At 47.5% G+C, this 53,551-nt stretch carries 51 protein-coding genes, 2 tRNA genes and 2 pseudogenes (1 of these 55 running past the window's edge); 30 read left to right on the plus strand and 25 right to left on the minus strand.

The features are described 5' to 3' along the window. The 3 genes from oppD to mutM form a co-directional block, all read left to right on the plus strand. Positions 1-891, plus strand: partial view of an oligopeptide ABC transporter ATP-binding protein OppD gene (gene oppD, locus BQ5809_RS07395; protein WP_003787519.1) — the 3' portion only. The gene continues 105 nt to the left of window position 1, outside the view; 891 of the gene's 996 nt are visible here — the last part of the coding sequence; the start codon falls outside the window, past its left edge; it ends in the stop codon at positions 889-891. Further along, positions 888-1,880 (plus strand): murein tripeptide/oligopeptide ABC transporter ATP binding protein OppF, encoded by a 993-nt coding sequence (gene oppF / locus BQ5809_RS07400; RefSeq protein ID WP_003787517.1) that lies wholly within the window; start codon positions 888-890, stop codon positions 1,878-1,880. Before oppD ends, oppF begins: the two co-directional genes overlap by 4 nt. A gap of 226 nt (positions 1,881-2,106) precedes the next feature. Further along, positions 2,107-2,925, plus strand: a complete 819-nt coding sequence (gene mutM / locus BQ5809_RS07405) for a bifunctional DNA-formamidopyrimidine glycosylase/DNA-(apurinic or apyrimidinic site) lyase (RefSeq protein WP_003787516.1) — start codon at positions 2,107-2,109, stop codon at positions 2,923-2,925. 176 nt (positions 2,926-3,101) lie between these two features. Here mutM and BQ5809_RS07410 read toward each other — a convergent pair whose 3' ends face one another. Then, a complete protein-coding gene (locus BQ5809_RS07410) occupies positions 3,102-3,731 on the minus strand; it encodes a bifunctional 4-hydroxy-2-oxoglutarate aldolase/2-dehydro-3-deoxy-phosphogluconate aldolase (protein ID WP_003787514.1) in 630 nt (209 codons plus the stop codon). 127 nt (positions 3,732-3,858) lie between these two features. Between BQ5809_RS07410 and BQ5809_RS07415 the strand changes: the two genes are divergently transcribed. Then, positions 3,859-4,317 (plus strand): effector binding domain-containing protein, encoded by a 459-nt coding sequence (locus BQ5809_RS07415; RefSeq protein ID WP_003787513.1) that lies wholly within the window; start codon positions 3,859-3,861, stop codon positions 4,315-4,317. Positions 4,318-4,391: 74 nt separating this feature from the next. Here the strand turns inward: BQ5809_RS07415 and lptG are convergent, their stop codons facing one another. From lptG to gloA, 11 genes are all read right to left on the minus strand, one after another. After that, positions 4,392-5,456 (minus strand): LPS export ABC transporter permease LptG, encoded by a 1,065-nt coding sequence (gene lptG, locus BQ5809_RS07420; protein ID WP_003787512.1) that lies wholly within the window; start codon positions 5,454-5,456, stop codon positions 4,392-4,394. Positions 5,457-5,521: 65 nt separating this feature from the next. Then, positions 5,522-6,634, minus strand: coding sequence for an LPS export ABC transporter permease LptF (gene lptF, locus BQ5809_RS07425; protein WP_003787510.1), 1,113 nt, complete (start codon positions 6,632-6,634; stop codon positions 5,522-5,524). Positions 6,635-6,650: 16 nt separating this feature from the next. Continuing rightward, entirely contained in the window at positions 6,651-6,935 is a 285-nt protein-coding gene (locus BQ5809_RS07430; RefSeq protein WP_003787508.1) for a hypothetical protein, read from the minus strand. Beyond that, positions 6,935-8,038: a methyltransferase gene (locus tag BQ5809_RS07435; RefSeq protein ID WP_003787506.1), complete on the minus strand. Its 1,104-nt coding sequence runs from the start codon at positions 8,036-8,038 to the stop codon at positions 6,935-6,937. Before BQ5809_RS07435 ends, BQ5809_RS07430 begins: the two co-directional genes overlap by 1 nt. A 54-nt stretch (positions 8,039-8,092) precedes the next feature. Next, positions 8,093-8,851, minus strand: coding sequence for a uracil-DNA glycosylase family protein (locus BQ5809_RS07440; protein WP_003787504.1), 759 nt, complete (start codon positions 8,849-8,851; stop codon positions 8,093-8,095). Then, a complete protein-coding gene (gene rimI / locus BQ5809_RS07445; protein ID WP_003787502.1) occupies positions 8,845-9,279 on the minus strand; it encodes a ribosomal protein S18-alanine N-acetyltransferase in 435 nt (144 codons plus the stop codon). Before rimI ends, BQ5809_RS07440 begins: the two co-directional genes overlap by 7 nt. Then, complete coding sequence (locus BQ5809_RS07450; protein WP_003787500.1) at positions 9,276-10,469, minus strand: acetylornithine/succinyldiaminopimelate transaminase; 1,194 nt, start codon at positions 10,467-10,469, stop codon at positions 9,276-9,278. The genes rimI and BQ5809_RS07450 overlap by 4 nt, the downstream gene beginning before the upstream one ends. Positions 10,470-10,481: 12 nt before the next feature. After that, complete coding sequence (locus tag BQ5809_RS07455; RefSeq protein ID WP_003787498.1) at positions 10,482-10,943, minus strand: DUF2750 domain-containing protein; 462 nt, start codon at positions 10,941-10,943, stop codon at positions 10,482-10,484. 51 nt (positions 10,944-10,994) lie between these two features. Further along, a complete protein-coding gene (locus tag BQ5809_RS07460; protein ID WP_003787496.1) occupies positions 10,995-11,270 on the minus strand; it encodes an FtsB family cell division protein in 276 nt (91 codons plus the stop codon). A gap of 292 nt (positions 11,271-11,562) precedes the next feature. Further along, positions 11,563-12,849: a phosphopyruvate hydratase gene (gene eno / locus BQ5809_RS07465; protein ID WP_003787494.1), complete on the minus strand. Its 1,287-nt coding sequence runs from the start codon at positions 12,847-12,849 to the stop codon at positions 11,563-11,565. A gap of 111 nt (positions 12,850-12,960) precedes the next feature. Continuing rightward, on the minus strand, positions 12,961-13,362 hold the full coding sequence (gene gloA / locus BQ5809_RS07470) for a lactoylglutathione lyase (RefSeq protein WP_003787492.1): 402 nt from the start codon (positions 13,360-13,362) through the stop codon (positions 12,961-12,963). A gap of 112 nt (positions 13,363-13,474) precedes the next feature. Here gloA and BQ5809_RS07475 point away from each other — a divergent pair, with 112 nt between their 5' ends. Together BQ5809_RS07475 and htpX are read left to right on the plus strand one after the other, a co-directional pair. Beyond that, entirely contained in the window at positions 13,475-14,434 is a 960-nt protein-coding gene (locus BQ5809_RS07475) for a beta-ketoacyl-ACP synthase III (RefSeq protein ID WP_026036274.1), read from the plus strand. A gap of 171 nt (positions 14,435-14,605) precedes the next feature. Continuing rightward, a complete protein-coding gene (gene htpX / locus BQ5809_RS07480; protein WP_003787488.1) occupies positions 14,606-15,445 on the plus strand; it encodes a protease HtpX in 840 nt (279 codons plus the stop codon). A gap of 58 nt (positions 15,446-15,503) precedes the next feature. Here the strand turns inward: htpX and radC are convergent, their stop codons facing one another. The 3 genes from radC to BQ5809_RS07495 form a co-directional block, all read right to left on the minus strand. Further along, positions 15,504-16,193 carry a RadC family protein gene (gene radC, locus BQ5809_RS07485; RefSeq protein WP_003791157.1) on the minus strand — a complete coding sequence of 230 codons (690 nt, stop codon included), beginning with the start codon at positions 16,191-16,193 and terminating at the stop codon, positions 15,504-15,506. Positions 16,194-16,266: 73 nt separating this feature from the next. Then, positions 16,267-16,701, minus strand: coding sequence for an META domain-containing protein (locus BQ5809_RS07490; RefSeq protein WP_032827790.1), 435 nt, complete (start codon positions 16,699-16,701; stop codon positions 16,267-16,269). A gap of 76 nt (positions 16,702-16,777) precedes the next feature. Further along, positions 16,778-16,868, minus strand: a tRNA-Ser gene (locus BQ5809_RS07495). Positions 16,869-17,052: 184 nt separating this feature from the next. Here BQ5809_RS07495 and clpB point away from each other — a divergent pair. Next, positions 17,053-19,629 carry an ATP-dependent chaperone ClpB gene (gene clpB, locus BQ5809_RS07500; protein WP_003787482.1) on the plus strand — a complete coding sequence of 859 codons (2,577 nt, stop codon included), beginning with the start codon at positions 17,053-17,055 and terminating at the stop codon, positions 19,627-19,629. Between the two features lie 137 nt (positions 19,630-19,766). Next, entirely contained in the window at positions 19,767-20,654 is an 888-nt protein-coding gene (locus tag BQ5809_RS07505; protein ID WP_038314696.1) for a transferrin-binding protein-like solute binding protein, read from the plus strand. 77 nt (positions 20,655-20,731) lie between these two features. Here the strand turns inward: BQ5809_RS07505 and BQ5809_RS07510 are convergent, their stop codons facing one another. From BQ5809_RS07510 to BQ5809_RS07540, 7 genes are all read right to left on the minus strand, one after another. After that, positions 20,732-21,217 carry a DUF4149 domain-containing protein gene (locus BQ5809_RS07510; protein ID WP_230478940.1) on the minus strand — a complete coding sequence of 162 codons (486 nt, stop codon included), beginning with the start codon at positions 21,215-21,217 and terminating at the stop codon, positions 20,732-20,734. Positions 21,218-21,307: 90 nt separating this feature from the next. After that, positions 21,308-22,093: a cytochrome c1 gene (locus BQ5809_RS07515; RefSeq protein ID WP_003787475.1), complete on the minus strand. Its 786-nt coding sequence runs from the start codon at positions 22,091-22,093 to the stop codon at positions 21,308-21,310. A gap of 13 nt (positions 22,094-22,106) precedes the next feature. Next, on the minus strand, positions 22,107-23,459 hold the full coding sequence (locus tag BQ5809_RS07520) for a cytochrome b (protein WP_003787473.1): 1,353 nt from the start codon (positions 23,457-23,459) through the stop codon (positions 22,107-22,109). Positions 23,460-23,476: 17 nt separating this feature from the next. Beyond that, on the minus strand, positions 23,477-24,061 hold the full coding sequence (gene petA, locus BQ5809_RS07525; protein ID WP_003787471.1) for a ubiquinol-cytochrome c reductase iron-sulfur subunit: 585 nt from the start codon (positions 24,059-24,061) through the stop codon (positions 23,477-23,479). 236 nt (positions 24,062-24,297) lie between these two features. Further along, entirely contained in the window at positions 24,298-24,819 is a 522-nt protein-coding gene (ssb, locus tag BQ5809_RS07530; RefSeq protein ID WP_003787468.1) for a single-stranded DNA-binding protein, read from the minus strand. Positions 24,820-24,821: 2 nt separating this feature from the next. Next, positions 24,822-26,207, minus strand: a complete 1,386-nt coding sequence (locus tag BQ5809_RS07535) for an MFS transporter (protein ID WP_003787466.1) — start codon at positions 26,205-26,207, stop codon at positions 24,822-24,824. A 141-nt stretch (positions 26,208-26,348) separates the two neighbouring features. Beyond that, the gene (locus BQ5809_RS07540) at positions 26,349-27,572 is read right to left on the minus strand and encodes a sugar MFS transporter (protein ID WP_032827787.1); all 1,224 of its coding nucleotides are present in this window, start codon (positions 27,570-27,572) and stop codon (positions 26,349-26,351) included. Between the two features lie 260 nt (positions 27,573-27,832). Between BQ5809_RS07540 and ppc the strand changes: the two genes are divergently transcribed. The 8 genes and pseudogenes from ppc (at position 27,833) to BQ5809_RS07580 (ending at position 37,318) form a co-directional block, all read left to right on the plus strand. Further along, the gene (ppc, locus tag BQ5809_RS07545) at positions 27,833-30,538 is read left to right on the plus strand and encodes a phosphoenolpyruvate carboxylase (RefSeq protein ID WP_032827765.1); all 2,706 of its coding nucleotides are present in this window, start codon (positions 27,833-27,835) and stop codon (positions 30,536-30,538) included. A gap of 143 nt (positions 30,539-30,681) precedes the next feature. Next, the gene (gene ptsN, locus BQ5809_RS07550; protein ID WP_003787459.1) at positions 30,682-31,125 is read left to right on the plus strand and encodes a PTS IIA-like nitrogen regulatory protein PtsN; all 444 of its coding nucleotides are present in this window, start codon (positions 30,682-30,684) and stop codon (positions 31,123-31,125) included. Positions 31,126-31,191: 66 nt separating this feature from the next. Continuing rightward, on the plus strand, positions 31,192-32,160 hold the full coding sequence (hprK, locus tag BQ5809_RS07555; protein ID WP_003787458.1) for an HPr(Ser) kinase/phosphatase: 969 nt from the start codon (positions 31,192-31,194) through the stop codon (positions 32,158-32,160). Beyond that, complete coding sequence (gene rapZ, locus BQ5809_RS07560) at positions 32,141-33,016, plus strand: RNase adapter RapZ (protein ID WP_003787457.1); 876 nt, start codon at positions 32,141-32,143, stop codon at positions 33,014-33,016. Before hprK ends, rapZ begins: the two co-directional genes overlap by 20 nt. A 254-nt stretch (positions 33,017-33,270) precedes the next feature. Continuing rightward, positions 33,271-34,521 (plus strand): serine hydroxymethyltransferase, encoded by a 1,251-nt coding sequence (glyA, locus tag BQ5809_RS07565; protein WP_003787450.1) that lies wholly within the window; start codon positions 33,271-33,273, stop codon positions 34,519-34,521. 92 nt (positions 34,522-34,613) lie between these two features. After that, positions 34,614-34,832 (plus strand): annotated as a pseudogene (locus BQ5809_RS07570) (MFS transporter); the annotation flags it as partial. A gap of 414 nt (positions 34,833-35,246) precedes the next feature. After that, on the plus strand, positions 35,247-36,122 hold the full coding sequence (gene rsgA, locus BQ5809_RS07575) for a ribosome small subunit-dependent GTPase A (RefSeq protein ID WP_032827786.1): 876 nt from the start codon (positions 35,247-35,249) through the stop codon (positions 36,120-36,122). 218 nt (positions 36,123-36,340) lie between these two features. Next, complete coding sequence (locus BQ5809_RS07580) at positions 36,341-37,318, plus strand: malate dehydrogenase (protein ID WP_003787444.1); 978 nt, start codon at positions 36,341-36,343, stop codon at positions 37,316-37,318. Between the two features lie 72 nt (positions 37,319-37,390). Here the strand turns inward: BQ5809_RS07580 and BQ5809_RS07585 are convergent, their stop codons facing one another. Both BQ5809_RS07585 and folE2 read right to left on the minus strand, forming a co-directional pair. Further along, entirely contained in the window at positions 37,391-37,879 is a 489-nt protein-coding gene (locus tag BQ5809_RS07585) for a sensor histidine kinase (protein WP_003787443.1), read from the minus strand. Next, entirely contained in the window at positions 37,867-38,643 is a 777-nt protein-coding gene (gene folE2, locus BQ5809_RS07590) for a GTP cyclohydrolase FolE2 (RefSeq protein ID WP_003791190.1), read from the minus strand. Before folE2 ends, BQ5809_RS07585 begins: the two co-directional genes overlap by 13 nt. 434 nt (positions 38,644-39,077) lie before the next feature. On the opposite strand from folE2, the gene BQ5809_RS07595 reads away from it, so the two are divergent. Both BQ5809_RS07595 and accD read left to right on the plus strand, forming a co-directional pair. After that, the gene (locus BQ5809_RS07595; RefSeq protein WP_003787439.1) at positions 39,078-40,235 is read left to right on the plus strand and encodes a trans-sulfuration enzyme family protein; all 1,158 of its coding nucleotides are present in this window, start codon (positions 39,078-39,080) and stop codon (positions 40,233-40,235) included. A 118-nt stretch (positions 40,236-40,353) separates the two neighbouring features. Next, complete coding sequence (accD, locus tag BQ5809_RS07600) at positions 40,354-41,214, plus strand: acetyl-CoA carboxylase, carboxyltransferase subunit beta (RefSeq protein ID WP_003787434.1); 861 nt, start codon at positions 40,354-40,356, stop codon at positions 41,212-41,214. Positions 41,215-41,325: 111 nt separating this feature from the next. On the opposite strand, the gene edd is transcribed toward accD, so the two are convergent. Next, on the minus strand, positions 41,326-43,158 hold the full coding sequence (gene edd, locus BQ5809_RS07605; protein ID WP_003787430.1) for a phosphogluconate dehydratase: 1,833 nt from the start codon (positions 43,156-43,158) through the stop codon (positions 41,326-41,328). A 238-nt stretch (positions 43,159-43,396) separates the two neighbouring features. On the opposite strand from edd, the gene BQ5809_RS07610 reads away from it, so the two are divergent. The 12 genes and pseudogenes from BQ5809_RS07610 (at position 43,397) to BQ5809_RS07665 (ending at position 52,937) form a co-directional block, all read left to right on the plus strand. Then, on the plus strand, positions 43,397-44,374 hold the full coding sequence (locus BQ5809_RS07610; RefSeq protein WP_003787429.1) for an FAD:protein FMN transferase: 978 nt from the start codon (positions 43,397-43,399) through the stop codon (positions 44,372-44,374). 122 nt (positions 44,375-44,496) lie between these two features. Then, a complete protein-coding gene (locus tag BQ5809_RS07615; protein WP_003787426.1) occupies positions 44,497-44,889 on the plus strand; it encodes a PTS sugar transporter subunit IIA in 393 nt (130 codons plus the stop codon). Positions 44,890-44,932: 43 nt separating this feature from the next. Next, positions 44,933-45,202 carry an HPr family phosphocarrier protein gene (locus tag BQ5809_RS07620; protein ID WP_003787424.1) on the plus strand — a complete coding sequence of 90 codons (270 nt, stop codon included), beginning with the start codon at positions 44,933-44,935 and terminating at the stop codon, positions 45,200-45,202. A 2-nt stretch (positions 45,203-45,204) separates the two neighbouring features. Then, positions 45,205-46,941, plus strand: coding sequence for a phosphoenolpyruvate--protein phosphotransferase (ptsP, locus tag BQ5809_RS07625; RefSeq protein WP_003787422.1), 1,737 nt, complete (start codon positions 45,205-45,207; stop codon positions 46,939-46,941). A 69-nt stretch (positions 46,942-47,010) separates the two neighbouring features. Next, positions 47,011-47,778 carry a triose-phosphate isomerase gene (gene tpiA / locus BQ5809_RS07630; protein ID WP_003787419.1) on the plus strand — a complete coding sequence of 256 codons (768 nt, stop codon included), beginning with the start codon at positions 47,011-47,013 and terminating at the stop codon, positions 47,776-47,778. A 2-nt stretch (positions 47,779-47,780) separates the two neighbouring features. Further along, positions 47,781-48,146 carry a preprotein translocase subunit SecG gene (gene secG / locus BQ5809_RS07635; protein ID WP_003787416.1) on the plus strand — a complete coding sequence of 122 codons (366 nt, stop codon included), beginning with the start codon at positions 47,781-47,783 and terminating at the stop codon, positions 48,144-48,146. Between the two features lie 10 nt (positions 48,147-48,156). Continuing rightward, positions 48,157-48,242, plus strand: a tRNA-Leu gene (locus BQ5809_RS07640). 245 nt (positions 48,243-48,487) lie between these two features. After that, positions 48,488-49,705: pseudogene (locus tag BQ5809_RS11635) on the plus strand (tyrosine-type recombinase/integrase). A 464-nt stretch (positions 49,706-50,169) separates the two neighbouring features. Then, on the plus strand, positions 50,170-50,406 hold the full coding sequence (locus tag BQ5809_RS07650; protein WP_003787412.1) for a helix-turn-helix transcriptional regulator: 237 nt from the start codon (positions 50,170-50,172) through the stop codon (positions 50,404-50,406). A gap of 269 nt (positions 50,407-50,675) precedes the next feature. Beyond that, positions 50,676-50,951: a hypothetical protein gene (locus BQ5809_RS07655; protein WP_003787411.1), complete on the plus strand. Its 276-nt coding sequence runs from the start codon at positions 50,676-50,678 to the stop codon at positions 50,949-50,951. A gap of 91 nt (positions 50,952-51,042) precedes the next feature. Then, on the plus strand, positions 51,043-51,243 hold the full coding sequence (locus BQ5809_RS07660; protein ID WP_111694393.1) for a hypothetical protein: 201 nt from the start codon (positions 51,043-51,045) through the stop codon (positions 51,241-51,243). Continuing rightward, a complete protein-coding gene (locus BQ5809_RS07665) occupies positions 51,240-52,937 on the plus strand; it encodes a DUF927 domain-containing protein (RefSeq protein ID WP_003787407.1) in 1,698 nt (565 codons plus the stop codon). The genes BQ5809_RS07660 and BQ5809_RS07665 overlap by 4 nt, the downstream gene beginning before the upstream one ends. Positions 52,938-53,551: the final 614 nt, after the last annotated feature.

Raw genomic sequence — 53,551 nt, forward strand, 5'->3', positions numbered from 1 at the left:
GAAACGCTCGGCATTGTGGGCGAATCAGGTTCAGGTAAATCGCAAACCGCTTTCGCCATAATGGGTTTGTTGGCGAAAAACGGTGCAACAAACGGTTCAGTTAAATTCAACGACCAAGAAATTTTAGGGCTGCCTGAAAAATCATTAAACAAAATCCGCGCCGAACAAATCGCCATGATTTTCCAAGACCCGATGACCTCGCTTAACCCCTATATGCGCGTGGGCGACCAGCTCGCCGAAGTGTTGATGTTGCACAAAGGCATGAGCAAAACTGACGCATGGGCAGAAGCACAAAAAATGTTAGACGCGGTCAAAATTCCCGAAGCCGCCAAGCGCATTAAAATGTATCCGCACGAATTTTCAGGCGGTATGCGCCAGCGCGTGATGATTGCGATGGCGTTGCTGTGTCGCCCTAAATTGTTGATTGCTGACGAACCGACAACCGCGTTAGATGTAACCGTGCAAGCGCAAATTATGGCGTTACTCAATGATTTGAAACGCGATTTCAACACCACGATTATTATGATTACGCACGATTTGGGCGTTGTGGCAGGCATTTGCGATAAAGTACTCGTGATGTACGCAGGGCGCACAATGGCGTATGGTCCGACCAATGAAATTTTCTATCACCCCACACACCCTTACACCATTGGCTTGTTGGGCGCAGTGCCGCGTTTGGACGGCGCGGACGGCGAAGAATTGAAAACCATCCCCGGCAATCCGCCTAATTTATTGCGTTTGCCGCAAGGTTGCCCATTTCAAGAGCGTTGCGAACACGTTATGGACATTTGCCGCAGCGAACCGCCCGAATTGAAATTCCTACCCAACGGTCGCCAACGCGCCTGCCATTGGGAACACCCATACCACGCCACACAGGGAGAACACGCATGAACACGCAACCTTTATTACAAGTGCGCAATGTGCAAACCCATTTCACGATTAAACAAGACGACGCATTTTTTTGGCAAAAACCTGTCATGCTCAAAGCCGTGAATGGCGTATCGTTTGATTTATTTGCAGGGGAAACTTTGGGCGTAGTAGGCGAATCGGGTTGCGGCAAATCCACATTGGCGCGCACGATTATCGGCTTGGTGAAAGCGCGTTCAGGCAGCATAAAATTTCAGGGCGAAGAATTGGTAGGGCTGCCTGAAAAATCTATGCGCTTGAAACGCAAAGATATTCAAATGATTTTTCAAGACCCATTGGCTTCACTCAATCCGCGCATGACCGTGGGCGATATTATTGCCGAGCCGTTGCGAACATTTAACCCACAAATCAGCAAAACCGAAGCGCAAGAGCGTGTCAAAGCCATGATGAAAAAAGTCGGTTTGTTGCCCAATCAAATTAACCGCTATCCGCATGAATTTTCAGGCGGACAATGCCAACGTATTGGCATTGCCAGAGCTTTGATTTTAGAGCCGAAATTGATTATTTGTGATGAACCTGTTTCCGCGTTGGACGTGTCCATTCAAGCGCAAGTGGTTAATTTATTGAAACAAGTTCAAAAAGAAATGGGCTTGGCGTTGATTTTTATCGCGCACGATTTGTCGGTTGTGAAACACATTTCTGACCGCGTGTTGGTGATGTATTTGGGCAATGCTGTGGAATTGGGAACGGACAAGGAAATTTTTGACGCACCAACACACCCGTACACACAAGCGTTAATGTCTGCCGTGCCGTTGCCCGACCCCGAAGCAGAGCGCAATAAAGTGATTCAATTATTGCCAGGGGATTTGCCTAGCCCAATCAATCCGCCGAGCGGTTGCGTGTTTCGGACGCGCTGCACATTGGCGGATAGCGATTGCGCGGAAACTAAACCCATGCTTTCAGGCAGCGAAAGTCATCAGGCAGCGTGTTTGAAACGGCAAGTCCCAGCCTAAATCCAATAAGACAGTCTGAACGTTTTTTCAGACCGTCTTTTGATTATTAAATATAAAAATGAATAACTTAACCAAAAATGAAACCATTTATTTGAATTATATAGTGGATTCAATTCAAACTAGGACAAGGCGACAACGACCGCCGTGTACATCTAGTACATAAGGGAGTTGGCAACGCTGTACTAGTTTGAATTTAATTCACTATATTATCAATAGAAAGACCCTCATGCCCGAACTACCCGAAGTAGAAACCACGTTGCGCGGTATTGCGCCCCATATTAACGGCAAAAAAATCGTGCAAACCATTGTTCGCCAACCCAAATTGCGCTGGCAAGTGCCCAGCGATTTAGCCGATATTTTGCAGCATCAAACGGTACGCCAATGCACCCGCCGTGCCAAATATTTGTTGATTCAGTTGGATACAGGCGTTTTGCTGATTCATTTGGGTATGTCGGGCAGCCTGCGGATTTTTCGCGATACGCTGCCCGATGCAGGCAAACACGACCACGCGGATTTTGTGTTTGAAGACGGCACGGTATTGCGCTATCACGACCCACGTCGTTTTGGTGCGATTTTGTGGCTGGCAGGCGTGGCAGAACACCACGAATTGCTGCGAAATTTGGGCGTTGAACCGTTGAACGATGAGTTTACAGCCGATTATTTGTTTGACCGCTTGCGTGGTAAACATCGCGCCATTAAGTTGGCGATTATGGACAATGCGATTGTGGTTGGTGTAGGCAATATTTATGCCAACGAAAGTTTGTTCCAAGCGGCAATTTCGCCTAATCGCCCTGCTCAATCGTTGTCCAAACAAGAATGCGCGGATTTAGTTGTGGCAATCAAGCAAATTTTGGCACGCGCGATTGAAACGGGTGGCAGCACTTTGCGCGATTTTGTGGACAGCGATGGCAAAAGTGGCTATTTCCAGCAAGAATACAAAGTGTATGGGCGACAAGGTGCAGGCTGCTTGCGTTGTAGCGGATTGATTGAAAAATCGGTTTTGGGACAACGTGGTACGTTTTATTGTGTGCAATGTCAGCGTTAAATAGATGTAAATATCGTGAATTAAATTTAGATTAGTACAGCGTTGCCAACTCCCTTATGTACTAGATGTACACAGCGGTCGTTGTCGCCTTGTCCTAATCTAAATTTAATCCACTATAAAGTGCAGGCTGCTTTTTCAGTTTCAGAAAAAGCAGCCTGCACTTTGTTTATGCTTATTTATGCAGCAGGACGCAAAGCCGCCGCTTCTTTGGCTAAACGCGTAATCGTGTCCCAATCTTTATTGGCAACCGCATCTTTTGGTGTGAGCCACGTTCCGCCCACGCACAACACGTTAGGTAATGCCAAATAATCAGGCGCAGATTGCAACGTAATCCCACCAGTTGGGCAGAAGCGCACATCGGCATACGGGCCATACAAGGCTTTGAGCATGGCTTTACCGCCCACCACTTCGGCTGGGAACAATTTAAGTGTATCAATGCCGTGTTCCAGAGCCAGTTGCACTTCGCCTGGGGTTGCCACACCTGGAATTAACGGAATGTTCACATCGTGGCTGGCTTTTGCCAAACTTTCGTGCAAACCTGGACTAATGGCAAACACCGCGCCTGCATCGGCAACGGCTTTGAGCTGGTCTGGATTGGTTACTGTGCCTGCGCCCACAATCGCGTTGGGCACTTCTTTTTTAATCAAACGAATCGCATCAATGCCAACAGGGGTACGCAGCGTGATTTCCAAAGTAGGAATGCCGCCTGCTACCAATGCGTGTGCCAAATCAACGGCGGTACTTAAATCGTCAATCGCCATCACAGGCACTACTGCGCCTGCGGATAAAATCTCGCGTGGAGTCATGTTGTTTTCCTTTGGGTTGGGGTTGAGATGACTGGAATTGTACACTATTTGTAATTTTGTTACGACTATTGCGGGCGTAAACCAGCGATAAAAATCGCGTACAATCGCAGTTTTTTAGGACAACATCATGATGAATACAACCACTCTCCCCATTTTTCGCGTGGCTGGTTTGGCGGCAAACATTCGCGCCGAACACGCTGCTGCCGATTTGTCTGCGCTGTGGCAAGCGTGGCAACAAAGCAGCCTGCAATCCGATATTCGCGCATTCAGTCGCACGATTTATTGCGTGTATCATCAATATCAAAGCAATGGCGACAAGCAAGCGGTGTTGGGTTATTTGGTTCCCAATGATTTGGATTTGCCTGACGCGGCTGCCGATGTTTGGGTGCTGCCCCAGCAATATGCGGTGTATGAATTGCCCGACAAACAGCCCGAAAGCGCGTGGACAATGTGGGCGCAACTGCCCGATGATGTGCAAACGCAACGTGCCAATAAAATGGATTTGGAAAGTTATCCGAGTTTTGGTTTGCCAAAGATTTATGTGGGATTGGTTGGGCAAGTAGAAATGACAGAAGAAGCTTTGTAAGCGTAATCAAACAAAAGCAGCCTGCACTTTAATCAACAAAAGTGCAGGCTGCTTTTGATTATAGTGGATTAAATTTACCGTCTCTCTTGCTTCACAATCAACCACATCGCCCATAAGGCAAACCCAAGCGTAGGCAATACTGCCGAAACAAAAGCGGGAACGCGATACAACTGGGTCGTAAAGCCAAACAATCGCCCTGTAAAAAAGAACAACAATCCCAAGCAAATACCGCCAAATAGCTTCAAGCCCAAGTTGCCGTGTCGCCCAGAATTGGAGGTAAACGCCAAAGCAACCAACGCCATCACCATCGTAGCAATAGGGTAAACCAGTTTATTCCACCATGCCACATCATAGGCTTCGGTTTGCTGCTTGTTGTCTTTTAAATAGCCAATATATTGCGTTAGGTTGATAAACGACATTTGCTCTGGCTTCACCATTAACACATCTAACATATTGCTTTGTATATTAAATTGCCATGTTCTTTGTCCTTGTTGGCTCGTGCGGATTTGCTTGTCTGCTAATTCACTGCTTTGCACTTGGTTGAGCTGCCATTGTCCATTGGCAAAGCGAGCTTGCTTGGCATAAACGCTTTCGGTTAATTGATATTGGTCGTTAAACTGCCAAATCTTCACGTCCAACAAGGTTTTATCGGGCAACATCGCGCCAATGTTAATCATGCTATTGGGTTGCTTAATCCACACGCCGTTGTGCACCAAAGTGGTTTGTTGGCTTCTAGCTAATGTTTTGATGGCATCGCCACGGCGACTTAATTCGGGTGCAATCCATTCGCCCAACAAAATCGTAAAAACGGCAAAAATCGCGCCAAATTGCAAAATCGTGCCGATGAGCCGCTTGCTACTCCAACCGCTGGTTTTAATAACCGCCCATTCGCTGCTAGACACCAGTTGATTAAGCGCAATCAAACCACCAATCAGCGTGGCAAGTGGCATCAGTTGATAGGCACGCGCTGGCATTTGCAACGCAATATATTGCAATGCCACCGCCATTGTGTAGTTCTGACCAACAATACCGATTTCGGACAGCAAGTCGATAAAACTATACAGCGACAAAATGGCAAACAGCGCATAGGCAGACATCAAAGAAAGACGAGTAATAATATAGCGAGATAATAATTTCATATTGCAGGCTGCTTTTTTATATTAAGTAAACACCGTTTGTGTATTTTTTGTGTGATGACGGCAAATTATCGCGCCCCAAACAACGCGCTTTTTACCCCTGTCCAAAACGGTTGCGCGGGCATAGAACGCATTTTCATCAACACAAAGATGCAGGCTGCCATGATGATGTGCATGGGCAACAAGCCTGCCCAAAATGGGATTTTACCGTCTTCCACCGCATCGCGCAGCAAGGTTAAGCCGTTTTGATAGAACAAGAAAAAGCCCACCGCCACCACCACATGATACGAATTGCCTGTGCGCGGATTAAAATACGAAATCGGAATCGCCAATAAACTCAACAAAATCACAGTAATCGGCAACGAAATACGCCACATTAGCTCGGCTTGGTATTGCGGATTGTCGCTGCCGATGAGGTTTTGACTGGGAATGGTGCGGCGATGGTTAATCGGCTCAATCAATTTGGGTGCGGTATTGATGACCAGTTGCAATTCTTGGAACGACACTTGTTCAAAATCACCCTGCCCTGCGTTGCCTGTGTAGCGATAGCCGTTTTGCAACACCAGCACGCGGCGGTTGTCTGCTTCCAGTTTCATGTGTCCCGATTGGGCGAACACCACGCTATCGCGCCCTTTTTCATCTACTTCGCGGATAAACAAACGGCTCATTTCGCCAACTTCGGCATCAAACTGCTCCACAAAGTAAACACGATTGTTTTGCTTACCTAATTCGGCAAACGTGCCTTGTTCTATCAACGATAAATTCTGCTTTTGTTTGAGCAATTCGCCGTATTCGCGACTACGGAGTTCGGCGTTTGGCAACACAAATAATTGCATCGCCGCCACCAACATCGCCAAAGGTAAGGCAAAGGTCAAAACAGGCTTAATCCATTGTTTTAAGCCCAAGCCGCTGGATAGCCAAATCGCCATTTCACTGTCGCGCCAATAGCGAGTCAGCACGGTCAAAATGCTGATGTATGCCGTCAGCACCAGCAGCAGCGGTGTCATGCCCAGCACCCAAAAGCCAATGAGTGCACCCACCGCGTCAATTGCCACACTGCCACTGGCTGCGCGTCCGAGCATATTCACGCCTTGCGTAAACAGCAAAATCGCCAGCACCACCGAAAAAATTCCTATGGCGACTAGCGTGGTTTCTTTGATGAATTGTTTTTTATAAATCATAGTGTTCAATCATTTTTTAATTTTCCAGCCAGTGCAAAGGGGCGGCTTCTATTTGTGCGATTTGAGCCAACAGTTCGGCACGAGTCGCCAACATCACGCGCTTTTCGCTTTCCACAAAGCCCCATTCTGGATTGATGTGCAACGCCGTCAGCACAAACCAAGCAGCCTGCACATCGTACACCGCATCGTAGATAAACTGTCCGTCATCGCTCGCGCCTGCACACAGTTGTGGCACGGCATAATCGGTTTGATTGAAATCGCACGGCTCTTGTTCAGGCAACACAGATTGGCGTGTCCACATTATTCGCGCTCCAAACAATACAGCGTGGTCGTTTCGCGTTGTCGCGCAAAAGCGAGCGTATCGTGGCTATTTTGCGCTTTGCTGTGTTGCGGCTGCGTGTGCAGGCTGCTTTTAACGCGCCAACCAGCCTGCGCGAACCAGTTGTTCAAATCGTCTGTTTGACGCAAACCCAAGTGTTCCGCCAAATCCGACATCACAATCCAAAGCTGTCCGCCTGCGTTCAAATGCGCGGCAGCCCCGTTTAACAGCGCGTGCAGCATAGCATGGCGTTCGTCATACAACGCCGTTTCAATCGCAGACGTTGGGCGAGCAGGCAACCACGGCGGATTGCACACAATCAAATCCACGCATTCATCGGCAAACAAATCGGTTTGGACGATTTCAATTCGCGCTGCGTAGCCCAATCGCGCCACATTTTGACGAGCGCATTCAATGGCGCGTGGATTGTTGTCGGTCGCCCAAACTTGCGCCACGCCTGCTTTTGCCAACACCACCGCCAACACGCCGCTGCCTGTTCCCACGTCCATTGCCAACTGGGGCGCAAAAGTGCAGGCTGCTTTTGCCACCAAATCCACATATTCGCCGCGAATGGGCGAAAACACGCCAAACGGCACATGAATATTATGCTGCAGCGCAGGCACAAACACGCCTTTTTTATGCCATTCGTGCGCGCCAATGTAGCCCAACAGTTGATTGAGTGGCAACAAAAACGGCTCGCTGTTTTCCGCGCCAAAAACATCGCGCAAAGCAGCCTGCACTTGCGGAGCGCGTGGCAAATTCAGCGCAAAATTCGCGTCAATTTGCACCAGCAATCTATTGGCAAACGAGCTACTTTGCGACTGCGCCAAACGATGTTGATGAAACACATCGCTGGGATTGGTTTGCGGTTTGGGCTGGATTTTGGCGCGTTTTTTGAGTGCCGATAGCACTTGTTTGGCTTGATGAAAATCGCCACGCCACACCGTTGCCATACCATTTCGCGCTTGTTTGAGCAGCTGTTCGGCGTTGATTTGGGTAACTTCTACCACTTCGCGTGGCGGCTTTTGCGAACTTTCGTTGCGATAGGCAATCGGGGTTTGGTTGAGTAAAACGGTTTGGGTCATGGTTGTTTTTGAAATACGAATTTCTGCAAATCTATTCCCTCTCCTGTGAGGGAATTAAATGGCTGCACGTGGATTGTCATTCAACCGCTTCTGCAATTTCTGCAACCCATTCCACGCATCGCGCTTCAATTCGGGGTGTTTCAAAATACGCAACGGGTGTGGAATAATAAAATAATGCGCTCGTGGCAAGGTTTCACGCAGGCATTGTTGCACGTCATCGCGCTCAAAAAATTCGCCCAACAGCAGCAACGGCGGTTGCCCACATTGTTGCCATTCGGCTTGCACTTGCGGCGCATCGGCTTGAACTTGGTTCAAATCGGGTTTGGGATTGAAATTATCAAAATTTTTCAGCCATGTCGTGCAATGAACATCGCTGGGCTGCAAGTTAATCGCCGCGAACATTTTGTGCAGCAACTCGCCATCTTGCTCGCTAAACAAGCGTTTATGCACGATGTCTGGCATAGACGCGCACACGCTCAACGCCATCACGCGCGCCATACGAGTCGGCATTGGCACAGCAAACGGAATCGGCGCGGCGGCAGTTTTAACCACTTGCTTTTCCGCTTCGGCTTTTTCTTTGGCTTGGGTTTGATGGCGCAATCTATCCAGCGCATCAAAAGACGGTGGTTCGTTGCTTTTGCGTGATGTCGTGGGCTGGGCGGTATCGCGTAGTGCAGGCTGCTTGGCGGTTTCGGGGGCGCGTGTTGGCGCAGAAAATGCAGGCTGCTTGCCCAATATTTTGGCATTTTGATGTAGCCACATCGCGCCCAATCCCAAGGCTTCGTGCAGATGAATGTAGCGCGTGTCTAGCATAATCTCTCCATAATCCAAGCGTTTTCGCCGTTGCTGTAATAATTTTTGCGCGTGGCAATGTGGACAAAACCGTGTTTGGCATACAACTGTTGCGCGGCGTGGTTACTTTGTCGCACTTCCAAAAAAATCCGCGCAATATTTTGTTGATGAGCCACGTGCAGCATGTGTTCAATCAACGCGCTGGCGCAACCTTGCTGACGATATGCCGTGTCGGTGGCGATTAAATGCAATTCCATTTCATCGCATACCGTTTGCCAAACAATGAACGCGACGATGTGTTGCTGCTGTTGCAACACCAACACCGTGTCGTGCGGCGAAGTGCAGGCTGCTTCAAAATGCGCTGCCGTCCATGCCGATGGATTACTTTGCGTGTCTATGCGTTGCAAATCGGCAAGGTCATTTGGTTGCGCTAAACGATTCGTTTTCATGCGGTTAAACTGGTTTGCCAAGCCGCAATCGCGTGGCGCAAACGATTCATGCCTTCGTGCAAATCTTCGTCCGACAGCAAAAAAGACGGCGCAAAACGCAACACGTTACCGCCTGCACCCAATACCATCAAACCGTGTTGCAAAGCAGCCTGCACCAAGCCGCTCACTTGATTTTCATACGGTTTTGCCAACACCGCACCCAGCAATAAACCTTGTCCGCGCACGTTTTGGAATACGCCTGTTTCTTGTGCGATTTGTTGCAAAGCAGCCTGCAATTTTTCGCTTTGTGCGGCAACGTGCGCCAAAGTTTCGGGCGCGTTAATCAAATCAAACGCACGATTGGCAACGGCACACGCCAGCGGATTGCCGCCAAACGTGCTGCCATGCGAACCAAGCGAAAACGCAGGCGCAAATTGGTCGGTGGTCAGCATTGCCCCAATCGGAATACCGCAGCCCAAGGCTTTGGCGGTGGACAAAATATCGGGCGCGATGCCGTATTGCTCGTAGGCGAACAATGTGCCTGTGCGCCCCATGCCTGTTTGCACTTCATCTACAATCAAGGCGGCGTTGTGTTCGGTACACAAATCACGCGCAGCCTGCATAAAAGCTTGGGTGGCTGGCAAAACGCCGCTTTCACCTTGAATAGGCTCAATGATTACGGCGCAAGTTTTGCTGGAAATAGCAGCCTGCAACGCCACCACATCGTTAAACGGAATATGCGTGATGCCTGCTGGCAAAGGCGCGAAATCTTCACTGTATTTGGGCTGACCGCCAACCGACACGGTAAACAAAGTCCGCCCATGAAACGCATTCACGCAGGCGATGATTTCGTTTTTGTCTGCACCAAAATGGTCTTTGGCGTATTTACGCGCCAATTTGAGTGCAGCTTCGTTGGCTTCTGCGCCCGAGTTGGCAAAAAATACTTTGTCGGCAAACGAATGTTGCACCAATTTTTGTGCCAATTCTTGTGCAGGCTGCGTGGTGTAATAATTGGAAACGTGCCAATATTTTTGCGCCTGTTCGGTAAGCGCAGCGATTAAATCGGGATGGCAATGTCCCAAAGCGTTCACGGCAATGCCGCCCGATAAGTCAATGTATTCTTTGCCGTCTTCGCTCCAAACGCGGCTACCCAATGCGCGAGCAGGCATCATGGGCGCAAAAGCGAAATTGGGGGTTAAATAATTTTGCATGGTGTTCCTTTATCAATGTATCACACGATTTTCTTGCTGTGCGTCTTGCACAATTTTTTTCAAAGGTTCTAAATCGTATTCATCGTGCAGATTTTGGTGTTCAATTTCGCTAATCAAATCCACCAATAACTGCAATGGGTCGGCTTCCGAGCCATATAATTGTGGGTCAAACGCAATGCCAACCAATTCTTCTTGTTCGTACATGGCAGGCAAGATTTCAATCATCAACTCGTCCAACGAATATTCTGCCAACTGATATTCGCTCCATTCGTCTTGCGAACACATAAGAGCATCATCGGCATCGTCCCAAAAACACAACACCGACAATGGGTTGCCCCATTGGTCAAACCATTCTTCGGACGTACATTCGGCAAAAGAATCATTTTGGTCTTGCAAGGCATAGACCATGCCATCGCGCACCACATTTTGCACAAATTGGAGATAATGTGTATCGGGATTTTTTTCGTTTAACATAATGACTTTAATTGCGAAAAACCGTGCAGTTGAACCAACGGCACGGCATGGTTAATCGGGTTTGAGATTGTAGAAAATTTCGCCATCGCCAATATAGCCCATTTCGCTGCGAGCAATTTCGGCTTTGGTGTCAAAACCGTTTTCTAAATCTTGCACTTCGGCGCGGAGCATTTCGTTTTCGCGGCGAAGCATATCGTTTTGTTGTTTGATATTATTGGCATTTTTTTCCATTTGAGCATATTGAACGTGCAAACCGCCTTGATGAAACCAAAGGCTGTATTGCAGCATAGCCAACGCCGCCAATAAAATCCAAGTGATGTATTTCATGTGTACGATTGATTTGGTTGGAACGAGTGCCTACGGCATACCCTTTTATACCCAAATCAAAGATTTGGACAAAAGGGCAAAGCAGCCTGCACTCTGATTGAAACGATATGTGTTGGGTTGCGACCCAACCTACAATATACTCAATCGCCGTCATTCTCGCGCAAGCGGGAATCTATCTACATTATTCAGTTTCAGGATTGATTTTCCAATAACTTGAATATTACATTGGATTCCTGCCTACGCAGGAATGACGACCGTTAATCAACAAAGTGCAGGCTGCTTTTTCCTATTTTTATTTACCTAATTGATAAAAAGCCGCTTTGCCTGGGTAGTAAGCAATATCGCCCAACTCTTCTTCAATACGCAATAATTGGTTGTATTTTGCCATGCGGTCAGAACGGCTCAACGAACCTGTTTTGATTTGCATACAGTTGGTTGCAACCGCCAAATCTGCAATCGTGCTGTCTTCGGTTTCGCCCGAACGATGGCTCATCACGCTGGCGTAACGATTGCGTTTTGCCAATTCAACCGCTTTCAAAGTTTCGCTCAATGTACCGATTTGGTTTACTTTTACCAACAATGCGTTGGCAACGCCTTTTTCAATACCTTCTGCAAGGATTTTTGGATTGGTCACAAACAAATCATCGCCCACCAACTGAACTTTACCGCCCAATTTTTCGGTCAATAATTTCCAACCTTCCCAGTCGTTTTCGTCCATGCCGTCTTCAATCGAGATGATTGGGAATTTGCTTGCCAAGTCTGCCAAATAATCGGCAAATTCCGCGCTAGTAAACGCTTTGTTTTCGGCTGACAAGTGGTATTTGCCGTCTTTATAGAATTCGCTAGACGCGCAATCCAATGCCAACAATACATCTTCGCCTGCTTTGTAGCCAGCTTGCTCAACCGCTTCTACGATTAACTGCAAGGCTTCTTCGTGGCTGTTCAAGTTCGGTGCAAAACCACCTTCATCGCCCACAGTGGTTGGGAAACCTTTGCTGTCGCACAATTTTTTCAGGTTGTGGAAAATTTCTGCGCCGCAACGCAAGGCTTCACGGAACGAAGTCGCGCCCACAGGCATAATCATAAATTCTTGAATATCCAAGCTATTATTAGCGTGTTCGCCGCCATTAATCACGTTCATCATGGGAACAGGCAACGCCATGTGTCCTGCGCCACCCAAGTAGCGATACAAGGGCAAGCCAGCGTCTTCTGCTGCGGCACGCGCCACCGCCAAAGACACCGCCAAAGTCGCGTTTGCGCCCAAGTTGGCTTTGTTGTCTGTGCCGTCCAAGTCCAACATGATTTGGTCAATGTAGGCTTGTTCGCTGGCATCAATGCCAATCAGGGCTTGGGCAATGTCGTTATTAACGTGTTCAACCGCTTTCAACACGCCTTTGCCCAAATAGCGCGATTTGTCGCCATCGCGCAATTCCAAGGCTTCTTTTTGACCTGTTGATGCGCCACTTGGCACGGCTGCGCGACCCATTACGCCACTTTCTAACAATACATCGCATTCAACAGTTGGGTTACCGCGTGAATCTAAAATTTCGCGTGCAAAAATATCTACAATAGCACTCATTTGGTGTACTCCTGTTATGGTTTGGGTAAAAAATCTGTGAAACGTAATTATAGCGCGTTCAAGCAGCCTGCACACATCATTATTCTGGGTGCAGGCTGCTTTTTCGTTTTATTAATAAGTATCCGCGCCTGTTCTCTTTTGAATAAATTCAATTTTGTAACCGTCTGGATCTTCCACAAACGCAATCACGGTTGTGCCGTGTTTCATCGGCCCCGCTTCGCGCGTTACTTTGCCACCTTTGGCACGAACCGCATCGCAAGCGGCATAGGCATCATCTACTTCAATCGCAATGTGTCCGTAGCCTGCGCCCAAATCGTATGACGGCGTGTCCCAGTTGTGGGTCAATTCCAAAACCGTGGTGTCGCTTTCTTCGCCGTAGCCCACAAAAGCCAGCGTGAAACGTCCTTCGGGATAGTCTTTGCGGCGCAACAATTTCATGCCCAGCACTTCGGTGTAAAACGCCAAAGATTGTTCTAAATTGCCCACGCGCAACATGGTGTGCAGTAAACGCATAATCGTATTCCTATGTGGTTGTGTAAAGCGCGAATTTTATCACACGCATTGAGTAAACCATATAGATTACATACAATAGCCAAGTTTTATGTTTACAACCAAAGGGCGCATCATGCTTTATGCTCAAATTTTAGGCACAGGCAGCTATTTGCCAGCCAACCGCGTAACCAATGACGATTTGGCGCAACGCATTGATACATCAGACGAATGGATTACCACGCGCACAGGCATTAAAGCGCGACACATCGTTGCCGACCACGAAAAAACCAGCGATTTGGCTGCCGAAGCGGCACGTCGTGCCTTGCAAGATGCAGGTGTATCGGCAAACGAAATCGATTTAATTGTGTTGGCAACCGCCACGCCCGATATGCAATTTCCTGCCACCGCCACCATTGTGCAAAACAAACTCGGCATAGCAGGCTGCCCTGCGTTTGACGTGCAAGCCGTTTGCGCTGGATTTATGTATGCAATTACCACCGCCAATGCGTATATTAAAAGCGGCATGGCAAAAAAAGCACTTGTGATTGGCGCAGACGTGTTTAGCCGTATTGTGGATTGGAATGACCGCGCCACTTGCGTTTTGTTTGGCGATGGCGCAGGCGCAGTCGTGTTGGGCGCGAGCGAAACAGCAGGCATTGTGCACAGCAAACTCCATGCCGATGGCGCACATTTGGATTTGCTCAAAGTGCCAGCCCAAATGAGCGAAGGGCAAATTTGCGGTTCGCCTTTTGTAACGATGGACGGGCAAGGCGTATTTAAGTTTGCCGTCAAACAGCTTTCTGCCGTTGCCGATGAAGTCATCACCGAAGCAGGCTACACCACCGGACAAATTGACTGGCTTGTGCCACATCAAGCCAATCGCCGCATTATTGAAGCCACCGCCAAACACTTGGGGTTGAGTATGGACAAAGTGATTTTAACCGTACAAGACCACGCCAACACATCTGCCGCGTCTATTCCATTGGCTCTGGACGCAGGCATTCGCGATGGACGCATTCAACGCGGACAAAACGTGCTGCTAGAAGGCATTGGCGGCGGTTTTGCATGGGGCGCGGTGTTGATTCAGTATTGATGTAGTTTGAATACGCAAAAAGCAGCCTGCACTTTTGGTAAACAAAAATTGCAGGCTGCTTTTCTATGCAACCAACATTTGCATCGTTTTACGCTTAATCACATTTTTTACCGCGCATTTTTGCGATAATCGCCCACAATTTCTATCCAAAAATACAAAGGACACACCACCATGAAACGCATTTTTCTCTTTTTGGCAACCAATATTGCGGTTTTGCTGGTTATCAGCATTATCTTGCAAATCACAGGTTTGGGACGTTCCAACAGCTTGGGCGGCATACTCGGTTCAGCAGCCGTGATTGGTTTTACCGGCTCGATTATTTCGCTGCTCATGTCCAAAAGCATTGCCAAAGCATCAGTGGGCGCAGAAGTGATTACCGAACCACAAAACGAAGTAGAAGCGTGGTTGTTGCAAACAGTAGAAAATCAAGCGCGTCAATGGAATTTGCAAACGCCCGAAGTCGCCATTTACCATTCGCCTGAACCCAACGCTTTTGCAACTGGCGCGACTAAAAACAGCTCGCTGGTTGCCGTGTCCACAGGTTTGATGAACAGTATGACGCGCGATGAAGTGGAAGCGGTGTTAGCGCACGAAATGGCGCACATTGGCAATGGCGATATGGTGACGCTGACGCTGATTCAAGGTGTGGTCAATACATTTGTGGTGTTTTTTGCCAAGATTATTGCCAGCGTTGTCGCCCAAAACAAAGACGGCGAAACCAGCCAAGGAACATATATGCTGGTGTACATGGTGTTACAAATGGTGTTCGGTTTCTTGGCGAGCATTATTGTGATGTGGTTTAGCCGCCAACGCGAATACCGTGCCGATGCAGGTGCAGCCAAACTGGTTGGCCCAACCAAAATGATTGCCGCGCTGCAACGCTTAAAAGGCGGTGCAAGCCAGTTGCCACAAGATATGACGGCAATGGGTATTGCCAGCGACGCGAAAGATTCGCTGCTTTCCACGCACCCAAGTTTGGATAACCGCATTGCGCGTTTGCAAATGATGTAATACAAAAATAAATCAAAGCAGCCTGCACTTTTTGTTGACCAAAAATGCAGGCTGCTTTTTAATCCTCAATCTCAGTCAGCCACTTTTGTTCTGCAAACGAAACCGCGCCATATGCCGTAACAATAAAATGGTCAAGCAAACGCAAATCCAACCAATGCAAAGCAGCCTGCAATTTATGGGTAAACGCCAAATCTTCGGGCGATGGTTGCAGGCTGCCAGACGGATGATTGTGCGCAAATACTACAGACACTGCATGATGATGCAAGGCGCGCCGCGCCACTTCGGCAACATACACATGATTCGCCATCACCGTGCCACGCGCCAGTTCTTCGCACGCAATCAAACGATGCTGCGTATCCAAAAACAACGCCACGCTCACTTCCACGCGCTCGCGCCCAATGCGTAAACGCAAATAATCGGCAACTTGGTTGGGCGAATGAAATGCAGGCTGCTCTTGCATCTCTTCGCTTAACACGCGCCGACCAATTTCCAACACCGCCGCAAATTGCGCGAATGCCGCCGTTCCCATGCCTTTGTGGCGCGACAAATCCTGCACCGATGCCGTCATCACACCGCCCAATCCGCCATAGTTTTGCAACAACGACCGCGCCAAATCCACCGCACTCATGCCTTGCGTGCCAACGCGCAACAAAATCGCCAGCAATTCCGCATCGCTCAATGCTTCTGCGCCACGTTGCAACAATTTTTCGCGCGGACGCTCTCCTTCTTCCCAATGTTTGATGCTCATGCTTACTCCATAAAAAAGCCTGCGAATTTCATCACAAAATCCGCAAGCAGCCTGCATTTAATAGTTGTATTCACTATTGTTTACGCAATCGCCAAGTTGTTCCATTGCTATGGCGCAAAATCAAATCCGCCTTATCCCATTGATAATGCAAAGTTTGTTGATTCAATGCCTGCCCTAACGCCATTTCAATATCCATGCCCGATTTACACGCCATGAGCGTAGAAGCCACCACAGCAATCTGCACCGTTTGCGCGTTGGTATCCGCCTGCACTGCATACGTCAAAGTATTGCAGCCTGCATCGGCAGTCGCCTGCGCCAAATTACGCCAATCCAACACAATGCGATGTCGTGCCCAATCCGCACGAATAGCAGAGCTATCCACCACGCGCCATTGTACTGCCAAAGAACGTGGCGATGACGCGTCCGATTTAGGTTCTCTAGGTGCAGCAACGGTGCAGACTGCCCAAATCCCACTCATCGCAATCCATAATCCAGCCGTTTTAATCATGTTAATGACTTTCTGTGCAAAAAAATAAAGTACTAATATAAAATAAGCCCCTTGAATCATCAAGGGGCTGAAATAGTGGCGGAGGCTGTGAGATTCGAACTCACGGAGGGCTATCAACCCTCGACGGTTTTCAAGACCGTTGCATTAAACCGCTCTGCCAAACCTCCGCTGTGGTAAGAAGCGAATAATACAGACGTTTGATATGTGTGGCAAGCGTTTTTTGTATTTTTATGGCAATATTTTGTAATCATGTGATTTTAAATAGAACAAAATTCAAAAATATTGCCCTTGTTTTTGTTGCAAACAGCCTTATATTGTGTCCATACAATCATTTCTGAAAAGGAAAACACAATGCGATACGATAAATTAACCAGTAAATTCCAATCTATTTTACAAACCGCGCAAAGCTCGGCAATGGCTGCCGACCACGCTTATGTGGAAGCGGCACACGTTGTGCAAGCCTTGTTGGACGACCACGAAAACGGCATGGCGGCATTGCTGGTGCAAGCTGGCGGCAATGTCAGCCAAATCAAACAAAAAGTGCAGGCTGCTTTGAGTGCGCTACCCAAAATTTCGGGCAATGGTGGCGATATTTCTGCTAGCCGTGAATTGCAAAACGCGCTCAATTTAATGGACAAGGCAGCAGTTAAACGCGGCGATACTTATATTGCCAGCGAATTATTCTTGCTCGGCTTAATCCAAGAAAACGGTGCGACAGGTAAAATTTTAAAAGACGCTGGCGTAACCGAAGCCAAATTGACCCAAGCGATTGAAAAACTCAACCAAGGACAAACTGTGGACAATCAAAACGCGGAAGACCAACGCGAAGCCCTGAAAAAATACACCACCGATTTAACCGAACGCGCACGCAACGGCAAACTTGATCCTGTAATTGGGCGCGATGATGAAATTCGCCGCGCAATCCAAGTTTTGCAACGCCGCACGAAAAATAATCCTGTGTTAATCGGCGAACCGGGTGTCGGCAAAACGGCGATTGTAGAAGGTTTGGCGCAACGCATTGTCAATGGCGAAGTGCCTGAATCATTGCGCGGTAAACGCTTGTTGGTGTTGGATTTGGCGGCGTTGATTGCTGGCGCGAAATTTCGTGGTGAATTTGAAGAACGCTTGAAAGCGGTGCTGAATGATTTGGCGAAAGATGACGGCAACAGCTTGATTTTTATTGATGAAATTCACACGCTGGTTGGCGCAGGCAAATCGGACGGCGCAATGGACGCGGGCAATATGTTGAAACCAGCTTTGGCGCGTGGCGAATTGCATTGCATTGGCGCAACCACGTTGGACGAATATCGCCAATATATTGAGAAAGACGCGGCTTTGGAACGCCGTTTCCAAAAAGTGTTGGTTGATGAGCCGAGCGTGGAAGCGACGATTGCGATTTTACGCGGTTTGCAAGAGCGTTACGAAATTCATCACGGTGTGGACATCACCGACCCTGCGATTGTGGCGGCGGCGGAATTGTCTAACCGCTACATTACCGACCGCTTTTTGCCTGATAAAGCGATTGATTTGATTGATGAAGCCGCCAGTCGCATTAAAATGGAATTAGATTCCAAACCCGAGCAAATGGATAAACTTGACCGCCGTATTATTCAACTGCAAATGGAAAAAATGCACGTGGCGAAAGAAACCGATGATGCAAGTAAAAAACGCTTGGAATTGATTGATGAAGAAATTGGCAGCCTGCAAAAAGAATACGCGGATTTGGACGAAATTTGGAAAGCGGAAAAAGCGTCTTCTGTGAGTTCCAATGATGTGAAAAAACAAATTGAAGACACGCGCTTAAAAATTGAACAAGCGAAACGCGCTGGCGATTTTGCAAAAGCGTCTGAATTGGAATATGGCGTGTTGCCGAAATTGACGCAGCAATTACACGCGGCGGAATCTTCAGGCAGCCTGAAACAAGCGAATAAATTGTTCCGCACGCAAGTGGGCGCGGAAGAAGTGGCGGAAATCGTGTCGCGCATGACGGGCATTCCTGTTTCCAAAATGATGGAAGGCGAACGCGAAAAATTGTTGAAAATGGAAGAAGTCTTACACAAGCGTGTTGTCGGTCAAGATGAAGCAGTACGCGCGGTGGCGGACGCGATTCGCCGTAGCCGTAGCGGTTTGGCAGACCCGAATAAACCTTACGGCAGTTTCTTGTTTTTGGGTCCGACTGGCGTGGGCAAAACGGAATTGTGCAAAACGCTGGCGAATTTCTTGTTTGACAGCGAAGAGCATTTAATCCGCGTTGATATGTCGGAATACATGGAAAAACACAGCATTGCGCGTTTAATCGGTGCGCCTCCGGGATACGTTGGCTACGAAGAAGGCGGTTATTTGACCGAACAAGTTCGCCGCAAACCATACAGCGTGATTTTGTTGGACGAAGTGGAAAAAGCGCACCCTGATGTGTTCAATATTTTGCTGCAAGTGTTGGACGATGGGCGTTTGACGGACGGTCAAGGGCGCACGGTGGATTTTAAAAATACAGTTGTGGTGATGACTTCCAATATTGGCAGTCAAAATATTCAGGAAATGGGCGACACGTCCGATTATGCGGCGGTGAAAGAAGCAGTAATGGACGATGTGAAAGCGTATTTCCGCCCTGAATTGATTAACCGTATTGATGAAGTGGTCGTGTTCCATGGTTTGAGTCAGGCGAATATTCGTAATATTGCGAAAATTCAACTGATTGGCTTGCGAAATCGTTTGGCGGCGCAGAATTTGCGTTTGGAAGTGTCGGAAGCGGCGTTGGATTTGATTGCCGATGCTGGTTTTGACCCTGTGTACGGTGCGCGTCCGCTCAAACGTGCCATTCAGGCGGAAATTGAAAATCCATTGGCAAAAGCATTGCTGAATGGACAATACACGTCTGATAGCGTGATTCGTGTTGATACAAATGGCGATACGTTGATTTTTGCTTAAATAACCATATAAAAGCAGCCTGCACTTAAAATCATGATAAAGTGCAGGCTGCTTCTTTATATTGACAATATCTTACAGAATAGACGATAATTCATTGTCGTTATTTTCTTAATTTAACTAAACAAAAGGAAAATTTTATGCGATCTATTCAAGTAAATACATGGCTATTGTTGGCAGCGACTGCGTTAGGTTTAAGCGCGTGTGGTAGCAGTGGTGGCAGCAATAATATGGTTGCCACTCAATCGCACAATACACCAACACCCACCTCTCCAACCAATCCAACGGCTGCCAATTTTGTCAATCAAGGTGGCACAAATTATTTGGTTAGTGTAAACACGTCCAATTTAAATTCAGCCGAAGCCAAACATTCCCTGACTTTTGATGCCAATAGCTTTTACAAAATCACGCTAAATGGCATTTCAATCGATTTACTGCCTACTGCACCCAACAATATGGCAAATGTTACATCTGGCACTAGTCGTTGGGGTTTATATTCTGGCAATTTGTCTGCGGGTGCAAGTCATACTCCTGCTGGTATTTCTGACATACTGGTATCGCGTAGTTCTAAAAATGTGGTGGTGGGTGTGATTGGCGCGAAAAGCAATGGCAACACTAGCGGTCATATTCATAATTTTGCGTTTGTGAATGGTAATGCAACGGATATAGCACAAATCCCCAAACAAGGCATCGCGACTTATGATGTTAATGTGGCAGGTCATGTCCGTCACACAGACAATCAAGGATACACAAGCGTCTCGCAAAGCACCAATCTTTTACAAGGCAACTCGCCTGCACGATTAAGTGTGGATTTTGGCGCAAAAACGTTAACAGGTAAGTTTGATGTCAAGGACACATACGGTGCAGATATTGACATCAAAGCCAATATCATGGGCAATCGTTTTGAATCGGCAGCGGGTTCAACCACAGCTGTGAAAGGTGGTTTCTATGGCAACAATGCCACAGAAATTGGCGGTGTATTCCAAACTGAAAAAACGATTGGTGTGTTTATTGGTACAAAAAAATAAAATTGATTGCCTTGCCAATAAAAAGCAGCCTGCACTTTAAATAACCATTAAAATGCAGGCTGCTTTTTGTATTGAATTTAATAACGTGGCTCGTCCAAACGCAATAAACGAATGCACACGCACAAACCAATAAAGCCAATCGTGATATACAACAAGCTGGATACGCCGTGCCACAAGCCCAAACGTCCGCCAATTAAATCGTGCAACCAGTTGGTTTGTCCATCACGCAAGGCGCGGATAACAGGGGAAAACAGAAATTCGTTGATGCCTGTGAACAGCAACACGCAAGCCGACCAAAACGGCAAACGTGTTTTGCGATGGCTGTATCGTCTGGCATCTTGCTTGACTGCTATCCACACCAAAACCCACACAAACAGCGTCATATAATTGATGACATGAAACAAGCTGCCTGCAATTTGTGCGGCAAGCAAGCGTCCGTCTGGCAAGTGCGCCAAGCGTGTAAACAATAGGTGCGTGGCAATGTAGCCGCCACAAATGTGAATACCGAGCCAAATGCCCAGTAATAATGCAGTCAAACGGCGCATATCAATCCTTTTCTTCATATAAAAGCAGCCTGCAATCATAACAAAAGTGCAGGCTGCTTGCAGTAAAAAAAGCGCCCAAAACCAAATGATTTAGGGCGCATTTTTTGTTTAGTGTACGTCTTTCCAATATTCTTTTTTCAGGAAGTATGCCAATGGCAACAACACTGCCAACAAAAACATCAGCACTACATAACCAATTTGCTTACGTTGAACCTGTGCAGGTTCTGCCATGTATGCCATAAAGTTGGTTAAGTCGCGTGCATAGTCATCGTATTCTTTGGTGATGACTGTGCCGTCTTTGCTCTTGCGTGACAACTTGCCTGCACTTTCCCAATACAAATCAGGCGTTTTAACACCGTGTTCGTCTTCTTTCATCACAGGCTTGCCGTCTTTATCCAAGCGAACGGCTTGAACACCTTGTTGCTCCCACAAAACATGGGGCATCGCGGCATTCGGCAACACAGTGTTATTCCAGCCATTTGGACGCGTTGGGTCTTTGTAGAAACCGCGCAAATAAGCGTAGATATAATCTGCACCGCGAGAACGCGCAATCAACGTCAAATCAGGTGGTACAACGCCAAACCATTTTTTAGCATCGGCAACTGGCATATGTGCTTGCATTACATCGCCCACTTTATCGGTTGTGAACATCAAGTTTTTCTTGATTTCGTCTTCACTCAAACCGATGTCTTGCAAACGGTTAAAACGCATTGCAGACGCAGAGTGGCAAGACAAGCAGTTGTTCACAAAAATTTGTGCGCCACGTTGCAAGCTAACTTGGTTGCGTGGGTCAATGTCCACTGGTTCATAATGACCGCCACCAGAAGCAACTGCCAAACTCATGGGTGCTGCCAACAATAAGGCAGCAATGGTATTTTTAAATGCTTTTTTCATTTTAACTGCCCTCTTAAATATTGGTTGCAAACAAGTATGAACCAATCAATGTGATGACAACGTAAACAAAGAACATAATTTTTTGTTTGGTTGTACCCATGGTTACACGCTCTGGAACAGGTTTGTTTTTGTCCATTTTGGTGTAAATTGGCATCAACAAGAAGAAAACAAAGTAAATGATTGACAGCACGCGCGCAACCCATGTACGCACGTCAGTCGCTACCATCGCGCCCAAAATACCCAAACCAATAAATGAGATAATGAACAATACCAATGCGGTTTTGAAAATTGGACCACGATAACGAACCGATTTCACTTCGCCACGGTCAAGCCATGGCAACAAGGCAATCAATACAACCGCTGCGCCCATGCCGATTACGCCCCAAACTTGTGTACCCAAGAATGATGGAATCGCACGCAAAATCGCATAAAACGGTGTGAAATACCAAACTGGTGCAATGTGCGCTGGCGTAACCAGTGGGTTAGCTGGGTCAAAGTTTGGTTTTTCCAAGAAATAGCCACCGCCTTCTGGGGCAAAGAACATCACGCCACAGAAGAAAATCAAAAATACCACTACGCCCAAAATGTCTTTTACGGTGTAGTAAGGGTGGAATGGAATACCGTCCAATGGAATACCGTTGGAATCTTTAAGTTTTTTGATTTCAATACCGTCTGGGTTGTTTGAGCCAACTTCGTGCAAGGCAATCAAGTGGGCTACCACCAAACCGAGCAATACCAATGGCACAGCAATCACATGCAAGGCAAAGAAGCGGTTTAAGGTTGCGTCTGACACGTTGAAGTCGCCACGAATCCATGTAGATAGGTCTGGGCCAATCACAGGGATTGCGCCAAACAAGTTAATAATCACTTGTGCACCCCAGAATGACATTTGACCCCATGGCAACAAATAACCCATAAAGGCTTCTGCCATCAGTGCCAAGAAAATCAACGAACCGAACACCCATACCAATTCACGCGGTTTTTTGTATGAACCGTAAATCAAGCCACGGAACATGTGCAAATACACCACGATAAAGAAGAACGATGCGCCTGTTGAGTGCATATAGCGAATAATCCAACCGCCCGATACATCGCGCATAATGTATTCCACTGCTGCAAAGGCAACAGGCAAGTTTTGCGCGTTGGTCGTGCCGTCTGGTTTAAAGTTCATGGTCAAGAAAATGCCACTTACGATTTGAATCACGAGTACCAACAATGCCAACGAACCGAAGAAATACCAGAAGTTGAAATTTTTAGGCGCGTAGTATTGTCCAACGTGTTCGTTGTACATTTTTGACAAGGGGAAACGCGCGTCCACCCAGTCTAGCAAGGCTTTTGCCTTATTGCAGCTTTTTTGGTTTTCCATAGTGTGTTCCCTTTTTATTAGTCTTCACCAACCAAAATAACGTTATCGTTAACGTATTTATATGGTGGAATAACCAAGTTGGTTGGCGCAGGTACGCCTGCATAAACACGACCTGCCAAGTCAAATTTAGAACCATGGCATGGGCAGAAGAATCCGCCTTTCCAGCTTCCGCCACCCAAATCGGCTGCACCTACATCGGGGCGATAAGTGGGCGAGCAACCCAAGTGCGTGCAAATACCAATCGCCACCCAAATGTTCTCTTTGATGGCCCGTGCAGGGTTTTTGCAGTATTCGGGTTGTTGTTCTGCATTGGAAGCTGGGTCAGCCAATTCGCCGTCAAGCGATGGCAAATCTTTGATTTGTGCAGGTGTGCGATGCAGCACAAAAATCGGCTTACCACGCCATTCGGCAATGGTGAGCTGACCTGCTTCGATTTTGCTGATGTCCACCTCGATAGATGCACCCGCAGCTTTTGCTTTTTCTGACGGAAACCAACTTGCCGCTAACGGCGTTGCCACGCCAGCAGCAGCGACAGCTCCTGCGCCTGCGGTAGCAAGGGTGAGAAAGCGACGGCGTCCTTGATTAATTTCTTTATTATCCATGTTATTCAGTCATCCAGATTTTGGCGTGTTGTCACGCGCTGGTGAGTGGGAAAGTGCCTTTAAACCATGCGATTTTACCTGATTTTTTTGTATAGCTTAAAGCATTATTTAAAATTAGGTAAAGTTTTTGTATGAAAATTTGATTTTTCGCAGAGTTTTATCAAGCTAATGAAGTGCAGGCTGGTTATGAAAAGCAGCCTGCACATTTAATAACTCATTTATTTGTATACAAAACATCAAAATGGAATGTCTTCATCAATGTTTTCTACGGGTTCAACTGGTGCAACAGGTTTACTTTCGCGACGTTGTGGTGCAACTGGCGGTTCGCTGGCTGGTGCGGCAGGTGCAGGCTGCTGACGTGCTGGCGGCGGTGCGGCACTGTATTCGTTATCATAAGGAACATGGCTGCTGCCACCTTGCTGACCGTTTTTGCTGTCCAACATACGCATGACATCGCACACAATGTCGTATGCGGTGCGTTCTGCACCTGTTTTGTCGGTGTATTTGCGCGATTGGATTTTGCCTTCCAAATACACTTGGCTGCCCTTACGCAAATATTGCGCGGCAATCTCGGCTTGGCGGCGATACATCGTAATATTGTGCCACTCGGTGCGTTCTTGACGCTGACCATTGTTGCGGTCTGTCCAGTTTTCACTGGTCGCTACCGAAAAATTGCACACTGCATCACCATTGGGCATATAGCGTGTTTCGGGGTCGCGCCCCAAACGTCCAATCAACATCACTTTATTTAATGACATGATTATTCTCCTATCAAAATTTGTTTCACTTTATCTTCGTCAAAACCGTGTTGCAATGCTTTGATGAACACGGTTTCGCCATCATCACTAAAACTGACCACTTGCACGCCAGAAGCAGCCTGCAATGCTGTGCCTAAATCGGGCAAACGGTTTTTCCATGCATCGGGTATCGCATAAACCACGTTTTTGACAGGCAATGGTGCAGGAGCAGTCGCCGCCAACATCAACCAAATCGCACCTATGCCACAACAAAAACCAAACACACCTGCGTAGCCAGCCCAATCAAACAATCGGCTGCCCAACAGCCCACCTGTGAACACGCCTAACGATTGCGTGGTATTGTACACACCCATTGCTGTGCCTTTTAGATTAGACGGTGCGATTTTGGATACCAAAGACGGCATACTGGCTTCCAAGATATTGAATCCAATAAAATAAATCACCAATGCTATGCCAATCGACCATGCGGAACTTAAACTCCAAATCAAAGCAGCCTGCGCGGCAATCACCAAAGTAATGCCCAATAAAAACACAGATTTAAGTTTGTTGCGTGTTTCGCCAACAATAATCGCTGGCACCATCAAAATTAAGCCGATGACGGTGGCGGGTAAGTAGATTTGCCAATGTGTGGCTTTGTCCCAACCAAGCTGTCGCAAGGCAAACGGCAACACGGTAAACATTGCCATCAAACCAGCCTGCAAGACAAAAATCCCCAAATCAAGGCGCAATAACTGGCTGTTTTTTAACACTTCGCCCAAGTGATTGGCTTTGACTTGTGTGTCTTGGTGTATGCGTGAACGCTGCGGCTCGGGTGTGTACCACGCAACCAACGCCATGCTTGCCGCGCTCAACACGCCCATGATGACAAACAAGCCTTCCACACCAAACCAACTGGTCAAAATGGGCGACAACACCAAGCTCACGGAAAAGGTCAAACCAATCGTCAAGCCAATCATAGACATGGCGCGTGTGCGGACTTCTTCTCGCGTTAAATCTGCCAGCAAAGCCGTAACCGCTGCGCTGACTGCGCCTGCGCCCTGCACTGCTCGCGCCATAATCAACGATTCGACGCTTGATGTGCAGGCTGCCCAAAAACTGCCTGCGGCAAACACGGTCATACCCAAATAAATTACTTTTTTGCGCCCGATTTTGTCGGACAACATACCCAATGGCAACTGCAAAACCGCTTGGGTTAAGCCGTATGCTGCCATTGCCAAGCCCACCATTTTAAGGCTGCTTGCGCCATCACCTGCCAACTGGTGCGCGTGTAATGCCAACACTGGCAACACCAAAAACATACCCAGCATTCGCAAGGCATACACGCCCGATAGCGACACCGAAGCGCGCCATTCGTGTGCCAACATAGGTATTTTTGCTTTTCTTGCCATAGTGTCTCTCGTGTGAACCGCGTAATTAAAATGGCGCGGATTATAGCATTATTCATTTGCCACCGCGCCAATTTAACGCAAAAGCAGCCTGCACTTTCTGTAAACCAAAAGTGCAGGCTGCTTTTTTATCCATTTAAGTGATTACGCTTGTTGCTCATCTACTTTGTGTCCTTTCAACGCGAAGAACACGATGTAGCAATAGCACAACGCCGATACAAAGAACGCTGGCAACAAACCAATGCTAGGCATATCGGCAAACGCGCCTTGCACCACAGGAATCAACGCACCGCCCACAATCGCCGTACAAATAATGCCAGACGCTTCGCCTGTGAATTTACCCAAACCTTTTGTACCCAAAGAGAAAATCGTTGGGAACATAATCGAATTGAACAAACCAATCGCCAACAAAGACCACATCGCCACATGACCGCCAGCCACAATCGCCAACAAAATCAAGGCAACCACCACGCTTGCGTTAAACGCCAAGCATTTATGTGGTTGAAATTTACTCATCAAGAACGTGCCTGCAAAGCGACCGACCATCGCGCCGCCCCAATACAGCGACAAATAGCCTGCTGCTTTGGCGTGGTCTAGGTTGGCAACGTGTTCTAGCACGTTAATCATCATTGAACCGATTGCCACTTCGCCGCCCACATAGCAGAAAATGCCGACCGCGCCCAAAATCATATGTTTGTATTGCCACACGCTGGTTTTGCCGTCGTGGTTGTGTTCAGTTTCTTCTTGGGCGATTTGACGCGCATCGGGCAATTTAATCAACGCCACAGCAACGGCAAGCAAAATCATGAAACCAGCCAAACCCAAATACGGAATTTGTACCGATGAAATGCGTTCTTCGATGCTAGCGGTTGCGTCCACAAAAATCAACGCTGCACCAATCGGCGGCGCAATCGCGGTTGCCAACGAGTTAAACGCTTGAATCAAGGTTAAAGTTGCCGATTCTTTACCTGGTTTTGCCAACAGGGTCACATACGGATTGCCTGCCACTTGCAGCAACACAATGCCCGTTGCCAAAATGAACAACGCGCCCAAGAAAATCGGATAAGACGCGCTGCCTGCCGCTGGATAGAACAAAATACAACCCAAAGCCGCAATCAAAAAGCCACCAATCACGCCGCCTTTGTAGCCGATTTTTTCGACTAGCTTGCCTGCTGGAATCGACATCAGCGCGTATGCCGTAAAGAAGCAGAACTGAATCAACATCGCTTGGGTGTAGTTCAGATTAAAAATGCCTTTTAGGTGCGGAATCAAGATATCGTTCATACAAGTGATGAAGCCCATCATGAAAAACAGCGAGGTCAAAACGCCTAACGCTACCGTGTTGTTTTTAGGTGCTTGTGAAGACACAATATATCCTTTCAGATTTTCGTTATACAAACCGTGCGCATCATAGCCATAATGCGAACGATTTGCAAATATTCGCATAGATGGGTAAAAAATGCAGGCTGCTTTTTATCACACAAAAGCAGCCTGCACGCTATTTTTTATCTATTTATCTGATTAAAAACAAATCACAACAACCATTTAAAAAATAAGCTGTTTTTTGTTTAACAAAATTTAACTCTTATGCCATAATCCCAACACATTCAAACATGAAAGGACTTGTTATGCAGCTCGATTTATTGCTCACCAGCGAAAAAGACGCGCCCTTGCTTGCCGATGCCGAATTCATGACGGCTTCGCTGTATGCCATGCTAGAAAATCACGCAGACGAAATGGTGGTGAACGCGCTCAAAATTTTGGCAAAAGCGCACGATGCCAGCCATGTGATAACCGAATTGCTACCGTCTTTGTCGGACGAGCAAACCGAAAACTTAATCACAGCAGTGGGTATGTTCGCGCAGGTACTGAACATTGCCGAAGACGTGCACCACGAACGCCGCCGTTTGGCGCACGAACACGCAGGCAGTGCAGCCAGCGATGGCAGTTTGGCAGCGACCATTCAAAAATTTCAGGCGCAAAATATTTCATCAACCCAATTACAAAACGTGTTAAACAACACCCAAGTCAATCCAGTGATGACGGCGCACCCAACCGAAGTGCAACGCCAAGCCACGTTGATTTCGCACCGCAAAATTCGCGCCCTGTTGCCACGCCGTGAATTTTGTCGCAGCGCAGAAGAATTGGGCGATTTGCAGCACGAAATGGATATTGTGTTGCTAACCCTTTGGCAAACCAGCGAAACGCGCCATTTTAAATTGAGCGTAAACAGCGAAATCAACAACGGCGTAAACATCTTCCCAATGAGCTTTTTCCAAGCCTTGCCCAAGTTTTATCGTCGCATGGAAAAACAGTTGCAGGCTGCTTTTCCCAATATTTCTGTGCCCAATTTATTGCAAATTGGCGGCTGGATTGGTGGCGACCGCGATGGCAATCCGTTTGTTACCGCGCAGACTTTGCGTGATGCGTTTGTGCGTCATGCCGATGCCGCGTTTCATCACTATCGCCGCGAGCTGGAAGCCTTGTATCAGGAATTGCCGCTGTCTATTCGCCGCACGCAAATCAGCGATGGCGTGTTGTTGCTGTCGGCAAAATCGCCCGACACCGAAGTCTCCCGACAAGAAGAGCCGTATCGCCGTGCCATTGGCTTGATTTTGTCGCGCATGGCAGGCAAGGCAAATGCGCTGGGACTAAAACTGGGCTGCAAATTTGGTTTGGGCGAACCGTATGCCAATGTGGACGAGTTTTTGCGCGATTTAAAAACCTTGCAAAGCAGCCTGCAACAAAACGGCAGCGGCGTGCTGGCAAGCGGACGTTTGGCAGATATTATTCGCACTGTGTCGGTGTGTGGTTTTCACTTAATGCCGCTGGATTTGCGCCAACACGCCGAAAAACACGAAAACGTGGTGGCAGAATTGTTCCAACACGCAGGTTTGGAAGACTACGCCAGCTTGTCTGAATCCGACAAACAAGCAGTGTTGTTGCGCGAATTGAGCAGCCCACGTCCACTGTTAAACCCATTTGTGGCATACAGCGCGGCGGCGTGTTACGAGCTGGATATTTTCCGCGCTACACATCAAATCAAACACGATTTTGGCGAAGACGCGATTTCGCAAAGCATTATTTCCAACTGCGAAAAACCGAGCGATTTGCTGGCTTTGGCGTTGATTTTAAAAGAAACGGGTTTATTGAAGATTGAAAACGGCAAGCCTGTGTCGCGTATCAACATCGTGCCGTTGTTTGAAACGATTGACGCGCTTGCCAACGCTTGTCCAGTCATGGAAACGCTGTTTGTGCTGGATTGGTATCGCACTTTGGTGAGCAGCCGCGACAATGTGCAAGAAATTATGTTGGGCTATTCCGATAGCAACAAAGACGGCGGCTACATCAGCAGCACTTGGGGTTTGTATCAAGCGGAAATTGGCTTGGTGCAGTTATTCCAAAAACACGATGTGCGGATTCGTTTGTTCCACGGACGCGGTGGCAGCGTGGGGCGTGGCGGTGGCCCGTCTTATCAAGCGATTTTGGCGCAACCTGCTGGCAGCGTGGCAGGGCAAATCCGCATTACCGAGCAGGGCGAAGTCATCACATCAAAATATGGCGACCCAAGCAACGCGGCGCGTAATCTGGAAACGCTGGTAGCGGCAACCTTGGAAGCGACTTTGTTGCCCGCCATACAAGACCCCGATATTGCGTTGATGAACGCGCTGTCGGAGCAATCGTTCGCGCATTATCGTGCGTTGATTACGCGCAACGGTTTTATTGACTATTTCTTGCAAACCAGCCCGATTGAGCAAATCGCCAGCTTGAACTTGGGCAGCCGCCCAGCCAGTCGCAAAACCTTGGCGCGAATCCAAGATTTACGCGCGATTCCGTGGGTGTTTTCGTGGACGCAAAACCGCTTGATGTTGCCTGCTTGGTATGGTTTTGGCACAGCAGTCGCCAAATTGTGCGAAAGCGACCCAAGCAGCCTGCACAAATTGCAAGACCACGCGCAGAACAATCCGTTTTTCCGCACCATGCTGTCCAATATGGAACAAGTGATGGCAAAAACCGATTTGACGCTTGCCGAACACTATGCCGCGTTGAGCGAAAACAGCGCGGACGGCGCAGCCATTTTCGCCACAATTAAAGACGAATACCAACGCAGCCGCCAAGCCTTGTTGGACATTTTGCAAGTGGAAGAATTGCTGCTAGACAACCGCGCCTTGGCACGAAGTTTGGCATTGCGGATTCCGTATTTAAACGCGCTGGGCGGCTTGCAAGTGGCGTTGCTGAAAAAATTGCGCCAAGACCCAAACAATCAACACGTTTTGCAAATGGTGCATCAAACAATTAACGGCGTGGCGCAAGGGTTGCGGAATACGGGGTAAATGGTGGATAGATAAAATACAGGCTGCTTTTATCTACGATTATTAACAAGCAGTTACCAATATTTTTTGTTAAATCGTTTGTGCATCATGTTAGCAAGCGTTAAAATTCGCACCGTCTCTCCAAAAACAAAGTAGTAAACAACATGAAAGCCATTGGCGATATTATTCCGATTTCTCATATTGTGTTAGACCAGCAAGCCAGCAGCAAAAAACGCTTGTTTGAACAAGTAGCGCAACTGCTGCACGAACAAGCTGGCTTGCCACAAAACGAAATTTTTGACTGCCTGATTGCGCGTGAGCGTTTGGGTTCAACTGGTTTAGGGCATGGCGTAGCGATTCCGCATGGTCGTCATGCTAGTGTACAGGCTGCTTGCGGTGCGTTTATTCGCCTGCAAGAAGCAGTGGATTTTGACGCACCCGATGGCAAACCTGTGTCGTTGGTGTGTGTGTTGCTCGTGCCAGAAGCGGCAACCAGCGAGCATTTGGAAATCTTGTCGCACTTGGCTGGCAAGTTCAACGACAAAGCCGTGCGCGATGCTTTGTTGCAAAGCCAAACAGCCGAACAAATCCAACAATTACTCAATTAAACACCGTGCAGGCTGCTTTTGAATACACAAAAAGCAGCCTGCACTATTTGTTTACAAGGAAACTCCATGCCCAGCATTTCCGTTCGCAAACTCTATCAAGACAACCAACAAAAGCTACAAATGGCGTGGACAGCAGGCACAGCAGGCGGCGACAACCGCATTAGCGTAGAAGCCGACCGCCCTGCCCTAGCTTTGGTTGGGCATTTAAACTTTATCCACCACAACCAAGTGCAAGTACTGGGCGTTGCCGAAGTTGCCTATTTGCAAAAACTGGAACAGTCCGACAATCCAACAAGCTTGGACGAATTGTTCAATTTCCCGATGGCGTTGGTGATTGTTGCCAACGATTTGCCCGTGCCGCAAAGTCTGCGCGATTATTGCCACACGCACAATGTACCGCTGCTCACGTCCGCACTGGAAAGCCCGTATCTAATGGACGTTTTGCGGATTTATTTACAACGTGTGTTGGCTGTGTCCACCGTCAAACACGGTGTGTTTTTAGATGTGTTTGAAGTGGGCGTATTGCTCACTGGCGCGTCAGGTTTGGGCAAAAGTGAATTGGCGTTGGAACTGATTTCACGCGGACACAGCTTGGTTGCTGATGACGCGGTAGAACTGCATCGCACCGCACCCGAAGTATTAGAAGGTCGCTGCCCAACCATGTTGCGCGATTTTTTGGAAGTACGCGGTTTAGGCGTATTGAACATTCGCCACATTTTTGGCGAAACCAGTATCCGCCCCAAAAAGCAGCTTAAATTGATTATCCAGCTTGTGCCTGCCGATGACGATTACATGAAAACACTCGACCGCTTATCGATTCGCACCGAAACCGAAACCATTTTGAACGTGAAAATCCGTTCGGTTGTGTTGCCTGTTGCCGCAGGTCGCAACTTGGCGGTGTTGGTAGAAGCGGCGGTTCGCAACTATATTTTGCAACTGCGCGGCAAAGACAGCACCAAAGAATTTTTGGAACGCCATCAGGCAATGATGAACAAACCCGACAGCGAGTTAAACGATGAAGATAGTATTGATTAGTGGCTTATCAGGTTCAGGCAAATCGGTCGCACTCAATTTGCTGGAAGACCACGGCTTTTATTGTGTGGACAACTTACCGCTCGCATTGATACCCGAACTGGTGCGCCACCACGCCACCAGCTGGCAAAGCAGCCTGCACACCGAAAAACTCGGCATTAGCCTAGACATACGCTCGCGCCCCAACACCAGCATGGCAAATGAACTCATCGCCAGCCTGCGCCAACAAGGACACAGCGTTCAAATTCTGTTTTTGGAAGCCGACCAAGCCGTGTTATTGCGCCGTTTTTCCGAAACACGCCGCAGCCACCCACTCGCGCAAGAAAGTGCAGGCAGCCTGCACGATAGCCTAAACCATGAACGCGAATGGCTACTGCCTTTGCGTAACTTGGCATACTGTTTGGACACCACGCACCTAACCGCACAACAACTGCGCCAGCGCGTTTCCCAATGGCTCGATGCCGACCACAGCAGCTTGCTCATCAGCATAGAATCGTTTGGCTTCAAATACGGCGCTGCCCCTGCTGCCGATTTTGTGTTTGATGTTCGCAGCCTGCCCAACCCCTATTATTTGCCCGACTTGCGCCCCTACAACGGCACACAAGAGCCGATTATTCAGTATTTAAATCAACAAGATTTAGCGCAAGAAATGCTCAATGACATCAGCCAATTCATGCAAAAATGGCTGCCCAAAATGCAAGACGAAAGCCGCAGCTACGTTACCATTGCCATTGGCTGCACAGGCGGACAACATCGTTCGGTGTATTTAACCGAACAGCTTGCCGCACGTTTGTGTGGGCAATTTCAAGTGATTACACGGCATCGGCAGATAAAATATAGTGGATTAAATTTAGATTAGGACAAGGCGACAACGACCGCCGTGTACATCTAGTACATAAGGGAGTTGGCAACGCTGTACTAATCTAAATTTAATTCACTATATCCACAAATCAAAGACTCGGACAAAAAGTGCAGGCTGCTTGAACACGCCGCAGCAGGTATCAATGAATAGAACACACAAACAAAACCGATAAATTTCATGCAAGCAGCCTGCAAAATCTTTTACAATCCCACTTCCTTTTTAACCCACATCAACCACAAGGACAAACTGTTATGTACTCAAAAAGCGTAACCATTGCACAATACGACCCAGAATTGGCAGCCGCTATTGCCGCCGAAGTAACACGCCAACAAGACCACATCGAATTGATTGCGTCTGAAAACTACGTTAGCTGTGCCGTTATGGAAGCACAAGGCAGCCAATTAACCAACAAATATGCCGAAGGTTATCCAAACAAACGCTATTACGGCGGTTGCGAACACGTTGATGTGGCAGAACAACTGGCGATTGACCGCGCAAAAAAATTGTTTGACGCAGAATATGTAAACGTACAACCGCATTCAGGTTCGCAAGCCAACCAAGCGGTTTACGCATCTGTATTGAAACCAGGCGACACCATTTTGGGTATGAGCTTGGCACACGGTGGACACTTAACCCACGGCGCGAGCGTGAACATTTCAGGTAAATTGTATAACGCGATTACCTACGGCTTGGACGAAAACGAAGTGTTGGATTACGCGGAAGTAGAGCGTTTGGCGTTAGAACACAAACCCAAAATGATTGTGGCTGGCGCGTCAGCTTACGCTTTGGAAATTGATTGGGCGCGTTTCCGCGAAATCGCGGACAAAGTAGGCGCGTATCTGTTTGTAGATATGGCGCACTACGCTGGTTTGGTGGCAGGTGGCGAATATCCGAACCCCGTTCCATTTGCGGATTTTGTTACCACAACCACACACAAAACCTTGCGCGGCCCTCGCGGTGGCGTGATTTTATGTCGTGATAATACGCATGAAAAAGCATTGAACTCTACCATTTTCCCAAGTTTGCAAGGTGGCCCGTTGATGCACGTTATCGCTGCAAAAGCCGTTGCGTTCAAAGAAGCATTAGAACCTGAATTCAAACAATACGCAAAACAAGTCAAAATCAACGCAGCAGCCATGGCGGAAGAATTGGTAAAACGCGGTTTGCGTATTATTTCTGGTCGTACTGAAAGCCACGTTTTCTTGGTGGATTTGCGTCCTAAAAACATCACGGGTAAAGCAGCCGAAGAAGCGTTGGGCAAAGCACATATCACGATTAACAAAAACGCGATTCCAAATGACCCTGAAAAACCGTTTGTAACATCAGGCATTCGTGTTGGCGCAGCAGCGATTACTACTCGCGGTTTTACGGAAGCCGATGCGCGTGAATTGGCGAATTTGGTAGCAGATGTGTTGGAAAATCCAAACGATGAAGCCGTGTTGAAACAAGTGGCAGAAAAAGCCAAAGTTTTGTGCGACAAAAACCCTGTTTATGGCGCATAAAACTTAAATAGCAGCAATGTGTAGAGTGCAGGCTGCCTAGTGTTGTAGCAAACATTAGGCAACCTGCACTTTTTGTTGGATAAGGATTACTCATGTCATTTCTAGACTGCTCTCATTCCATCGCCCCGCACGACTACAATCGCTGGCTCGTACCGCCTGCCGCGTTGGCAGTACATTTGTCTATTGGGCAAATTTACGCCTATTCCGTGTTCAACGCACCTTTAACCAAACTCATCGGTATCACACAATCCGCGCCCGATGACTGGAAATTGACCACAGTTGGCTGGGTATTCAGCATTGCGCTTGCCGTGTGGTGGCGTTGGTTGTTGGTGGGCGTTCCACTGGCTTATGGTATGATTATGGTGTTCATTAAAGTATTTGATTTGTTTTAGTTGATTGAAGGTGCTGTTGCATTTTAATCAACCAATAAAATAAAGTGCAGGCTGCTTTGCCATTTTGTCTACAAAAAGCAGCCTGCACATTTTTATATCAATTATAATGAAAACGTAATTTTAATGTAATGGAGTTGTATAGTGAATTAAATTTAGATTAGTACCGCGTTACCAACTCCCTTATGTACTAGCTGTACACGGCGGTCGTTGTCGCCTTGTCTTAATCTAAATTTAATCCACTATATAAAACAGACGAGCAAGAATTACAGTTAATCCGTTTGGGTACACATTCAGAATTATTTGGCTAAAATTATTTCTATCCCACAAAAAACCATGTCTTCCACAACCGCCCAAATTATCGCCAGCTACGGTCGCCGCTACATCGTCCGCACCGACCAATCCCAAACCTACGAAGCCAGCACGCGCAGCAAACGCACCGATTATGCGTGCGGCGACTGGGTTCGCATTCAAATCATCAACCAAGAACAAGCCGTGATTGAAGCCGTGCAGGAACGCCAAAGCCTGCTCTATCGCCAAGACGCGTGGAAATCCAAGCTCATTGCCGCCAACGTATCGCAACTTTTGATTGTGTTGGCAGCCGTCCCCAGCCCCAGCGAAGCCTTGTTGCAACGCGCACTCATCGCCGCCGAAGCAGCGCACATTCACGCCATTATCGTACTAAACAAAAGCGATTTGCCCGAAACGGCTATTTGGCGCGAAAAACTTTCATTTTATAAAACATTAGGTTATGAAGTGATTGAGTTGTCTGCGCTACACGAATCCAGCGCAAGCAGCCTGCACAACGTGTTGCACGGACACACCAACATCTTGCTCGGACAAAGCGGCATGGGCAAATCCACGCTAACCAACGCGCTGCTGGGCGAACAACTGGCACGAACCAACGACATTTCAGCCGCACTGGATTCGGGCAAACACACCACCACCCACGCGCAACTGTATGATTTGGACGAACAAACCAAGTTAATAGACAGCCCAGGTTTGCAAGAATTTGGCTTACACCATTTACAGCTTGCCGATTTGCCGCACTATTTTCCCGATTTGTGCCATTTGATTGGGCAATGTCGTTTTCACAACTGCACCCACCGCGCCGAGCCAAATTGCGCGTTCAAACAAGCCGCAGAACAAGGCGAAATCCGCGCCGAACGCTTAACATTGCTGCAAAAGATTAGCGATGAGTTAGACCACTAATTGTTCGGGTTCGCTGCTATCTAGCGTGGGTATGGCGGCGCAACGCCATGAACTAAAATCATTAGATAACAAAACAAAGTGCAGGCTGCTTGTATTTGATGATGCAGGCTGCTATGATGTATCTGTTTACAGATTGTTTACAAAACTTGGCGTAAACACACGATTACAGGCAAAAGCAGCCTGCACTTTTTTATCAATATTATTATGGAGATAGGTCTATGAAACAACCCGTTCGTGTTGCCGTAACAGGCGCAGCAGGTCAAATTGGTTACGCATTGTTGTTCCGCATTGCTTCTGGTGAAATGTTGGGCAAAGACCAGCCCGTGATTTTGCAACTGTTGGACTTGCCACAAGCGCAAAAAGCCGTTCAGGGCGTGATGATGGAATTGCAAGATTGCGCCTTCCCATTGTTGGACGGCATGATTGCATCGGACGACCCAGAAGTGGCGTTTAAAGATGCCGACATCGCGATTTTGGTGGGTGCGCGTCCACGCGGGCCTGGCATGGAACGTGCCGATTTGTTGCAAGCCAACGCGCAAATCTTTACCGTGCAAGGTGCGGCGTTGAACAAAGTGGCAAGCCGTAATGTGAAAGTGTTGGTGGTGGGCAACCCAGCCAATACCAATGCGTATATTGCGATGAAATCTGCGCCTGATTTGCCAGCGAAAAACTTTACGGCAATGTTGCGTCTTGACCATAACCGCGCTGTCAGCCAAATTACCGAAAAAACAGGCAAAGCGGTGCGCGATATTGAGAAATTGTGTGTTTGGGGCAACCACTCACCGACCATGTATGCCGACTACCGCTTTGCGACCATTGGCGGCCAAAGCGTCAAAGAGATGATTAACGACCAAGAATGGAATGCCAACGTGTTCTTGCCAACGGTGGGCAAACGTGGCGCGGCGATTATTGAAGCGCGTGGTTTGTCGTCTGCGGCATCGGCAGCCAACGCGGCGATTGACCACATTCGCGATTGGGTGCTGGGTACAAACGGTAAATGGGTAACGATGGGTGTGCCATCTGACGGTTCGTATGGCATTCCAGCGGAAACCATGTTCGGCTTCCCTGTTACTTGCGAAAACGGCGAATACCAAATCGTGCAAGGCTTGGAAATGGACGCATTCAGCCAAGAATGTATCAACAAAACGCTTGCCGAATTGGAAGGCGAAAAAGATGGCGTGAAAGATTTGTTGTAATCGCTTGATTTAAAAAGCAGCCTGCACTTTTTGATTGATTCAAAGTGCAGGCTGCTTTTCTATTTTATTGATTCAATCAAAAGACAACCAAACTTCCACACGCAAGCCTGTTTCAAAGTGCAGGCTGCTTTTGAGCGTGATGTTGCCGCCATAGCGTTTAGCAATCGTGTCGGCAATGGACAGCCCCAAACCTGTTCCCGTTTCGCCGCTGCCCAAAATGCGATAAAACGGATTCAGCACACGTTCGCGTTCGGATTGTGGAATGCCGTTGCCATTGTCTTCAATACAAATCAACAGCTTATTGTTTTGGATTTGCGCTGACAGGTCAATTTGACTACCGTTTGGCGTGTAGCGAATGGCGTTGTCGACAAGGGTTTTAATCAGCGTGTAAATATCCAATTCGTTTGCCAAAATGCTGGGATTTTCGCTGGAAATCACGCCAATGTCGTGGTTTTTGGCATCGGCAAGCGGCAATAAATCTTCAATCACACGGCGCAAAATGGGCTGCACCGCAACCGATGTACGCGGTATTTCTTCGCTGACTTGCTTTACCGCGCCCACTCAATTACCGCATATGCCGAATGATTGTGAATAGACTCAAAATTTTCGCTTTCCAGCACAAAGCTATCAATGCGCGAATCTTGCTGCAAAATCGTCGCCACATCGCGCACCATGTCTTCCACAAATTTCGGGTTTTCATACGCACGTTCGGTAACAAATTTCTCGTCTGGGCGTTTGAGCAAGCCATACAGTTGGCAAGACGCTTGTTGCTCCACCCAATCCAACACTTCTTCCACTTCCACAGGCGCGTTGGTGTTCAGCGACACGGTAACGTGCGAGCGTTGATTGTGTGCACCATATTGCGAAATTTCTTTGGAACACGGACACAAACTGGTAACAGGCACTAACACGCGCAGGCTGCTTTGCGCTTTACCCTGCACGATTTCACACGACAGCGTTACATCGTAATCCAACAACGATTGAATGCCCGACACAGGCGCGGTTTTGGTGCGGAAAAACGGAAAAGTCGCGCTAATTTTGCCCGAATGTGAATCCAGTTTTGCCACCATTTGCGCGGTCAAATCACGCAGATTGTGCGCGTTGAATGCCAACTGTTGCTCTTCCATCAACGCCACAAAACGCGACATATGCGTGCCTTTTTGGTCGGCAGGCAAAAACACCGTCATCGTCAAACGCGCCACCGTGTGCTGTTCGCCCTGTGCGCTTTGCACGCGAATCGGAAAACGCAAGTCTTTAATGCCAACTTGGTTGATGGGAATGTTGCGTAAATCTTTACTACTTTGCACGTCTGCAATGGCACTCATGCGATTTATTTCCTTGTGTATATGTTGATTGCAGCCTGAGACCTTTGCAAAACCCCATCTTTTGCGCATTTCTTCGTGATGCGCTTCTCGAACGCTTGAAAATATTTCAATATTATCTGCGCGTTCTGCGATGCTATCACTTTGAACTGCACTCAAATCTGGGGTTTTGCAAAGGTCTCAGCCTGCATGTGTGTTTGAGAATGGCTGCTATTTGAAAGCGCGAGAGTATATCACTTTGCCCTGTTTTGGCATACAATCACATTCTTTGATTTTATAGTGAATTAAATTCAAACTATTACCGCGTTGCCAACTCCCTTATGTACTAGGTGTACACGGCGGTCGTTGTCGCCTTGTCCTAGTTTGAGTTTAATCCACTATGCTAATAGCTTGCGATAAAAAGTGCAGGCTGCTTTTTCTACAAAAGGACTTTTATCATGCAATTTTCCACCAAAACCATTCACGCCGCTTACGATGCAGACGAACACCAACGTGCCATTATGCCGCCCCTATATCAAAACAGCATGTTCGCCATGCACGAATTGGAAGAAAACATTCCATTTCGTTATTCGCGCCTAGCCAATCCCACGCGCAAAATTTTAGAAGACACCGTAGCCGAGCTAGAAAACGGCACACACGGTTTTGCTTTTGGCAGCGGCATGGCAGCTATTGACTGCATTTTCCGCACCTTTTTGCAACCCAACGACACCATTGTTGCTGTGTCCGATATTTATGGCGGCAGCTACGATTTGCTGCACGATGTGTACGCCAAATGGGGCGTGAACGTCATTTTTGCCGATTTAACCAAGCCCGAAAATTTGGACAAAATCTTGACAGAACAAAAAGTGAAAATGATTTGGCTGGAAACCCCGTCCAACCCATTATTGCGCGTAGTAGATATTGAACTGCTGGCACAAAAAGCCAAAGCACACGGCGCATTGGTTGGCATAGACAACACCTTTGCCACGCCCTATCTACAAAATCCGCTGGATTTAGGTTGCGACATCGTTTTCCATTCCGCAACCAAATACTTGTGCGGACATTCAGACGTGCTGATGGGCGTTGCCGTTGTCAAAGACGAAAAACTGGCAAAACCCTTGCAAAACATGATGGTGATGACAGGTGGCATTGCAGGACCGATGGATTGCTGGCTGGTGTTGCGCGGCATCAAAACGCTGTCGGTTCGCATGAAACAGCACGTTGCCAACGCACAAATATTGGCAGAACGCTTGGAACAACACCCAGCGATTGAGCGCGTGTTCTACTTGGGCTTGCCATCGCACGAACACCACGAATTAGCCAAACGCCAAATGCGCGGTTTTGGCGGCGTGGTAACGGTTTATCTCAAAAACGACACGCGCGAAGCCGTAAACAGCGTGATTAAAAACCTGCATATGCTGCAACTAGCAAGCAGCTTGGGCGGCGTGGAAAGTTTGGTCAACCATTGCTACTCGCAATCGCACAGCGGCATGGCGCACGATGTCAAAATGGCATTGGGCATTCGTGTTGGCTTGTTGCGCTTTTCGGTGGGCATTGAAGACATTGAAGATATTTATGCCGATATTGACCAAGCGTTGAATACGACTTTGTCATAAAAGTGCAGGCTGCTTGCGTATTGTCAAACAACGCCAAAACCGCTATATTTCGCCCACTTGCGCTTTATAGAGTGAATATTCGGCGCACCTAAATATTCAGCACAACAAAGGAATCAGCATGAGCTGGCTAGACAAAATTCTTCCCCCAAAAATCAAAAAATCCGATAACAAATCAGGCATTCCCGAAGGTTTGTGGAGTAAATGCGATGCCTGTGGCGCAACGCAATACGTAACCGATGTGGTTAAAAATCATCACGTTTGCCCCAAATGCGGACACCACGAAGCCCTTTCTGCGCGTGAACGCTTGGATATGTTGCTCGATGAAGAAGGGCGAGAAGAAATCGCTACCAACATCAAGCCGACCGATATTCTCAAATTCAAAGACAGCAAAAAATACCCCGACCGCTTATCTGCCGCAAAAAAAGCCACAGGCGAAGACGATGCGATTGTGGTGATGAAAGGCAGCCTGCACGGTTTGCCTGTTGTGGTTGCCGCGTTTGAATTTCGTTTTATTGGCGGTTCAATGGGTTCGGTGGTGGGCGAACGCTTTGTGCAAGGCGTGCGCCGTGCGGTTGCCGATAATTGCGCGTTTATTTGCGTTGCCGCATCGGGCGGTGCGCGTATGCAAGAAGGTTTAAGCTCGCTGATGCAAATGACCAAAACCAGCGCATCGCTGCATTTGTTGCGCGAAAAAGATTTGCCGTTTATTTCGGTTTTAACCAACCCGACCATGGGTGGCGTATCGGCAAGTTTTGCCTTTTTGGGCGACATTGTGTTGGCAGAACCCAACGCGCTCATTGGCTTTGCAGGCCCGCGTGTGATTGAACAAACCGTGCGCGAAACCTTGCCCGAAGGCTTCCAACGCGCTGAATTTTTGCTGGAAAAAGGCGCGATTGACCAAATTGTGGATAGACGCGATATGAAACAGCGTTTGGCGGATTTAATTACCTTGTTGCGCCGTCAAGAACCTGTGGTTTAATCAAACAAAATAACAAAGCAGCCTGCACTTTAATCAACCAAAAATGCAGGCTGCTTTTCCATTTCCCAGAAAAAGCAGCCTGCACTTTATTTGTTCACATTATTCACATCATCACGCGAAATCGCCACCAAAACTCATCGCGCCTGTTTCCGCGCTGCTGGTTTGGGCGCGGAATCCTGCGAACAATTCGCGTCCTACGCCGTAATGATTTTTGCTTAAATCGGCAGCAGGAATTTCACGCACTGCCCATTCTTTTTCATCAACCAAAGCGGTTAATTCGCCTGTTACCGAATCAAAACGAATCAAATCGCCTGTTTGAATTTTGCCGATGCCACCACCCATAGACGCTTCTGGCGACATGTGAATAGACGCTGGCACTTTGCCCGATGCGCCCGACATACGTCCATCTGTTACCAATGCGACTTTCTGTCCGCGGTCAAGCAAAATCGCCAAAGGTGGCGTTAATTTGTGCAATTCTGGCATACCATTTGCGCGCGCACCTTGGAAACGTACCACACACACGAAATCTTTGCCGTCCAATTCGCCGCGTTCAAATGCGGTTAAAACTTCTTTTTGGTCGTTGAACACAATCGCAGGGGCTTCAATAATGCGGTGGCTGTCTTTAACGGCTGACACTTTAATCACGCCGCGTCCGACATTGCCTTTCATCAAGCGCAAACCGCCGTTTGGCGAGAATGGGTTGTCAAACGTACGCAGAATTTCATCATTCAAACTTTGCGCTGTGGCATCGCGCCATACCAATTTGTCGTTATCCAAGAACGGCTCTTGCGTGTAGGCTTGCATACCGTGTCCAACCACCGTGTCCACATCATCATGCAACAAGCCGTTTTCGCGCAATTCGCGAATCACAAATGGCAAACCACCTGCGGCGGCAAAGTGGTTCACATCTGCCTGACCATTTGGATACACGCGAATCAATAATGGAATGATGTTGGAAATTTCATCAAAATCGTCCCAATTCAAAATCACGCCTGCTGCACGCGCCATTGCCACCAAATGCATGGTGTGGTTGGTTGAACCGCCTGTTGCCATCAAGCCAATCATCGCGTTGATGAATGATTTTTCAGACAGCATTTCGCCGATTGGTTTGGCTTTTTTGCTGCGAATGTCTTGTACCAGTTGCACGGCGGCATGACGGGTCAAGGCTTCGCGCATTGGTGTGTATGGATTAAAAAACGCGGCGGCTGGCAAATGCAAACCCATAAATTCCATCATCATTTGGTTGGAGTTTGCCGTGCCGTAGAATGTACAAGTACCAGGGCTGTGATAAGAACCCATTTCGCTTTCCAACAAGGCTTCGCGCCCTACTTTGCCTTCGGCGAATAATTGGCGAGTACGCGCTTTTTCTTTGTTGCCGATGCCGCTTTCCATTGGGCCAGCAGGTGTAAACACGGCAGGAATATGACCGCACGACAACGCGCCAATCACCAAGCCTGGTACGATTTTGTCGCACACACCCAAAAACAACGCGCCATCAAACATTTGATGTGATAAACCCACCGCGGTGCTCATCGCAATCACATCACGCGAAAACAGCGACAATTCCATGCCTTCGTAACCTTGCGTAATGCCATCGCACATCGCAGGTGTACCGCCAGCCACTTGGGCGGTTGCACCGTGTTTTTGCGCTTCGTCTTTAATCCAATCGGGGAAATCTTTGAATGGCTGATGCGCGGACACCATGTCGTTGTATGCCGTAATGATGCCTAAATTGGGGACATCGGGTTTTTGCATTTCAATTTTGATGCTTTTGGGCATAGAAGCATAACCGTGCGCCAAGTTGGAGCAGCCCAGCTGGTCACGTTCCAGTTTGCCTTGTTGTTTGAATGCGCGAATGCGAGCCAGATAGGCTTCGCGTGTAGGTTTGCTGCGCTCAATAATGCGTTGTGTGATTTCGGCTAGTTTTGGGTGGAGTGATTTCATTGCGGATTCCTTATCAATAACGTGTAGTATTGTAACCGATATAAACAAAAAAAACAGCGTAAATCTGCCTTTATTTGGGTGGGTTTATGGTCGTAATTGTAGTTTTGTTACCAAATAAAGTGCAGGCTGCTTTGCGTTGTTGATTTAAATCAAGCAGAACAAAAAAGATTTATGCAAATTAAGGTTAAGGGCTATAATTTTCATCTAATCTTAATCAATAAATAAAAGGATTGAAATTATGCAAACCACTCGCCGCCGTTTTATTGGGATTACCGCTGCCGTGTCCGCTGCTGCTTTGTTGCCAACGCGAACTTGGGCGCAGGCGAAAACCGAACCTGTTGTGTGGCAAGGCGTGGCGTTGGGCGCAGATGCCGAGCTGCGTTTGTATCACCCCAATCGCGCTTTGGCAGAAAGCCTAATCCAAAAATCGCTTGCCGAAGTCACCCGACTGGAAAAAATATTCAGCGTGTATCAGGACAACAGCCAAGTATCGCGCTTGAACCGCGCAGGCAGCCTGCACGCGCCGTCTGCCGATTTGCTGGCGGTGTTGAACCAAGTGCAGCGCATTCATCGCATCACGCAAGGCGCATTTGACCCGACTGTGCAAGTGTTGTGGCAACAGTTCGCACAACATTTTTCGCGCCAACCCAATAGCCAAACCGCGCCCAATGTGCAGGCTGCTTTGCGCCGCGTTGGCTGGAAAAATGTGCGCGTGAACAGTCAACACATCGCGTTTACGCAAGCGAATATGGCGATAACGCTCAACGGCATTGCACAGGGCTACATCACCGACCGCATCACGCAATTGCTGCAAAACGAGGGCTTGACTTATGCGCTGGTGGATATGGGCGAAACACGCCATTTGGACACGCACAAGCAACATTTGCAACACGCCAAAATCCAAAATCCAAAAGGCAATGGCACGCTGCAAAATGTGGCGATTCCTGTGCAAAATCAGGCGTTGGCAACGTCTAGCGGTTTTGGTACGCCATTTGATGTGGCAGGCAAGTTCACGCATTTGTTTGACCCACGCACGGGCAGCAGCGCACCGCGTTATCAAAGTGTGAGTGTGCTTGCCGACAACGCGGCGTTGGCAGACGCGCTTTCTACTGCGTTTGCGGTAAGCAGCGAGAGCGAAATCCAAGCAGCGATTCAACAAACAGGCGCGAAGGCGTGGTTGGTGCTGTTGGACGGTAGTGTGAAAATGTTGGGGTAAATAAACGTCAAAGCAGCCTGCATTTTGTAATCAACACAAAAGTGCAGGCTGCTTTTTATATGGTTTACAGCGTTAATTAGGTTATACTTTCGCCCACAAACCACCAATCAGAGAACACAAACATGATAGGCTTACTCATCATCACCCACGAAACGCTGGGTGCGGCATACAAACAACTGGCACAACATTTTTTTGCCAACCAAAATTTGGAGCATATCCACATCTTAAACGTGGAAACAACCGATGACCACGAAGACATTATCTCGCGCGCCCAAGCGATTTTACCCGACATCAATCGCGGCAATGGCGTGTTGATTTTAACCGACATTTTTGGCGCAACACCGTGCAATGCCGCCATGAAAATGGTATCGCCGCAGTCGGCAATGATAAGCGGATTGAACGCGCCTATGTTGATTAAGGCGGTTAATTATTCTACTCAATCCAGCCAGTTGGGCGATTTTGTGGAATTGGTCAAACAAGCTGGCATCAACGGTATTATGGCGTTTACCGAATAAACACTGTGCAGGCTGCTTTTTCATCTTTCAAGGAATTTCCATCATGCAAACCCAAACCGTTCAAATCATCAACAAACTTGGTTTACACGCGCGCGCGTCCAGCAAATTCACGCAAACGGCAGCGCAATTTCAAAGCGAAGTGTGGGTATCGCGCAATGGCAAGCGCGTAAACGGCAAAAGCATCATGGGCTTGATGATGCTCGCCGCCGCACAAGGCACAGAAATCGAAATCGAAACCAACGGCGCAGACGAACAAGCCGCCATGACCGCGTTGTGCGCCCTAATTGCCGACTACTTTGGCGAGGGAGAATAAGCATGATTGTGTTACACGGTTACGCAGCAGGCAAAGGCATTGCAATTGGTCGCGCCCGATTGGTGGTGCGTGGCAGCTCCGAAGTGCCACAATACCACTTGCACGAAGCCGAAATCGCCAACGAAACCGCCCGTTTTGAAACCGCGATTAAAGCCACACGCAAGCAACTGGAACAGCTCCGCAGCGCCATTCCCGAAAACGCTCCAACCGAATTGGGCGCGTTTATTTCGCTGCATTTGATGCTGCTGACCGATGTAACCCTATCACGCGAACCTGTTGATATTATTGAACAACAAAAAATCAATGCCGAATGGGCGTTAAAAATCCAAACTGACCATTTAAGCCAGCAATTTGACGCGATTGACGATGATTACTTGCGCCAACGTAAACAAGATATGTTACAAGTGGTTGAGCGTATCCAAAAAAATCTGGTCGGACAAAACACCGAAATCGTGTTCGGCGAAAACTTGTTGGACGACACGATTTTAATCGCCCACGATTTGTCGCCAGCCGACACGGTGTTTTTTAAAGATGCCAAAATTGAAGGCTTTGTCACCGACATGGGCGGGCCAACCAGCCACACGGCAATTTTGGGTCGCAGCCTAAACATTCCGTCTGTGATTGGCACAGGCAATGCGCGGCAACTAATTTCGGAAAACGAATGGGTGATTGTGGACGGCATGACAGGCGTGCTGATTATCAACCCAGACGAAATCGTGTTGGCAGAATATCGCCGCCGTTTAAAAGAGTTCAAAACACACCAAAAAGCCCTGAATAAACTGAAAAAAACCGCCACCACCACCGAAGACGGCGAAGAAATTGAATTACTCGCCAACATTGAACACATGGACGACATCAAAGCCTTGCACAATATTGGCGCAGACGGCGTGGGCTTGTTGCGTACCGAATTTCAGTATTTGAACCGCGATTCGCTGCCCACCGAAGACGAGCTGTTCCAAACGTATAGCGAAATGGCGAAAAAACTCAAAGGCAAGCCTCTGACCATTCGCACCGTGGATTTGGGTGTGGACAAAAATCCACGTTGGTTTGGCAACAACGGCACGCCCAATGCTGCGCTCAACCCAGCTTTGGGGCTAACGGGCATTCGCTTGTGTCATGCCGAACCTGTCATGTTCCGCACCCAAATGCGCGCGATTTTACGCGCCGCCACACATGGCAAATTGCGAATGATGTTCCCGATGATTGCCAGCTTGTCCGAACTCAAACAATCGCTGATGCATTTGGAAACCGCCAAACGCCAGCTAACCGAACGCGGCGAGACGTTTGCCGATGTGGATATTGGCTGCATGATTGAAATCCCATCTGCCGCACTGACTGTATCCAGCCTGCTCAAACTAGTGGATTTTGTGTCTATTGGCACAAACGATTTGATTCAGTACACGCTATCGGTAGATAGAAGCGATGATGCTGTCAGCTATCTTTATCAGCCAGCGCACCCAGCCGTGTTGAAGCTGTTGGCACACATTATCCGCACCGCCAATCGCATGAACAAAGGCGTGTCGGTGTGCGGCGAAATGGCGGGCGATGCGACATACACTCGCTTATTGCTCGGCTTGGGCTTGCGTAAATTCTCCATGAATGTGGGCGATTTATTGAGCGTGAAAGATGTGGTGTTACGCAGTCATACCGAAGATTTAGAAACTGACATCATCAAGCTAATTCGCAACGAAGACCCTGATAAAACCACGGCTTTGTTAAAAAAATTAAATGAAATGTAAAAGTGCAGGCTGCTTTTGCGCTACAATTAAAAAGCAGCCTGCACTTTAATCATACAAAGGACAAACATCATGGAACAAAATATCTGGCAACAAAAATGGGTGGTTGGCAACTGGAAAATGAATGGACAGCTACACAGCAACAACAGCTTGGTACACAAACTCCGCAGCCTGCCAGCCGCCGATAGCGTGTGCATTGGCATTAGTCCGCCAACCGTTTATTTATCGCAAGTACATCACGCCGTGCAAATTGTGTTGAACAACAAAATCCACATTTGCGCCCAAGACGTGAGCCGTTTTGCCGACAAAGGCGCGTACACAGGCGAAGTGTCCGCCGAAATGATGAAAGACGTGGGCGTGGATATTGTGTTAATCGGACATTCCGAGCGCAGTTTGTATTTCAACGAAAAAAACGACATTCAACGCCTAAAAATTGAAAACGTGTTAAATGTGGGCTTGATTCCGTTGCTGTGCGTGGGCGAAAGCCTAAAAGAGCGCGAAGACGGTCGCGAAAAAGAAGCCGTTGCCTACCAATTATCCGTATTCAAAGGCTTGAAAACACAAAACTTTGCCGTAGCATACGAACCCGTTTGGGCGATTGGCACAGGCAAAGTTGCCACCAAAGAACAAATTGCCGATATGCACCAGTTTATCTACAACGAAATCTTGTCATTGTGCGGCAATGATGCTAACATTCGCATCCTTTACGGTGGCAGTGTGAACGACAAAAACGCTGCTGAAATTTTTAGCGTCCCTTATGTAGATGGTGCATTGGTGGGTGGCGCATCGTTAAAATACGAGTCATTTACCGCGATTATCAACGCGGCACAAGAAGCATAATTATGGAAGCGTTTAAAACAATTATTTGGATTATTAATATTTTCTCGTCGTTGAGCATTATCATTTTGGTGTTGATGCAAAACGGCAAGGGCGCAGACGCGGGCGCAAGTTTTGGTAGCGGTTCGGGCAGCGCACAAGGTGTGTTCGGTTCAGCAGGCAATGCCAACTTTCTGACGCGCTTAACAGGCATTTGCGCTGCCGTGTTTTTTGCATCGTGCTTGGCTTTGTCGTATGTACACTCGCACAGCGGCAAAACAGGTACACTAGATTTTAGTGATGTACAACAAACCACCACAACACAGCCTGCAACTAGCACAACGACTGCACCTGCAAGCGTTGCATCGCCAGCAGCCAGCTCTGCACAATAATTCAAATTTAGCCGACATGGTGAAATTGGTAGACACGCCATCTTGAGGGGGTGGTGAGCCTAGCTCGTGCGAGTTCAAGTCTCGCTGTCGGCACCAGCCAAAGAAAAAACCGCCTGATTTTCAGGCGGTTTTTTTACATGAACAGCCATGAACCACAATGAACAAAACCACTATGAATAAAGGCTTTCAGGTACATTAGCCAACTCATTTTTTTCTGATAAATAGCCAACTGTCATAAACCTTGATGAACTTGAATTAACCGAAAAATTACGGTACTTTTTACGGTATCTCAAAAAAGCACCGTAAAAGTACCGTAAAAACTAATTTAAGTTGTTGAAACTATGAAACTAAATGACCAGCAAATCAAAAAAGCAAAACCGCATGAAAAGCCGTATAAATTAACTGACGATAAAGGCTTGTATTTACTTGTAAAACCAAATGGCGGTAAATATTGGCGATTAGATTACACGATTGATGGTAAGCGACAAACTTTGTCTATTGGCACATACCCCACAATCACGCTATCACAAGCGCGAGAAATCGCCATGAATGCACGAAAGCAGAAAGCCAACGGTATTAGTCCCAGCCAAGCCAAACAACAAGCCAAAGCCGAGCGCAGAGCAGCGCAACTAAACACCTTTCAGGCAATCGCTATGCAATGGCATACAGCGAACCTGCATCGCTGGAAAGACCACAATGCAGCGCGAATATTTAACCAACTCAAAAAAGACGTGTTCCCTTATCTTGGTAGTAAGCAGCTCAATGAGATTAGCGTAGCCGATGTAAAAGCCGTATTAGCGCGAGTGGTGGAACGCAACGCCACCGCTACCGCCGAAAAAATCCGCCAATGGATAGCAGCCATTTACGCGCACGCAGCCATTTTGGAAATGACCGACCGCAACCCTGCTGCCGTATTGCGTGGCACATTGGCACGAACACAGCCCCAACATTTGCCAGCCTTACCAGAGAGCGAATTAACCGAGTTCTATTTCAGGCTGCTTACAGGAAACATTACCCAGCAAAGCCGAATTGCAATGCTACTGCTTATGCTGACATTTGCGCGAAGCACCGAATTTAGGGGCGGACAATGGCAAGAAATAGACTTCACAGCGCGAACATGAATAATCCCAGCCTAGCGCATGAAGCACGAAAAGAACAAACCCAAGCCACCGCACCTAATACCGCTTTCAGATTGGGCAATGGAGCTGCTAACCGAGCTACGCGAGCTAACAGGACATACCCCCTATTTATTTCCGAGCAGAACCGCTAAAACAGGCGTGATTAGCGAAGTAACGCTCAATACCATCATAAAAAGGTTAGGTTATGGGGGTATCGCTACGCCGCACGGATTTAGAAGTCTAGCCAGCAGCATTTTAAACGAGCGCGGATTTAACCCCGATGCCATAGAGCGACAATTAGTGCACATTCCCAGCGATAAAATCCGAGCTGCCTACAATCGCGCCGAATATTTGGCAGAGCGCACCGAGTTTATGCAATGGTATTCAGACCATTTGCGCGAATATTTCAACAAAGCGTTACACAATATTCAGGCAGCCTGAAAGTCAAATAACACGCCCCACGCATTGTGGGGTGCCTATTTTGCATCAACATTTTTCATGAAAAATACTTAAATTGTTAATTTAAGTTAAATACAACTAATTTGCCGTTAAAGGCAATGATTAGCAAGCAATAAGAAATAAATAAATATACAAGCAATAAGCAGCATAAAATCAAATCATTGCAACCAAGAGCAAGTGTCAGCAATCTATTATCAACATATTAGCAACTAATGAGCAATCAATTTGCTTATTTTCTATATTCAATCTCTAAATACACTAAAAATCAAAAGATGCAGGATAGGCACAACGTGCCAAAAATCATCATAAATTGATGATTTTTAAATTCCGCATTCGCGAAAACGCCCTAACGGGCTACAAAATTTTACATCAAGAAAAATCAGAAACTGTTGATTTATAAATACTTTTGTGTAGAATTTGTGAAATTGAGTAAACAGAGATGAACGATGAGTAACCAACTGATTAGGGTGAAAGAGCTGGCAAAATTGCTTTGCGTGTCTGATACGATTATTTGGAATTGGGTTAATCCGAACAACCGCCGTTATCACCCCGAGTTCCCGAAACCCATCAAAATTAGCCCAAATGTAACCGCGTGGCGAAAGAGCGAAATCACCGCTTATTTAGACCAGTTAGCAGCCGAGCAGCAAAACCCCCTTGACAAACCCACCAGCAAAGGGCAATAATCGCGCCGTTGCGTTCAATAGCGCAACCAGCCGTAGGAAGCTGAACACAATAGGCAAATAGCCGTCAATGTAATTATTTGAATTACAATGCGGTTTTTTATTTGCATTCCCCTTGTTGTACCTATTTTCTGACTATGGCAGACAGGGGCAAAGTGGGCTTATGCCCACTGGTTCTATTGTGCCAGTTTCCTACTCTTTGCCCTTTGTCTGTCGCCCACCGTGTAGGAACGGAAAGCGACTATTAGCCACAGTAGAAAAGGTACTCAATCATGTATGACATTCCCCCAGCTCATTTACCTGCTGATTTTGCAGAATCTAATCTTTCCCAAAATTTGTACATTGCTCATGGCGACACCGTTTATTTGAGTGATGTTTTTGTGTTGAACAACGCTGCTATTTTAGAAATTAGCCGTGTTGCCGATATGTTGGCTACGCTTGGTTATTGCATTTCTGCTGATGACAAACACAAACAAGCACTTCTCAATACGTTGCAATTAGCAGCCGAGCTGTTAGAACGCACTATTAACCCGACACACCATTACTAATTTCAGGCAACCACATTCCTGCTGCCTGAAAACCGCGTACACGCAATTTCACGGCGTGGGAATGCGTTTACCTATCCGAAAGGAAAACGCAATGAAAACGCATCAATTCCCCCATTTTCACACCAAACAAACCGAGCTGAACGGCAATATTCAGGCTGCCTTAAATCCTATGCCGTTTGGCAGCTCCCCCATGATGAACGCCGATGAGTGGCACGAAGCAGAAACCTTGCAAGAGATGCAAATGGTTATCGCATTGGCTGACTTGCTGAAAACATTGGAAAAATCATCATGAAAAATGAATTTGAAGAAATCATCTTGCAACCGCGTTACGAATGCGACCGCACAGGCGTTTATTTTGTGGACGTAGTAACCGACAAAGACGGTACGAGCAGCGAAAAAGCCCCCTTGCGCTTATCCGATTGCATTGAACTCATCGGACGCGGACGCGACCAAGACGGCAGCCATTACCGCATTATTGAATGGCGCGATTATTTGACCCAACAAACACGCGTGATTGCGTTGCCGATGGCAGAAATTGGCGCGAACTGGCAAGGCTTGTTAAAACACGGCTTAACCGTGCATTCAGGACGGCGTAAACGCGAATTATTAGCCGACTATTTGCAAACCAACGGTTTACACACGCCCTACATCGTTACGCAGAAATGCGGTTGGCAAGGTAAAGCGTACACGCTGCCAAACGGCGACATTATCCGCCCCGACAACCAACACGCCGAGCGCATTATTTACAATGGCGATACGAGCCAAGCCCATGCCTACACCGTTTCAGGCAGCCTGAAAGACTGGCAAAGCCAAGTGGCGCAATATGCAGCAGGTAACAGCCGTTTACTGTTGGCATTAGGCACGGCGTTAGCAGCTCCCTTGCTGGCATTGGTCGGCGAGCAGAACGGCGGTTTTCACATCTATGGCGACAGTTCAGACGGCAAAACCACCGCAGCGTTAGTGGCGTTATCCGTGTTTGGCAATCCGCAATCCCTTAAAATGACTTGGCGCGGAACAGATTTAGGCTTTTCCAATGCTGCTTTATCAAGAAATGATGGTTTACTTGTGTTGGACGAAATCGGCGAAGCCCACCCCAAAACCATCAGCAAAACCGCGTATTCAGTCATCAACGGTAAAAGCAAAATTCAAGGCGCAAAAGACGGCGGAAACCGAGCAGCGCAAGAATGGCGCATTCTGTTATTTTCAACAGAAGAATACAGCATGAACGCCTACATGAATGCAGCAGCCGAAAAATGGGAAGCAGGGCAAGCCGTGCGATTGCCGAGCATTCCAGCAGCCACCGAATACGGTATTTATGAGAACTTGCATGAGTTTTCAGACGGCGCAACGCTTTCCGAGCATTTACAGGCAGCCACTCAATCGCAACACGGCGCAGCAGGGCGCGAATGGATTAAGCAATTAGCCAACACGCCCACAGAGCGCGTTCAAGCTGCTTTAAACGCGTTTATGACGACTTTGCCGAGTTTGGACGGACAAGCGCGAAGAGTAGCAAAACAGTTTGCGTTAGTGGCAGCCGCGTTGGAGCTGGCAAGCGGTATCACAGGTTTAGCGAACGGTGTAGGCATGACAGGCGTGAAACAATGCTTTGACGATTGGTTACAGCTTAACGGCACAGGTAAACAAGAAGACCGCCAAATCATTAAACAAGCCGTCATGTTCATGCAGTTGCATTCAGGAAGCGAACGGTTCGCCAGTTGGAACAGCGAATTTACCAACCGAGAACACGCAGGCTATCGCAAAACATCGCAAGTAGAGCCTACGGAGTATTGGATTATCCCGAACGTGTTTGAAGACGAAATTTTGCAAGGCAAAGACCCACGCAAAGGGTGTGCGGTTTTACATGGTATCGGCTGGCTGAAAAAGAACCCGAGTGGGGCGCGTTGGAAAATTCAGCGTTTTGACAAAGGGCGGTTTTATGTATTGGTGGGCGAAATACCCCCAGATATGCCCGAAGATTTAGAATAATCAAGAAAAAGGCATAACTATTCAGATAGTTACGCCTTTTTTGTATTTTTTGGTTCACAGCAGTTTATCAAGAAAAAATTACTCTGCGAAAAAAAAGCGTTTTTAAGTGGTTATGTGGTTATTAACACTTTATCTTTTTGAAAATAAAAGAAAATTTGATATATCCATACTGGTTATTTAGTGGTTATGAACTGGTTATGACTGGTTATATATTTATATTCAATAAGTTATAATGTAAAGAAAATAGACAATTTCCACGCATAACCATTAACATAATTTTACTGGATATGACTTTTTTCATGAAAAACAGATAATTAACCTACTTATAACCACATAACCACTTAAAAACAGTTCTTCTGCTTATATATACACAAAATTTCTTTTTTTGATAAACTACCGTGAACCAGCAGAACTGTAAATCTGTGCAGATAAAATCAACAGAGCTGAAAATGGGAGCTGCTTTTTTATCAAGAAAAAAAGGGCGGTTTAAGAACCTGTATTCACAAACAACTATTTGATAAATTTTAATATTTGTGAAATATACCCTAGTTTAACAAAATTTTCAGCAGATAAATTCGTCTGCTCAAAATCTTTTGCTAAACGTCGAGACCAAC

Source organism: Kingella kingae ATCC 23330 (assembly GCF_900111845.1).
In the GTDB taxonomy this organism is placed as follows: domain Bacteria; phylum Pseudomonadota; class Gammaproteobacteria; order Burkholderiales; family Neisseriaceae; genus Kingella; species Kingella kingae.

Bases quoted from the DNA above. Each gene is read 5' to 3' on its own strand.
- hprK (WP_003787458.1), top strand. From the start codon at position 31,192: ATGCCCAGCATTTCCGTTCGCAAACTCTATCAAGACAACCAACAAAAG.
- gloA (WP_003787492.1), bottom strand. From the start codon at position 13,362: ATGCGTTTACTGCACACCATGTTGCGCGTGGGCAATTTAGAACAATCT.
- rapZ (WP_003787457.1), top strand. From the start codon at position 32,141: ATGAAGATAGTATTGATTAGTGGCTTATCAGGTTCAGGCAAATCGGTC.
- BQ5809_RS07620 (WP_003787424.1), top strand. From the start codon at position 44,933: ATGCAAACCCAAACCGTTCAAATCATCAACAAACTTGGTTTACACGCG.
- BQ5809_RS07580 (WP_003787444.1), top strand. From the start codon at position 36,341: ATGAAACAACCCGTTCGTGTTGCCGTAACAGGCGCAGCAGGTCAAATT.
- edd (WP_003787430.1), bottom strand. From the start codon at position 43,158: ATGAAATCACTCCACCCAAAACTAGCCGAAATCACACAACGCATTATT.
- BQ5809_RS07410 (WP_003787514.1), bottom strand. From the start codon at position 3,731: ATGACTCCACGCGAGATTTTATCCGCAGGCGCAGTAGTGCCTGTGATG.
- lptG (WP_003787512.1), bottom strand. From the start codon at position 5,456: ATGAAATTATTATCTCGCTATATTATTACTCGTCTTTCTTTGATGTCT.
- ptsP (WP_003787422.1), top strand. From the start codon at position 45,205: ATGATTGTGTTACACGGTTACGCAGCAGGCAAAGGCATTGCAATTGGT.
- glyA (WP_003787450.1), top strand. From the start codon at position 33,271: ATGTACTCAAAAAGCGTAACCATTGCACAATACGACCCAGAATTGGCA.
- mutM (WP_003787516.1), top strand. From the start codon at position 2,107: ATGCCCGAACTACCCGAAGTAGAAACCACGTTGCGCGGTATTGCGCCC.
- BQ5809_RS07515 (WP_003787475.1), bottom strand. From the start codon at position 22,093: ATGAAAAAAGCATTTAAAAATACCATTGCTGCCTTATTGTTGGCAGCA.
- BQ5809_RS07660 (WP_111694393.1), top strand. From the start codon at position 51,043: ATGAAAACGCATCAATTCCCCCATTTTCACACCAAACAAACCGAGCTG.
- petA (WP_003787471.1), bottom strand. From the start codon at position 24,061: ATGGATAATAAAGAAATTAATCAAGGACGCCGTCGCTTTCTCACCCTT.
- BQ5809_RS07655 (WP_003787411.1), top strand. From the start codon at position 50,676: ATGTATGACATTCCCCCAGCTCATTTACCTGCTGATTTTGCAGAATCT.
- BQ5809_RS07430 (WP_003787508.1), bottom strand. From the start codon at position 6,935: ATGTGGACACGCCAATCTGTGTTGCCTGAACAAGAGCCGTGCGATTTC.
- folE2 (WP_003791190.1), bottom strand. From the start codon at position 38,643: ATGAGTGCCATTGCAGACGTGCAAAGTAGTAAAGATTTACGCAACATT.
- BQ5809_RS07435 (WP_003787506.1), bottom strand. From the start codon at position 8,038: ATGACCCAAACCGTTTTACTCAACCAAACCCCGATTGCCTATCGCAAC.
- ssb (WP_003787468.1), bottom strand. From the start codon at position 24,819: ATGTCATTAAATAAAGTGATGTTGATTGGACGTTTGGGGCGCGACCCC.
- eno (WP_003787494.1), bottom strand. From the start codon at position 12,849: ATGAGTGCTATTGTAGATATTTTTGCACGCGAAATTTTAGATTCACGC.
- ppc (WP_032827765.1), top strand. From the start codon at position 27,833: ATGCAGCTCGATTTATTGCTCACCAGCGAAAAAGACGCGCCCTTGCTT.
- BQ5809_RS07455 (WP_003787498.1), bottom strand. From the start codon at position 10,943: ATGTTAAACGAAAAAAATCCCGATACACATTATCTCCAATTTGTGCAA.
- BQ5809_RS07475 (WP_026036274.1), top strand. From the start codon at position 13,475: ATGCTTTATGCTCAAATTTTAGGCACAGGCAGCTATTTGCCAGCCAAC.
- BQ5809_RS07415 (WP_003787513.1), top strand. From the start codon at position 3,859: ATGATGAATACAACCACTCTCCCCATTTTTCGCGTGGCTGGTTTGGCG.
- BQ5809_RS07460 (WP_003787496.1), bottom strand. From the start codon at position 11,270: ATGAAATACATCACTTGGATTTTATTGGCGGCGTTGGCTATGCTGCAA.
- BQ5809_RS07510 (WP_230478940.1), bottom strand. From the start codon at position 21,217: ATGAAGAAAAGGATTGATATGCGCCGTTTGACTGCATTATTACTGGGC.
- BQ5809_RS07440 (WP_003787504.1), bottom strand. From the start codon at position 8,851: ATGCTAGACACGCGCTACATTCATCTGCACGAAGCCTTGGGATTGGGC.
- BQ5809_RS07615 (WP_003787426.1), top strand. From the start codon at position 44,497: ATGATAGGCTTACTCATCATCACCCACGAAACGCTGGGTGCGGCATAC.
- BQ5809_RS07505 (WP_038314696.1), top strand. From the start codon at position 19,767: ATGCGATCTATTCAAGTAAATACATGGCTATTGTTGGCAGCGACTGCG.
- BQ5809_RS07650 (WP_003787412.1), top strand. From the start codon at position 50,170: ATGAGTAACCAACTGATTAGGGTGAAAGAGCTGGCAAAATTGCTTTGC.
- BQ5809_RS07665 (WP_003787407.1), top strand. From the start codon at position 51,240: ATGAAAAATGAATTTGAAGAAATCATCTTGCAACCGCGTTACGAATGC.
- htpX (WP_003787488.1), top strand. From the start codon at position 14,606: ATGAAACGCATTTTTCTCTTTTTGGCAACCAATATTGCGGTTTTGCTG.
- BQ5809_RS07595 (WP_003787439.1), top strand. From the start codon at position 39,078: ATGCAATTTTCCACCAAAACCATTCACGCCGCTTACGATGCAGACGAA.
- rimI (WP_003787502.1), bottom strand. From the start codon at position 9,279: ATGAAAACGAATCGTTTAGCGCAACCAAATGACCTTGCCGATTTGCAA.
- clpB (WP_003787482.1), top strand. From the start codon at position 17,053: ATGCGATACGATAAATTAACCAGTAAATTCCAATCTATTTTACAAACC.
- accD (WP_003787434.1), top strand. From the start codon at position 40,354: ATGAGCTGGCTAGACAAAATTCTTCCCCCAAAAATCAAAAAATCCGAT.
- rsgA (WP_032827786.1), top strand. From the start codon at position 35,247: ATGTCTTCCACAACCGCCCAAATTATCGCCAGCTACGGTCGCCGCTAC.
- BQ5809_RS07610 (WP_003787429.1), top strand. From the start codon at position 43,397: ATGCAAACCACTCGCCGCCGTTTTATTGGGATTACCGCTGCCGTGTCC.
- secG (WP_003787416.1), top strand. From the start codon at position 47,781: ATGGAAGCGTTTAAAACAATTATTTGGATTATTAATATTTTCTCGTCG.
- BQ5809_RS07450 (WP_003787500.1), bottom strand. From the start codon at position 10,469: ATGCAAAATTATTTAACCCCCAATTTCGCTTTTGCGCCCATGATGCCT.
- ptsN (WP_003787459.1), top strand. From the start codon at position 30,682: ATGAAAGCCATTGGCGATATTATTCCGATTTCTCATATTGTGTTAGAC.
- radC (WP_003791157.1), bottom strand. From the start codon at position 16,193: ATGAGCATCAAACATTGGGAAGAAGGAGAGCGTCCGCGCGAAAAATTG.
- lptF (WP_003787510.1), bottom strand. From the start codon at position 6,634: ATGATTTATAAAAAACAATTCATCAAAGAAACCACGCTAGTCGCCATA.
- BQ5809_RS07535 (WP_003787466.1), bottom strand. From the start codon at position 26,207: ATGGCAAGAAAAGCAAAAATACCTATGTTGGCACACGAATGGCGCGCT.
- BQ5809_RS07490 (WP_032827790.1), bottom strand. From the start codon at position 16,701: ATGATTAAAACGGCTGGATTATGGATTGCGATGAGTGGGATTTGGGCA.
- oppF (WP_003787517.1), top strand. From the start codon at position 888: ATGAACACGCAACCTTTATTACAAGTGCGCAATGTGCAAACCCATTTC.
- BQ5809_RS07520 (WP_003787473.1), bottom strand. From the start codon at position 23,459: ATGGAAAACCAAAAAAGCTGCAATAAGGCAAAAGCCTTGCTAGACTGG.
- tpiA (WP_003787419.1), top strand. From the start codon at position 47,011: ATGGAACAAAATATCTGGCAACAAAAATGGGTGGTTGGCAACTGGAAA.